64 protein-coding genes, 2 tRNA genes and 1 pseudogene (1 of these 67 running past the window's edge) are annotated in these 57,671 nt (G+C 32.1%); 39 read left to right on the top strand and 28 right to left on the bottom strand.

Annotated features, from left to right (window positions below; genetic code table 11):
* Positions 1–134 precede the first annotated feature (134 nt).
* The 3 genes from ACW9W4_RS02615 to bluB form a co-directional block, all read right to left on the bottom strand.
* A complete protein-coding gene (locus ACW9W4_RS02615) occupies positions 135–662 on the bottom strand; it encodes an NADPH-dependent FMN reductase (RefSeq protein ID WP_457760977.1) in 528 nt (175 codons plus the stop codon).
* 53 nt (positions 663–715) lie between these two features.
* Positions 716–808, bottom strand: a tRNA-Arg gene (locus ACW9W4_RS02620).
* A gap of 24 nt (positions 809–832) precedes the next feature.
* On the bottom strand, positions 833–1,543 hold the full coding sequence (bluB, locus tag ACW9W4_RS02625) for a 5,6-dimethylbenzimidazole synthase (RefSeq protein WP_457760978.1): 711 nt from the start codon (positions 1,541–1,543) through the stop codon (positions 833–835).
* Between the two features lie 69 nt (positions 1,544–1,612).
* Between bluB and ACW9W4_RS02630 the strand changes: the two genes are divergently transcribed.
* A tRNA-Val gene (locus ACW9W4_RS02630) sits at positions 1,613–1,686 on the top strand.
* A gap of 8 nt (positions 1,687–1,694) precedes the next feature.
* Here ACW9W4_RS02630 and ACW9W4_RS02635 read toward each other — a convergent pair.
* Positions 1,695–2,189, bottom strand: a complete 495-nt coding sequence (locus ACW9W4_RS02635; protein WP_457760979.1) for a hypothetical protein — start codon at positions 2,187–2,189, stop codon at positions 1,695–1,697.
* An 81-nt stretch (positions 2,190–2,270) separates the two neighbouring features.
* Here ACW9W4_RS02635 and ACW9W4_RS02640 point away from each other — a divergent pair, with 81 nt between their 5' ends.
* On the top strand, positions 2,271–2,768 hold the full coding sequence (locus tag ACW9W4_RS02640; protein WP_457760980.1) for a CopD family protein: 498 nt from the start codon (positions 2,271–2,273) through the stop codon (positions 2,766–2,768).
* Here the strand turns inward: ACW9W4_RS02640 and rtcA are convergent.
* Positions 2,745–3,770: an RNA 3'-terminal phosphate cyclase gene (rtcA, locus tag ACW9W4_RS02645; protein ID WP_457760981.1), complete on the bottom strand. Its 1,026-nt coding sequence runs from the start codon at positions 3,768–3,770 to the stop codon at positions 2,745–2,747. The genes ACW9W4_RS02640 and rtcA overlap by 24 nt on opposite strands.
* A gap of 61 nt (positions 3,771–3,831) precedes the next feature.
* Between rtcA and ACW9W4_RS02650 the strand changes: the two genes are divergently transcribed.
* The 3 genes from ACW9W4_RS02650 to ACW9W4_RS02660 all read left to right on the top strand — a co-directional run bounded on the left by ACW9W4_RS02650 (position 3,832) and on the right by ACW9W4_RS02660 (position 6,340).
* On the top strand, positions 3,832–4,326 hold the full coding sequence (locus ACW9W4_RS02650; RefSeq protein ID WP_457760982.1) for a nicotinamide-nucleotide adenylyltransferase: 495 nt from the start codon (positions 3,832–3,834) through the stop codon (positions 4,324–4,326).
* Between the two features lie 39 nt (positions 4,327–4,365).
* Entirely contained in the window at positions 4,366–5,511 is a 1,146-nt protein-coding gene (locus ACW9W4_RS02655; protein WP_457760983.1) for a pyridoxal-phosphate-dependent aminotransferase family protein, read from the top strand.
* Positions 5,512–5,593: 82 nt separating this feature from the next.
* Complete coding sequence (locus tag ACW9W4_RS02660; RefSeq protein ID WP_457760984.1) at positions 5,594–6,340, top strand: FKBP-type peptidyl-prolyl cis-trans isomerase; 747 nt, start codon at positions 5,594–5,596, stop codon at positions 6,338–6,340.
* Here ACW9W4_RS02660 and ACW9W4_RS02665 read toward each other — a convergent pair.
* Positions 6,337–7,401, bottom strand: a complete 1,065-nt coding sequence (locus tag ACW9W4_RS02665; RefSeq protein ID WP_457760985.1) for a sn-glycerol-1-phosphate dehydrogenase — start codon at positions 7,399–7,401, stop codon at positions 6,337–6,339. The two genes, ACW9W4_RS02660 and ACW9W4_RS02665, sit on opposite strands and share 4 nt — an antisense overlap.
* A 74-nt stretch (positions 7,402–7,475) precedes the next feature.
* Here ACW9W4_RS02665 and psmB point away from each other — a divergent pair, with 74 nt between their 5' ends.
* Together psmB and ACW9W4_RS02675 are read left to right on the top strand one after the other, a co-directional pair.
* Entirely contained in the window at positions 7,476–8,108 is a 633-nt protein-coding gene (gene psmB / locus ACW9W4_RS02670; protein ID WP_457760986.1) for an archaeal proteasome endopeptidase complex subunit beta, read from the top strand.
* Between the two features lie 7 nt (positions 8,109–8,115).
* Positions 8,116–10,056 carry a beta-CASP ribonuclease aCPSF1 gene (locus ACW9W4_RS02675; RefSeq protein WP_457760987.1) on the top strand — a complete coding sequence of 647 codons (1,941 nt, stop codon included), beginning with the start codon at positions 8,116–8,118 and terminating at the stop codon, positions 10,054–10,056.
* Here ACW9W4_RS02675 and sepF read toward each other — a convergent pair.
* Positions 10,048–10,326, bottom strand: coding sequence for a cell division protein SepF (gene sepF / locus ACW9W4_RS02680; protein ID WP_179362651.1), 279 nt, complete (start codon positions 10,324–10,326; stop codon positions 10,048–10,050). The genes ACW9W4_RS02675 and sepF overlap by 9 nt on opposite strands.
* 73 nt (positions 10,327–10,399) lie before the next feature.
* On the bottom strand, positions 10,400–11,413 hold the full coding sequence (locus tag ACW9W4_RS02685) for a tRNA (5-methylaminomethyl-2-thiouridylate)-methyltransferase (protein WP_457760988.1): 1,014 nt from the start codon (positions 11,411–11,413) through the stop codon (positions 10,400–10,402).
* Positions 11,414–11,484: 71 nt separating this feature from the next.
* Here ACW9W4_RS02685 and ACW9W4_RS02690 point away from each other — a divergent pair, with 71 nt between their 5' ends.
* Positions 11,485–12,549 carry a M24 family metallopeptidase gene (locus ACW9W4_RS02690; protein WP_457760989.1) on the top strand — a complete coding sequence of 355 codons (1,065 nt, stop codon included), beginning with the start codon at positions 11,485–11,487 and terminating at the stop codon, positions 12,547–12,549.
* 2 nt (positions 12,550–12,551) lie between these two features.
* Here ACW9W4_RS02690 and ACW9W4_RS02695 read toward each other — a convergent pair whose 3' ends face one another.
* Genes ACW9W4_RS02695 through ACW9W4_RS02725 form a run of 7 tightly spaced genes read right to left on the bottom strand, consistent with a single transcriptional unit; the run spans position 12,552 to position 17,841 of the window.
* Complete coding sequence (locus ACW9W4_RS02695) at positions 12,552–13,034, bottom strand: hypothetical protein (RefSeq protein WP_457760990.1); 483 nt, start codon at positions 13,032–13,034, stop codon at positions 12,552–12,554.
* An 11-nt stretch (positions 13,035–13,045) separates the two neighbouring features.
* Positions 13,046–13,888, bottom strand: coding sequence for a methyltransferase domain-containing protein (locus ACW9W4_RS02700; protein WP_457760991.1), 843 nt, complete (start codon positions 13,886–13,888; stop codon positions 13,046–13,048).
* Positions 13,889–13,916: 28 nt separating this feature from the next.
* Positions 13,917–14,084, bottom strand: coding sequence for a hypothetical protein (locus ACW9W4_RS02705; protein WP_457760992.1), 168 nt, complete (start codon positions 14,082–14,084; stop codon positions 13,917–13,919).
* The gene (gene coaBC, locus ACW9W4_RS02710; RefSeq protein ID WP_457760993.1) at positions 14,081–15,343 is read right to left on the bottom strand and encodes a bifunctional phosphopantothenoylcysteine decarboxylase/phosphopantothenate--cysteine ligase CoaBC; all 1,263 of its coding nucleotides are present in this window, start codon (positions 15,341–15,343) and stop codon (positions 14,081–14,083) included. The genes ACW9W4_RS02705 and coaBC overlap by 4 nt, the downstream gene beginning before the upstream one ends.
* On the bottom strand, positions 15,324–16,163 hold the full coding sequence (gene panB, locus ACW9W4_RS02715; protein ID WP_457760994.1) for a 3-methyl-2-oxobutanoate hydroxymethyltransferase: 840 nt from the start codon (positions 16,161–16,163) through the stop codon (positions 15,324–15,326). The genes coaBC and panB overlap by 20 nt, the downstream gene beginning before the upstream one ends.
* Complete coding sequence (locus ACW9W4_RS02720) at positions 16,156–16,920, bottom strand: 4-phosphopantoate--beta-alanine ligase (protein ID WP_457760995.1); 765 nt, start codon at positions 16,918–16,920, stop codon at positions 16,156–16,158. Before ACW9W4_RS02720 ends, panB begins: the two co-directional genes overlap by 8 nt.
* A 9-nt stretch (positions 16,921–16,929) precedes the next feature.
* Positions 16,930–17,841, bottom strand: a complete 912-nt coding sequence (locus ACW9W4_RS02725; RefSeq protein ID WP_457760996.1) for a pantoate kinase — start codon at positions 17,839–17,841, stop codon at positions 16,930–16,932.
* Positions 17,842–17,906: 65 nt separating this feature from the next.
* On the opposite strand from ACW9W4_RS02725, the gene ACW9W4_RS02730 reads away from it, so the two are divergent.
* Positions 17,907–18,887: a PhoU domain-containing protein gene (locus ACW9W4_RS02730; RefSeq protein ID WP_457760997.1), complete on the top strand. Its 981-nt coding sequence runs from the start codon at positions 17,907–17,909 to the stop codon at positions 18,885–18,887.
* Here ACW9W4_RS02730 and ACW9W4_RS02735 read toward each other — a convergent pair whose 3' ends face one another.
* Both ACW9W4_RS02735 and ACW9W4_RS02740 read right to left on the bottom strand, forming a co-directional pair.
* Positions 18,888–19,403 (bottom strand): NUDIX hydrolase, encoded by a 516-nt coding sequence (locus ACW9W4_RS02735; protein ID WP_457760998.1) that lies wholly within the window; start codon positions 19,401–19,403, stop codon positions 18,888–18,890.
* Positions 19,404–19,428: 25 nt separating this feature from the next.
* A complete protein-coding gene (locus tag ACW9W4_RS02740; RefSeq protein WP_457760999.1) occupies positions 19,429–20,331 on the bottom strand; it encodes an AsnC family transcriptional regulator in 903 nt (300 codons plus the stop codon).
* Positions 20,332–20,477: 146 nt separating this feature from the next.
* On the opposite strand from ACW9W4_RS02740, the gene ACW9W4_RS02745 reads away from it, so the two are divergent.
* The 7 genes from ACW9W4_RS02745 to ACW9W4_RS02775 all read left to right on the top strand — a co-directional run bounded on the left by ACW9W4_RS02745 (position 20,478) and on the right by ACW9W4_RS02775 (position 26,557).
* Positions 20,478–21,635, top strand: coding sequence for an ABC transporter permease (locus tag ACW9W4_RS02745; protein ID WP_457761085.1), 1,158 nt, complete (start codon positions 20,478–20,480; stop codon positions 21,633–21,635).
* Between the two features lie 19 nt (positions 21,636–21,654).
* Positions 21,655–22,329, top strand: a complete 675-nt coding sequence (locus ACW9W4_RS02750; RefSeq protein ID WP_457761000.1) for an ABC transporter ATP-binding protein — start codon at positions 21,655–21,657, stop codon at positions 22,327–22,329.
* Positions 22,329–23,633: a COG1361 S-layer family protein gene (locus ACW9W4_RS02755; RefSeq protein WP_457761001.1), complete on the top strand. Its 1,305-nt coding sequence runs from the start codon at positions 22,329–22,331 to the stop codon at positions 23,631–23,633. Before ACW9W4_RS02750 ends, ACW9W4_RS02755 begins: the two co-directional genes overlap by 1 nt.
* Positions 23,634–23,677: 44 nt before the next feature.
* Positions 23,678–24,010: a hypothetical protein gene (locus ACW9W4_RS02760; protein ID WP_457761002.1), complete on the top strand. Its 333-nt coding sequence runs from the start codon at positions 23,678–23,680 to the stop codon at positions 24,008–24,010.
* Between the two features lie 189 nt (positions 24,011–24,199).
* On the top strand, positions 24,200–24,382 hold the full coding sequence (locus tag ACW9W4_RS02765; RefSeq protein ID WP_457761003.1) for a hypothetical protein: 183 nt from the start codon (positions 24,200–24,202) through the stop codon (positions 24,380–24,382).
* 241 nt (positions 24,383–24,623) lie between these two features.
* Positions 24,624–25,007 carry a hypothetical protein gene (locus ACW9W4_RS02770; protein WP_457761004.1) on the top strand — a complete coding sequence of 128 codons (384 nt, stop codon included), beginning with the start codon at positions 24,624–24,626 and terminating at the stop codon, positions 25,005–25,007.
* A 5-nt stretch (positions 25,008–25,012) separates the two neighbouring features.
* Positions 25,013–26,557, top strand: a complete 1,545-nt coding sequence (locus ACW9W4_RS02775; protein WP_457761005.1) for an ABC1 kinase family protein — start codon at positions 25,013–25,015, stop codon at positions 26,555–26,557.
* On the opposite strand, the gene hsp14 is transcribed toward ACW9W4_RS02775, so the two are convergent.
* Positions 26,558–26,938: an archaeal heat shock protein Hsp14 gene (gene hsp14 / locus ACW9W4_RS02780; RefSeq protein WP_457761006.1), complete on the bottom strand. Its 381-nt coding sequence runs from the start codon at positions 26,936–26,938 to the stop codon at positions 26,558–26,560.
* Positions 26,939–27,015: 77 nt separating this feature from the next.
* Between hsp14 and tmk the strand changes: the two genes are divergently transcribed.
* The 3 genes from tmk to pyrH are packed head-to-tail and all read left to right on the top strand — an operon-like array spanning position 27,016 to position 29,533.
* Complete coding sequence (gene tmk, locus ACW9W4_RS02785) at positions 27,016–27,621, top strand: dTMP kinase (protein WP_457761007.1); 606 nt, start codon at positions 27,016–27,018, stop codon at positions 27,619–27,621.
* Positions 27,618–28,853 (top strand): HD domain-containing protein, encoded by a 1,236-nt coding sequence (locus ACW9W4_RS02790; RefSeq protein ID WP_457761008.1) that lies wholly within the window; start codon positions 27,618–27,620, stop codon positions 28,851–28,853. The genes tmk and ACW9W4_RS02790 overlap by 4 nt, the downstream gene beginning before the upstream one ends.
* Complete coding sequence (gene pyrH / locus ACW9W4_RS02795; protein ID WP_457761009.1) at positions 28,850–29,533, top strand: UMP kinase; 684 nt, start codon at positions 28,850–28,852, stop codon at positions 29,531–29,533. Before ACW9W4_RS02790 ends, pyrH begins: the two co-directional genes overlap by 4 nt.
* Here pyrH and ACW9W4_RS02800 read toward each other — a convergent pair whose 3' ends face one another.
* Entirely contained in the window at positions 29,534–29,890 is a 357-nt protein-coding gene (locus ACW9W4_RS02800) for a hypothetical protein (protein ID WP_457761010.1), read from the bottom strand.
* 69 nt (positions 29,891–29,959) lie between these two features.
* Between ACW9W4_RS02800 and ACW9W4_RS02805 the strand changes: the two genes are divergently transcribed.
* On the top strand, positions 29,960–30,514 hold the full coding sequence (locus ACW9W4_RS02805; RefSeq protein ID WP_457761011.1) for a hypothetical protein: 555 nt from the start codon (positions 29,960–29,962) through the stop codon (positions 30,512–30,514).
* Positions 30,515–30,764: 250 nt separating this feature from the next.
* Here the strand turns inward: ACW9W4_RS02805 and ACW9W4_RS02810 are convergent, their stop codons facing one another.
* Genes ACW9W4_RS02810 through ACW9W4_RS02825 form a run of 4 tightly spaced genes read right to left on the bottom strand, consistent with a single transcriptional unit; the run spans position 30,765 to position 33,446 of the window.
* Positions 30,765–31,412, bottom strand: a complete 648-nt coding sequence (locus ACW9W4_RS02810; protein WP_457761012.1) for a Dna2/Cas4 domain-containing protein — start codon at positions 31,410–31,412, stop codon at positions 30,765–30,767.
* Between the two features lie 34 nt (positions 31,413–31,446).
* Entirely contained in the window at positions 31,447–31,683 is a 237-nt protein-coding gene (locus ACW9W4_RS02815) for a hypothetical protein (protein WP_179362625.1), read from the bottom strand.
* An 8-nt stretch (positions 31,684–31,691) separates the two neighbouring features.
* Positions 31,692–32,723, bottom strand: coding sequence for a V0D/AC39 family V-type ATPase subunit (locus ACW9W4_RS02820; protein WP_457761013.1), 1,032 nt, complete (start codon positions 32,721–32,723; stop codon positions 31,692–31,694).
* Between the two features lie 42 nt (positions 32,724–32,765).
* Complete coding sequence (locus ACW9W4_RS02825) at positions 32,766–33,446, bottom strand: hypothetical protein (protein ID WP_457761014.1); 681 nt, start codon at positions 33,444–33,446, stop codon at positions 32,766–32,768.
* A 127-nt stretch (positions 33,447–33,573) separates the two neighbouring features.
* Between ACW9W4_RS02825 and ACW9W4_RS02830 the strand changes: the two genes are divergently transcribed.
* The 4 genes from ACW9W4_RS02830 (at position 33,574) to ACW9W4_RS02845 (ending at position 38,457) form a co-directional block, all read left to right on the top strand.
* Entirely contained in the window at positions 33,574–35,133 is a 1,560-nt protein-coding gene (locus ACW9W4_RS02830) for an ammonium transporter (RefSeq protein WP_457761015.1), read from the top strand.
* Between the two features lie 70 nt (positions 35,134–35,203).
* Entirely contained in the window at positions 35,204–35,980 is a 777-nt protein-coding gene (locus ACW9W4_RS02835) for a sulfurtransferase (RefSeq protein WP_457761016.1), read from the top strand.
* A 146-nt stretch (positions 35,981–36,126) separates the two neighbouring features.
* Positions 36,127–37,650: a porin PorA family protein gene (locus ACW9W4_RS02840; protein WP_457761017.1), complete on the top strand. Its 1,524-nt coding sequence runs from the start codon at positions 36,127–36,129 to the stop codon at positions 37,648–37,650.
* An 87-nt stretch (positions 37,651–37,737) separates the two neighbouring features.
* On the top strand, positions 37,738–38,457 hold the full coding sequence (locus ACW9W4_RS02845; RefSeq protein WP_457761018.1) for a hypothetical protein: 720 nt from the start codon (positions 37,738–37,740) through the stop codon (positions 38,455–38,457).
* Positions 38,458–38,463: 6 nt separating this feature from the next.
* On the opposite strand, the gene ACW9W4_RS02850 is transcribed toward ACW9W4_RS02845, so the two are convergent.
* Complete coding sequence (locus ACW9W4_RS02850) at positions 38,464–40,563, bottom strand: V-type ATP synthase subunit I (RefSeq protein ID WP_457761019.1); 2,100 nt, start codon at positions 40,561–40,563, stop codon at positions 38,464–38,466.
* Between the two features lie 77 nt (positions 40,564–40,640).
* Between ACW9W4_RS02850 and ACW9W4_RS02855 the strand changes: the two genes are divergently transcribed.
* The 6 genes from ACW9W4_RS02855 to ACW9W4_RS02880 are packed head-to-tail and all read left to right on the top strand — an operon-like array spanning position 40,641 to position 45,543.
* Positions 40,641–41,255 (top strand): V-type ATP synthase subunit E, encoded by a 615-nt coding sequence (locus tag ACW9W4_RS02855; RefSeq protein ID WP_457761020.1) that lies wholly within the window; start codon positions 40,641–40,643, stop codon positions 41,253–41,255.
* A gap of 1 nt (position 41,256) precedes the next feature.
* Positions 41,257–43,035, top strand: coding sequence for a V-type ATP synthase subunit A (locus tag ACW9W4_RS02860; protein ID WP_457761021.1), 1,779 nt, complete (start codon positions 41,257–41,259; stop codon positions 43,033–43,035).
* Complete coding sequence (locus tag ACW9W4_RS02865) at positions 43,032–44,417, top strand: V-type ATP synthase subunit B (RefSeq protein ID WP_457761022.1); 1,386 nt, start codon at positions 43,032–43,034, stop codon at positions 44,415–44,417. Before ACW9W4_RS02860 ends, ACW9W4_RS02865 begins: the two co-directional genes overlap by 4 nt.
* A gap of 4 nt (positions 44,418–44,421) precedes the next feature.
* Complete coding sequence (locus ACW9W4_RS02870) at positions 44,422–45,051, top strand: V-type ATP synthase subunit D (RefSeq protein ID WP_179362614.1); 630 nt, start codon at positions 44,422–44,424, stop codon at positions 45,049–45,051.
* Between the two features lie 2 nt (positions 45,052–45,053).
* Entirely contained in the window at positions 45,054–45,179 is a 126-nt protein-coding gene (locus tag ACW9W4_RS02875; protein WP_457761023.1) for a hypothetical protein, read from the top strand.
* A 55-nt stretch (positions 45,180–45,234) separates the two neighbouring features.
* Positions 45,235–45,543, top strand: a complete 309-nt coding sequence (locus ACW9W4_RS02880) for an ATP synthase subunit C (RefSeq protein ID WP_179360722.1) — start codon at positions 45,235–45,237, stop codon at positions 45,541–45,543.
* A 37-nt stretch (positions 45,544–45,580) separates the two neighbouring features.
* Here ACW9W4_RS02880 and pyrI read toward each other — a convergent pair whose 3' ends face one another.
* Positions 45,581–46,042, bottom strand: a complete 462-nt coding sequence (gene pyrI / locus ACW9W4_RS02885; RefSeq protein WP_457761024.1) for an aspartate carbamoyltransferase regulatory subunit — start codon at positions 46,040–46,042, stop codon at positions 45,581–45,583.
* Between the two features lie 41 nt (positions 46,043–46,083).
* Between pyrI and pyrB the strand changes: the two genes are divergently transcribed.
* From pyrB to ACW9W4_RS02905, 4 genes and pseudogenes are all read left to right on the top strand, one after another.
* Entirely contained in the window at positions 46,084–47,013 is a 930-nt protein-coding gene (pyrB, locus tag ACW9W4_RS02890; RefSeq protein WP_457761025.1) for an aspartate carbamoyltransferase, read from the top strand.
* Between the two features lie 46 nt (positions 47,014–47,059).
* On the top strand, positions 47,060–47,767 hold the full coding sequence (locus tag ACW9W4_RS02895; RefSeq protein WP_457761026.1) for an LON peptidase substrate-binding domain-containing protein: 708 nt from the start codon (positions 47,060–47,062) through the stop codon (positions 47,765–47,767).
* A 2-nt stretch (positions 47,768–47,769) separates the two neighbouring features.
* Complete coding sequence (locus tag ACW9W4_RS02900; RefSeq protein WP_457761027.1) at positions 47,770–49,131, top strand: PEFG-CTERM sorting domain-containing protein; 1,362 nt, start codon at positions 47,770–47,772, stop codon at positions 49,129–49,131.
* Positions 49,132–49,286: 155 nt separating this feature from the next.
* Positions 49,287–50,555 (top strand): annotated as a pseudogene (locus tag ACW9W4_RS02905) (Cdc6/Cdc18 family protein); the annotation flags it as partial.
* Positions 50,556–50,595: 40 nt separating this feature from the next.
* On the opposite strand, the gene ACW9W4_RS02910 reads toward ACW9W4_RS02905, so the two are convergent.
* Entirely contained in the window at positions 50,596–51,225 is a 630-nt protein-coding gene (locus ACW9W4_RS02910; RefSeq protein WP_457761028.1) for a hypothetical protein, read from the bottom strand.
* Positions 51,226–51,607: 382 nt separating this feature from the next.
* Here ACW9W4_RS02910 and ACW9W4_RS02915 point away from each other — a divergent pair, with 382 nt between their 5' ends.
* The gene (locus ACW9W4_RS02915) at positions 51,608–52,477 is read left to right on the top strand and encodes a hypothetical protein (RefSeq protein ID WP_457761029.1); all 870 of its coding nucleotides are present in this window, start codon (positions 51,608–51,610) and stop codon (positions 52,475–52,477) included.
* 15 nt (positions 52,478–52,492) lie between these two features.
* Positions 52,493–53,242 (top strand): peptidase, encoded by a 750-nt coding sequence (locus tag ACW9W4_RS02920; RefSeq protein ID WP_457761030.1) that lies wholly within the window; start codon positions 52,493–52,495, stop codon positions 53,240–53,242.
* Positions 53,243–53,378: 136 nt separating this feature from the next.
* Here ACW9W4_RS02920 and ACW9W4_RS02925 read toward each other — a convergent pair whose 3' ends face one another.
* On the bottom strand, positions 53,379–53,762 hold the full coding sequence (locus ACW9W4_RS02925) for a CopG family ribbon-helix-helix protein (RefSeq protein ID WP_457761031.1): 384 nt from the start codon (positions 53,760–53,762) through the stop codon (positions 53,379–53,381).
* A gap of 90 nt (positions 53,763–53,852) precedes the next feature.
* On the opposite strand from ACW9W4_RS02925, the gene ACW9W4_RS02930 reads away from it, so the two are divergent.
* The 3 genes from ACW9W4_RS02930 to ACW9W4_RS02940 are packed head-to-tail and all read left to right on the top strand — an operon-like array spanning position 53,853 to position 56,268.
* Positions 53,853–54,731: a metal ABC transporter solute-binding protein, Zn/Mn family gene (locus tag ACW9W4_RS02930; RefSeq protein WP_457761032.1), complete on the top strand. Its 879-nt coding sequence runs from the start codon at positions 53,853–53,855 to the stop codon at positions 54,729–54,731.
* Positions 54,725–55,447, top strand: coding sequence for a metal ABC transporter ATP-binding protein (locus ACW9W4_RS02935; protein ID WP_457761033.1), 723 nt, complete (start codon positions 54,725–54,727; stop codon positions 55,445–55,447). Before ACW9W4_RS02930 ends, ACW9W4_RS02935 begins: the two co-directional genes overlap by 7 nt.
* A gap of 32 nt (positions 55,448–55,479) precedes the next feature.
* A complete protein-coding gene (locus ACW9W4_RS02940) occupies positions 55,480–56,268 on the top strand; it encodes a metal ABC transporter permease (RefSeq protein ID WP_457761086.1) in 789 nt (262 codons plus the stop codon).
* Here ACW9W4_RS02940 and ACW9W4_RS02945 read toward each other — a convergent pair.
* Positions 56,258–57,671: the 3' portion of a copper resistance CopC/CopD family protein gene (locus tag ACW9W4_RS02945; RefSeq protein ID WP_457761034.1), read on the bottom strand. The gene runs 1,364 nt beyond the window's last position; 1,414 of the gene's 2,778 nt are visible here — the last part of the coding sequence; the start codon falls outside the window, past its right edge — the gene reads right to left on this strand; it ends in the stop codon at positions 56,258–56,260. The two genes, ACW9W4_RS02940 and ACW9W4_RS02945, sit on opposite strands and share 11 nt — an antisense overlap.

Consider the following 57,671-nt stretch of genomic DNA (forward strand, 5'->3'; position numbering starts at 1 on the left):
ATCTACACATCAGAGCTCGTCGGCAGCGTCAGATGTGTATAAGAGACAGAAATTATTGTAATGTGAATTTATTAATATTAAATTTAGAATATTTGATTTAGAATATTTGATTTTACTAGGGGGTTTGATTGAGCCTATTTTTGATGCATTTTTGATGCTATATCCAAAGTCTCATCGACCATATCTCGTAGTCTGTTTTTTGCATCATCATCAACTAAATTTTCTTTTATTGATTCTGTAGTTAAAAATACAGCCTTTGGATTTGTTATTACTCTGAAATATGACATCAATTGTGTGATTAATGTCTGTACATTTACAAAGCCAATATTCCCAGCAGCTAAAATTGTAATTCCAGCCACTTTTCCTGGAGTCTTTTTATAATTTACATATTCAAAAAGATTTTTCAGTGCTGAACTAAAAAATGAATTATAAATTGGTGAACCAATCAACCATACATCTGCGTCCATGATGTCATTTGCAGCAGTTTTTGTTGTTTCATCATATTTTATGTCTGGTCCTCTATAGTATTCAATCTGACCATCAGAGAGATTAATTAATTTTGTATCTTGATTTTTTGATTTGGCATATTCAAAAACATATTTCATAATAATTTGCGTATTTGCATTTTTTCTTGGACTACCAGAAATAACAACAACTTTCATATCTTCAGCCATTCGTCTTTGTATTTAAATTTCCATTACTTGTTAAAATTAAACGGGCTTGGAGGGCTTCGATCCCTCGACCTGTAACTTAGGAGGCTACTGCGCTATCCATGTTGCGCGTCATATTGACTCTGCGCTACAAGCCCAGCAAAAAAAACATTCTTAATTATTTAAGCGTAATCAAGATTTTCTTTGATCATTTTTTGAATTTTTTTCCAATTTTTATTTTCTTTATCATTCCATTTTTCAAAAAATACAACATCTTTCAATTCTAGTCTTGGTAACCAACCTTTAGTTTCAAGATCTGGTTTTTCTGCAAATTCATCAACATATCCTAAACACAAGTATGCAATAGGAATAACATGTTCAGGTAAATCTAAAGTTTCTTTTAATGTATCATTTGATAGAATACTGACCCAGCCGAGACCTATATTTTCTGTTCTAGCTGATAACCATAAATTTTGAATTGCACAGCATACACTGTAAAGCCCTGCTTCAGGAATACTTGATCTACCAATTACAAAAGGCCCAAACTTTGTAGGATCGTATGTGACACATAGATTTACAGGAGATTCCAAAATACCTTCTAATTTGAAAGAAAGATATTTTGATTTTTTTGGTTCTTCAACTAATTGTGATGATCGATTTTTCTCTTCCTCAAAAGATTCTTTTATTTTCTTTTTAGTATCCTGATCTTTAATTAAAATAAAATTCCATGGTTGAGAAAATCCTACTGAAGGAGCGTGATGTGCTGCGTTTAGAATTTTTGATAAAACCTCATCTTCTATTGGCTTTGAGATAAAGTGAGATCTTACATCTCTTCTTGAATAAATTGCCTTGTAGAAGCCTTGTTTTTCTTCATCGGTAAAATCCTCTGTCATCTATTTTGTACCTTCATTCTTTCTTTTGTTAAACGTTAATAATGTCAATTATTCGATTTATTTTTCAATGGGCCTGTAGTCTAGCTGGTTAGGATACCGCCTCGACATGGCGGTGATCATGAGTTCGAATCTCATTAGGCCCACTTTTTAATTAATAACCTGTTTTGAAATCTTTGTCAGTTTCACTCCATGAAGTTTGAGTGATGATGTTTCCTTCAGCAGAAAAACTAGTAATTCTTTCATTAATAGCATCTTCATAAATTTCTGAATTAACTTCAGATTTGGAAAGAACAAATATATTTTTTAATGGAATTTCTGCACCTGAAACAAACAATGCTCTACCAGGTAATGCTATGTCTGCTGTAGAATATAATCCAGAACCTAATAATTCACCATTGCCATATAGTTGGAAATCTATTTGTGAAACTGTTAGTGTTTTTTCACTTGGGTTTTTTACCAAAAATGTAACCTCAAATTTTGCTTGATTATTTACTGTGTTTACATCTAATAGCTCCACATTTGTTAGTTCAATCTCAATTAAAGCAAGTTCATCATTATCAAGACTAGCATAGAAAATAATCCCTCCCATTAATGCTAAAACTCCAACTATTGCTAGATAAACAATCAATTTACTTTGAAGTGCCATTTCAATGATTCCAGATTTGTACAACTAAAAAAGGTTGGCAAGATCCAAATACATAATATTTGATTTAAAATATCATTAACTATGACTGCAATAGAACAAGCAATTATCACTTGGATTCATCTAATAGCTGCGTCAATTTGGGTTGGCGGTTCTTTATTTATTGGAATTGTATTTTCTCCACTTTTAAAAACAATGACTAGTTCTATTGAAGAACGAATGCAGATAATGATTCGTGTTGGTAAACGATTTAACAAAGTTGCTGTTCCTTCATTGATAATTTTAATGATCACTGGTTTGTATACTTCACATGCATTAATTGGAAACCCTGATCTTCTTATTTTGACAAGCTATGGAAAATTTCTAATTATTAAAATAATTCTTGTTATTGCTTTAATTATTACATATGCTGTGCATGTTAGAGTAATTCGTAAAGATGTAGAAGAAAAAATTATGTCAAATCAAATGTCAGAACCTGAAATCCAAAAACTTAGAAAGAAAATTATCATACTTGGAGAGATAACTGTAGTATTGTCAATAGCAATTCTATTTTTTGCTTCATTGCTTGATGCTGGAGTTTGAAATTCCCTCAATAATTACTTCAAAACCGTTACTTGTTTTTCCAATACCATACTTACAACCAGTGATTTTTGATGTCACAAACAAATTTGTCTCTAAATGTTTTGTAATTTCTTTAACAGGGAAAATTGTTTTTCCAGCAGATAAACTTGCAGGAACTACTAACATGTCTGCTAAATTATCATCAATAGAATAATTTTTAATAAAATCATCCAAGTCTAAATCAAATTCATCTGTTTTTTTATTATATAATGCGTCAATTCCTATTATGGAATCATTATCAATACTGTAAATTAACAAAGATGCACCAGAATCTAATGTTTCTTCAGATACTATTTCTACGTTAACAATATAGTTTGCTTCAGTTAATTTTTTTACAATTTGATTTACTTTATTTTTAATTTCATTATTTGTAAATTTTGAAAATGAACAAATTAATTTAATTTCATTTGTTTTTCTTTTTGAAAATGATATTGATTTTACATTAGATGGGGTTACTTGTAATTTTACTTCTCCGCCACCTTTAGGATAATAACCTCTTTTGATTAATTCAAGTGAAAAATTAATACCCATTCTTGAATATGCTTCTTGTAATACATATTGAGTATAATCAATTGTAGGACTCCAAAGTACATCAGTACCGCCTTTGATTTTTAAATCAAGCTGTTTTTTTGATATTGCAACTACTGGAATTAAAACTTGTAAAATTAATGGAATACTTCCAGCAGTTCCAACATCTTCAACTAATTCTAGATTTTCAATATTACCTGGAGTAAATTTTATTTCTGTAGATCCTATTTTTGCTCCAATGACTTTAGCATTTGCAACTTTTTGAAGAATTTTGATTGCTGTAAGATGTTGTGGTCTTAATCCAGAAATTTTTCTATTTATTCTAATATTTTCTAAATGTATTGGTTGTTTTGTAATACATGAAAGTGCAATTGCTGAGCGAATAATTTGTCCACCACCTTCACCGTGGCCTCCATTAATCTTTAGAAAATCCATAATTTTTTCTATTAATCACTCTTTATGATAGTTTTTTAAAAAGAAATTTTCTATAGATGATATGGATGGTTTGTTGATAGGGAGATTCCAACCTTTTCATTTGGGTCATCTTGAAGCATTGCAATTTGCTTTATCTAAAGTTGATAAATTATGGATAGGCTTGGGAAGTTCAAACAAGCCTGTAGAAAAAAACAATCCATTTACTGCTGAACAACGAAAAGAAATGATTCTAACTTCTATTGATGATTCAATGAAAGAAAAAATTTCAATTTATTTTATTCCTGATGTTGATAATCATATTAGATGGATTGAAAAAATAGATACTATTGTACCAAAATTTGATATAATTTTTTCAAATGATGATTTGACAAAACATCTGTATTCCAAAAGAAAGATTCAGGTTCTTTCGATTCCTTTTTTGAATAGGGAATCATTATCTGGAACTAATATTCGCGATCTAATTATTTGCGATCAAAAATGGGATGATCTAGTACCTTCTGGAACAAGAAATTTTTTGGAAAAAACTGGTGCTAAAGAACATTTGAAAAATCTCTAATTATAAATAAACCCCAAAATAACTGCTGATAGATAACATATGGAATATCTTTCAATGCTTCCTGGTCCAACAAATGTACCTAATAGAGTAATGAGGGCAATGCTTGCACCTATCATCAATCACAGAAGTGATGATTTTGTAGAATTGTACACTGATGTTGTTGATAAAACTCAACAAGTATTTGAAACACAAAATGATATTGTAGCTTTATCTGCATCTGGAACTGGTGCAGTTGAAGCAAGTGTTGTAAATTTAGTTAAAAAAGGTGATAAAATTATCATTCCTGTAAATGGAGAATTTAGTAGACGATTATCAGAATTAATTGAAGGTCAAGGAGGCAATGTTGTAAAACTTCAAACTCCACCAGGAGAAAATGCAACTTTTGATCAAGTTAAAGAAGCGTTTGATAATAACAAAGATGTTAAAGCATTCTATGTTGTTCACAATGAAACTTCAACAGGAACAATGGTTAATTATCTTGATAAAGTATCTGACTTAACATCTAGAAATGATGCATTCTATGTTGTAGATTCTGTTTCGTTACTTGGCGGTGCTCCACTTCCAGTAGATAAATGGAATATTGATGTATGTATGACTGGTGCACAAAAAGCAATCGCTGCTCCTCCAGGAATTTCACCAATTTCTGTTAGTGCTAAAGCCAAAAAATACATGATTGAAAACCCACCAGCTACAATGTATTTCAATTTAGCAAGATACTTCAAATTTTATGATGGAGAAAAACATACTCCTTTCACACCTGCACTTCCATTACTTTATGCATACAGAGAAGCATTATCCATGATCTTAGAAGAAGGATTACAAAATGTCTTTAAACGTCATAAAGTTTGTTCTGATGCATTATACTCTGGTCTAAGTGCAATGGGATTATCTCCATTTGCAAAAGAAGAAGATCGTTCAATCTCAATTATTGCATTAAATTATTTGGATGGACTTGAAGACAAAACTTTCAGAAGTACATTAGCTGACAAGTTCAAAGTACTTGTCGCAGGTGGATTTGGTGATCTTAAAGGTAAAGTATTCAGAGTTGGATGTATGGGAGAAGTTAGTCCTTATCATGTAATGAGAACTATTTCTGCAATTTCAGCTACATTGACAATGATGGGATATGATGTTGATGCTCAAGCAGGTTTTAAATCTGCAGAAGAAAAATTAAAAGCTCTCTAAACCCTGTTAATTTGATATTATGAAAAATAATCTTATCTATTTCTCGCTTAACTTAATATAAGGAAATTCGAAACCGATCTCATTGACTTTCATTAAAGGTTCATTAATTCTAGTAGATTATACTGCAAAGGTAAAAGATACTGAAGAAGTTTTTGATACAACAATTGAAGAAGATGCAAAAAAACATTCAATTCATGAACAAAATTTCAAGTATCAACCAAAACTAGTTTCTATTGGTGAAGTTTCTTATCCTGTTCTAAAAGGACTTGATGAAGCACTTGCAAAAACAGCTACTGGTGATAAACTTACAATTGAAGTAACACCTGACAAAGGTTTTGGTGAAAGAGATTCTGGTAAAGTCAGAATGATTCCTATTAGAAAATTAGGTGAAGATGCTGAGAAAGTTTCAGTAGGTGATTCTATTGAAGTTGATAACAAAAGAGGTATTATTCGTTATATTGGATCTGGTAGAGTTCAAGTAGATTACAATCACAGATATGCTGGAAAAACTATTCTGTTTGATGTCAATGTCATTAAATCTCTAGATACTCCAAATGATAAAATCGACAGCATTCTCAAAAACAGATTACCTGTTGAAGATACAAAAATTGCATTTGATTTGAAAGATAAAGAAGTAAACATTACAATTCCTGAGGAAATTTTGCGTGCTGATGGATTACAAATCATGAAACACTTTATTCAACTTGATGTTTTCAAATTTGTTCCTACATTGGAAAAAGTTAGTTTTGTTGAAACACATGTGAACAAACAAGCTCAGGAAAAAAAGCCTGAAACAAAAGAAAAAGCCCCTGAACAAAAAACCGCTTAAATTATTCCAGTACTCTTTGCTAAATTTAGTGCAATTTTCTCTGTCATTTTAATTTCTTTTAGAATTGTATATCTTTCTGGTCTAAGTTCTTGTGCAATCATTAGAGCTTTTACAATTACTTCTGGTTTTAGACCAATTTGTTTTGCAGATGTAGGTGCTCCTACATCTTTCAAAGTCTTTACAATTTTTTTCCAATCTTGTCCTTGTAATTTCCCTATCATAATGGATCCTAATCCACATTTTTCTCCATGCAATCCTATTCCAGGAGCAAGTTTGTCAAGTGCATGTGAAACAAGATGCTCTGCACCTGAACATGGTCTACTACTTCCAGCAATACATGATGCAACTCCTGCACTAATTAATCCCTCTACAATTACTCTAGCGTCTAATCCTTTTTTTGCAAATTCAGAAGAATTTTCCATGACAATTTTGGCACTCATTAAGGCTAAATCTGCTGCATATCTACCATAGTATTCTTTTTTCTTTTTGTGACCTAGTTGCCAATCTTTTACAGCTATAATATTTGCAATAAGGTCACCACAACCACTTGCAAGTAATTTTGCTGGAGCTTTTTTAATAATATCAATATCTACAAAAACACCCATAGGTGCAGTTGCTACTATAGAATGCGGTTTGTCACTTTTTACTGAAACAAAAGGACTAGCCATTCCATCGTGAGATGCAGCTGTTGGTAAACTTACAAAGGGTTTTCCTAAATTATATGAAATTAATTTAGCAGCATCAACAGAACGTCCTCCTCCAATTCCTATAATTAGATCTGAATTGTCTTTTTTAACGTCTTTTTGAATTTTATTTAATGATTTTATTTGATTATCTACTGAAGTATGCCAAAGAAATTGAATTTTTTTTGATTTTAATGATTTTTCAATTTTTTTCTTTAATATTTTTTGAACATTTGTTCCAGCAATCAAAGATACTTTTTTTGGTTTATTCAATGAAATGAGAAATTTACCGAAATCATTGATGTTCTTTTCTCCTATCTCAATGAGCCTAGGAAATTCCATTTTGTGTGATTGCATGCGATCATAATTTTTTCTCATTATTTATGATTTCAAGGGACAAAAAGTTATTTAAAAGGGGGAGATTCCCTTTACTTTATCTTAATAGGTGTATTTTGTCAAATAACGTTGAAGAAAAAATTCTGCATGGGACTACCACAGTAGGTATCAAGGCTAAAGACGGTGTCGTATTATGCGCCGACATGAGAGCCAGCGCAGGCTATTTTATTGCAAATAACAATACTATGAAAATCCAACAAATTGATCTTCACGCAGGACTTACCTTAGCAGGTGGTGTTGCTGATGCACAAAATATCGTAGATATCTTACGTTATCATTCTAATCTTCACAGAGTTGAAAAACAAGGTGACATTTCTATTCATTCACTTGCAAGATTGTGTTCATTGATATTTCATCAGAATAGAGGATATCCATTCATGGCTGATATCTTACTTGGTGGTTATGATGCAAACGGTCCGTCATTATTTAATGTCGATATGTTTGGATCAGTTGAAGAGAAATCATATGTTACAACTGGTAGCGGTTCTCCAGTAGCTTATGGTTTACTTGAAGAAGAATACAAAGAAGACCTTACAATAGAAGAAGCAAAACAAGTAGCTCTAAGAGCTGTTAAAGCCGCAATAACTAGAAACATTGGTACAGGCGATGGAATTAACATCGCAGTTATGGACAAGGACGGTTTCCGTCTATTAACCGATGAACAAAAGAAAGCCGTCATCGAACTTTAGTGATTTAATGCAACGTAAATATCAAGAAAAAGAATTACCTCCTACTAGCCAGAATATAATGGCCACCATACTGCAAAGTATACCTAAGGAGGCAAGTGTAACAAAAATAGAATACGAAGGACCAAGAATTGCTCTTTATACAAATTCTCCACGCTACTTAATGGAAAACAATGATACAATTTCTAATCTTGTAAATATAATTAAAAAAAGAATTGTTGTTAGAACTGATGAATCAATAAGAAAACCTGAAGCTGAAGCAAGAAAAATTTTGGCAGACTGTGTACCAAAAGAAGCTAATCTACAAGGAACTATTTTTGATACTGCAACAGGTGAAGTATCAGTTGAAGCAAAAAGACCTTGGTTATTACAAAGAAATGCAAAAGAATTCAACCACGCTGAAGTAACTGAAAAGATAGGTTGGAGATTACGAATTAGAAAAGCTACAACTATTCCTTCGCGTACAATTCAAACAATTAATGCAACTCTAAAACAAGCCTCTGTTGAAAGAAGTAAACAGCTAAAACAAGTAGGTGATGAAATTTTCAGACCTCGATTATCTCAAAGAACCGAAGTGTCTCTTCATACTCTTGGTGGATTTGGTCAAGTAGGACGATCCTCAATGCTACTATCTACTCCTGAAAGTAAGATCTTAGTTGACTGTGGAATTAACCCTGGTGCACGATCTCCAATGGATGCATTTCCAAGATTAGATTCTCTAAACATAACACTGGATGAACTTGATGCTATAGTTATTGGACATGCTCATTTGGATCATACTGGATTCTTACCAGCATTATGCAAATATGGATACAAAGGTCCAATCTATTGTACTGAACCTACATTACCGATGATGAATTTGATTCAATTAGATGCAATCAAAGTCGCTGCTGCTCAAGGTAGGACTCCAATTTATGCTGAACGCGATGTAAAACAGGTCATGAGACAAACAATTACTTTGCCATATGGAACTGTAACTGATATTTCTCCTGACATTAAACTAGTTCTTGCAAATGCAGGTCATATTCTAGGTTCTGCATTATGTCACTTTCATATTGGAAATGGTGATCATAACTTTGTTTATTCAGGTGATATTAAATTTGGAAAAAGTATTTTGTTTGAAGCTGCCAGTTGGAACTTCCCAAGAGTTGAAACTTTATTGATTGAAAGTACGTACGGTCTTAAAGAAGATATTCAACCAACCAGACAACAAGTAGAATCTTCTTTCATTAATGCTGTAAACAACACGTTAGCTGATGGTGGCAAAGTTTTGATTCCTATACCAGCAGTTGGACGTGCACAAGAAATTATGATGGTAATTGATCACTATATGAAATCGGGAGAAATGGTTGAAGCACCTGTATTTACAGAAGGAATGATTTCTGAGGCATCAGCAATACACGAATCTTATCCTGAATATCTTGCAAGAGAACTTAAACAAAAAATACTAGAAACTGATGATAATCCATTTGATTCTGAATACTTTACTAATATTGAACATGCCGATGCTAGAGAAGAGCCTATGAGGGATAATTCACCCTGCATTATCTTGGCAACATCTGGAATGTTAGAAGGTGGACCTGTTTTAGAATATTTCAAAAATATTGCACCTGATAAAAAGAACAAAGTGTTGTTTGTTTCATATCAAGTAAATGGAACTATGGGAAGAAGAGTTCTTGATGGATCTAAACAAGCAACTATGTTAGGTAAAGAAGGAAAAGTTGAAGTTGTTTCAATTAACTGTGGTGTTGAAAAATTAGATGGTTTTAGTGGACACAGTGATTATAATCAATTAATGTCATTTGTACAAAGATTGAGACCAAAACTTCGTCGTGTTCTAGTTAATCACGGTGAACGTTCAAAATCAGAAAACCTTGCAATGAATATTAGACGAATGTATAAACTACCTGCTCATTATCCACAAGTTCAAGAAGCAATAAAATTATTTTAGATCGTATTCTGGTTTCCAGATCTTTATACTTGATGGAGCAATTATAATTCTCTCCTCACCTAATCTTGCAATTTCAGCATCTTCTGCTTTTGCAATAGAATACAATTCTTCAACTACTTTACGAAGTTGTTCCACATCTTTTTGTGCTAATGGTGTAACTCTTAGAATCAAAATCATATTTTTTTTGATATCCTCTTTGATAGAGTGAACATCACTAATGTCTCTAATTGTTATTGCCTTTAGATATGTGGAATTTTCTTGTTTTTGCATCCTTGTTGAAAATGAGAACTACTTATTCAAAAACTCTTCCTTAGTTTCAACTAATTTTTAAAATATTTCACGCCTACATTCTAAATTTAAGGTAAGATTGTTCTTCTGCACATTCAGAACTAACTTCGTCAATTGAATCTCCATTTTTAACAGAAACTATACTGTGTTCAGTTTTTGGTGCATCTGAATATCTTAAAGTTACAGCTGATGCAAATTCTACATGTAACTTTGCATTCTTACCACGTAAGATTGAAACTGGTCCAACGTAATCTTTAGCCTCAAGTAAAATATCGCCAGGTAATGCTAATGCTTTAATCATTTCATTTTCATCTTTGTATCTTCCAACAACAAATTTTGTTTCTTCATCTAATCTAAAATGCCTTCCAATTTTTAACAAATCAATCTCATTAATTGTTGGAGTTTCTATATGATCAAACAAATCTTTAGCTTTAATTCCAAACTGTGGTTCAGTTAACAAACAACCACCTCCTGCATTTGGTGGATTTTCAATTCCATATTCTTTAGCCATTTGCATTTGAATTTTCCTTTGTCTTCCTTTAATCATCCCAAGATTTTCTCTTTTGATTAAGCCATCTTTTTCAGCATCTGATGGTGGTAATAATCCAGCAGATAATGGTCTTACAATTTTTCCTTTCAAATTAGATTCATTTTCAATAATTTGTAATGATGGTGCATGTTGACTCATTGGACGTTGACCTAACACTTCTCCTGAGATAATAAATTCTGCACCAATTTCCTCCATGTGTTTTTTTGCTGCATCAAACATCATTGTTCTACAATCAACACATGGATTAAATCCAGCACCGATTCCGTGCTTTGGATGTTTTAACATCTCGATGTATTCATCACCAAGATAAACTGTTTTTAAATTCACATTGAGATCATCTGCTCTTTCTCTAATTTCAAAACCACATCCTCTTCCACAATCAAAATCACAAAATGGAGTTTTAATTGCTACAGCTGACACATCAAAACCTTGTTCCTGCATCATTCTAACTGCGAGCTGACTATCTAAACCGCCAGATAGTAATGCAACTACTTTCTTCTTTTCTTTTTCTTCAACCACTGCGATCTGGCCCAATTTTCCATATACAAACTTTACATCATACATAAATTGAGAATTAGAGATATCTGAGTATGAAGCAACGGAGAAAGAATCTTTTGAAATATGCCCAGCAGATTGATTGTGATACCTTGGTTACATTTGAGCCTGAAAATTTGTTTTACATGACTGGGTTTTGGGGCGAGGCAATTGGATTACTTGAAAAAAATGGAAAAACCACAATTATTACACCTGAACTTGAAGTTGGTAGAGCAAAAGAAGAATCTATTGATTGTAATGTAATTACTGCAGAACGAGGAGAAGGTCTAATTACCTCATTAATTAAAAAAATTAAGAAAAATAGAGTTTGTACTGATTGCCAAAATTATTCAGTAATGATGTCATTAAAAAAATCAATTCCAAAAATTAAATCATCTACTGATCCATTTTACAATGCTAGAATCATAAAAGATGAAAAAGAAATTCAAATTCTCAAAAAAGCATCAAAAATCATCGATGAAATGTTTCAAATTTGTACTAAAAAAATGAAAATTGGTCAAAAAGAATCTGAATTACAAACAATTCTGATGACATATGCCATGGAACAGGAAATGTTTGATACGGGATACAAATCTACACTTAATCCATTAATTATTGCTGGGGGTCCAAATGGTGCACTCCCACATGCTCAAGTTACAAATAGGAAATTCAAAAAAGGAGATCTAGTAGTAACTGATCTTACATTAAGATACAAAGGGTATGTTTCTGATGCAACTAGAACATTTGCAATTGGAAAAATTTCATCACAAGCAAATGAGGCATATGAAATTGTTAAAGAGTCTCAAAGACTTGGCCTAAAAGCTGTTAGACCAAATATTGATTGCAAAGATATTGACTTTGCATGTAGAAAATACATTGATGATCAAAATTATGGCAAGTACTTTATTCATTCAACAGGCCATGGAATTGGATTAGAAGTTCATGAATTACCAACTGTTTCTTATCGAAGCAATACAAAATTAAAAGAAAATATGGCAATTACCGTGGAACCCGGAATTTACATTGAAAATAAATTTGGAATTAGAATAGAGGATTCATTAATTGTAAAAGATAGACCAATTATAATGCACAAATTTACTAAAGATTTAGTAACAATTTGAGCCTAGTCATAATAGTTTACTAGATCAATAATGTATTTAGATTCTGAATTATTAGAAGAAATTTTTTCTGAAATTACGTTTACATTCCAATCATAATTCATTTCACCCTTATGTGATATGAAATCCAAATTTATCTTGTATTCTTCAGAATTTACATTTGTTACAGTTAGATCAACGGTAGTTTTTTTGTGATCAAAAATTTTCTCTTGAGGGTATTCTTCACTTATCTTATTCTCTAATGCTTCTAAGACAGTTAATCCTGAATTATTTGGACCATCATACTTCATTAAAATATCTAAAACTTTTTGATTTTCCTCACTTAGTTCTGGAAAACTCTTTTCTAGTGTTCCTTTTGTCATTTCTGGAACTACAAATACCACAAACATTGCTACTAAAGCAAGGTAAATTGGAGCTCTTTTTTTCAGAAATGACTTGAAATCATTCTTTTTTGGCTTATCTTCCTTTTTTTTACTTTCTTTACCCATATCTCTTCAATCTAGTTTTTAGCACCTAGAATTAAAACTTGCCAAGGAAATAAAATTTCTCCATTTTTCTTCGTATATTGTAATGTTTTATCTTTGACTAGTTGTTTCAATTCTTTTCTTTTTGAATAATCTAAATCATTTAGCTTTTCTTTTAGTGGTTTTGCAATATATTTTAGATAATTTCTCCAATAATCTTCAAATTTTCCTGGACTGAAATGAAAGACATAATCTTTTACAGTAATTTTTGAGAATCCTGCTTTCCTTACTTCTTTTTTTAAAGCTGATTTTGTTCCAAATCTATCAAGATCTGGAGAACCTGGTGGTACATAATCTGGAATGTACTTGGTAACTGAATCTATAATACTGCTAAAGAAAGGAACAGAATCTTTACTTCCGTGAACGGAAATTCCAATATTTCCAGATTTTTTGAGGCTATTTTTCATATTTTTTAATGCTTTTTGAGCACTAGGAAAGAAAAATAATGCATACTGACAAGTAACAACATCAAATTTTTTAGAAAAATTGAATTTTTCGGCATCAATATTTACAAAATCTACATTTGATTTTTTACCATTCCATTTTTTTGCAATTTTAATTGCCGTACTTGAAGTATCTACTCCTATCACATATCCTGATTTTCCTATTTTCTTTTGAATTTCATTTGTTACTACTCCTGTACCACATGCAACATCCAATACTGCATCACCTTTGTTGATATTTACTAATTCTACTAATTTTTTTGTACTTTGAAATGGTCCTTTATTTACACTTGCCCATCTCTTATGATATCTAGGAGCAACCTCATTCCAAATTTTCATATTTCGTTGTTTGTATTCTGAATGAATAATTTTCATCTAACTACTTACACCTATTTGATCTATTTTATGTCATCTCTTCTAAATCTGATTTTAATGTTCTACCAATTTCATGATAATATTTATGTTCAATTAGTTTTAATTTATCATTTAATTTTTTATTTTTTGATTTAGATAATTCTATTTTAGTTTCTTTATAGTCAGATATCAATTTTTTAAGTTCAGATTTTTTCATTTGATTTTTACTTCAATTTGTTTTCTAATAAACTTGGCAATTTTTTCTTTATCCATCCATCTTGAAACAATATTTTTTTTAGAATCTACAATAATAACTTGATTTTTTTGAGGGTTTTTCTTGTATCTTATTGAACCTATATCATTTGCAATAATCATATCTGCTGTTGATTCTTTTAATTTTTTTTCAGCTGATTTAATTAATTGATTTTTTGTTAGATTTGTTTCTGCTTTAAAACCTACTAGTAATACATTTTTTTGATATTTTTTTATTTGATCTATGATTTTTGGAGCTTTTTTGAGCCTAATAGTAATACTTGACTTTGAACTTTTAATTTTATTTTTACTTTGAATTGTAGGTACATAATCTGCAACAGCTGCAGCCATAATTACAATATCAAATTTTTTCTTTAATTCTGATTTTACAGCTAAATGCATTTCTTTACTAGATGAAACATTGATAATTTTTGCACCTTTTGGCGGTTTTTCTTTTCCTGGTCCATAAACTAACGTAACTTTGGCTCCTGCAGAAATTAGTTCTGTTGCTAAACTTACTCCTGTCTTTCCAGAACTATGATTTGTAATTGCACGTACAGGATCTATCTGTTCAACAGTTGGCCCTGCAGTTATCAACACTTTTTTATTTTTTAATACTGATGAAGATCCAAATTTTTTCAACACATTCTCTAAAACATCTTCTGGTTCAGGAGATTTTGCTTTACCTTCAATTAGTTTAGGAGAAAGAAATTCAATTTTATTTTTTAGAAATTTAATATTTTTTTTAACTGCAGAATTTTCATACATTGATGCATGCATAGCTAGACACATCAAAATTGGAATTTTTGATCCAAATCCTACTGTAAGAACTGTTGATACAGGCGTATCATCAATTCCATTAGCCAATTTCCCTAATGTATTTGCAGTCGCAGGATATACTATTAGAAGATCAGATTGATTATAATCTGCTAATCTAATATGTTCTAGTTCACCTGTAAGCTTTGTAATTACTTCATTACCTGTTGCCCATTTGAAATATTCTGGTTGAATTAGTTTTGTGACTGCGTTACTTGTAACACATGTTACATCAGCTCCATGTCTCATTAGTAATCTAGCAAGTTCAATTGCTTTGTAAGCTGCAACACTACCTGCCACACACAAAACAATTTTTTTCCCAGATAACTCTACACCATGTGAACTAACTATATCTAAAGATGGATGATCTTTTCTTTTTGGTTTCTTTTTAACTACCAAGTGCTTCACGTAACTTTTTTAATTCTTCTTCATTCATTGAAAATGAGTTTTCTTTAGCAGGAAATGAACTTGATTCCACATCAGTTCTATATTCTTCAAGTGATTTTATAATTTCTTCAGATAAATTCATGTATCTTTTAGCAAATTTTGGTTTAATTTTATCATACATACCTAACAAATCTTGAACAACCAATACTTGTCCATCACAATTTACACCAGAACCTATCCCTATAGTAGGAATGTTAACAGATTCAGAAATAATCTGCCCAACTTCGTGACTAACCATTTCTAAAACAATACTAAAGACTCCGGCCTCTTCTAACTCCTTGGCATCTTCAATTAACTTCATTGCACTATCTTTTGTTTTACCTTGAACTTTGTATCCTTCTGAAAGCATCGTAGTTTGTGGTTGAAGTCCAATATGTCCCATTACAGGAATCCCTATATCCACTATTGCACTAATTGTTTCTGTCATAATTGAACCACCTTCAAGTTTTACTGCATCTGCACCGGATTTGATTAATCTACCAGAATTATTTATGGCATCTTCAATACTAACCTGGTATGACATAAAAGGTAAATCTGCTACTAGTAGAGAATTTTTTCTTGCTCTACTAACAGCTTCAGTAAACATACACATTTGATCCATTGTAACTGGAATTGTATTCTCATATCCGAGCATTACCATTCCAGCACTATCTCCGACTAACATTACATCAATTCCTGCCCTATCACATAATGAAGCTAGAGTGTAATCATAACTTGTGATTACAGAAATCTTCTTTTTCTCTTTTTTCATATTAATTATATCTTGAACAGTTTTATGCAATTTTGGCTCTCCTATCCAAATTATTTTTTATTTGAATTACATTTTCTCTCAAGTTCTTCTTATTATCAAAATCATCAATTATTTTTTGAAGACTCTTTTGATTCTTTTTTGATAATTTTTTTGATTCATTGATTAGTAAATCAATTGCTCTGGTTACATTATCTACAATTGTAATATTTGCTGTCTGTGATGTTCTAGAGAGTGGATTTAGATCAAACGTTATGACTATTTTTCCAGCTTTTCTTAGTGCCATCGTTCTATCTCCATCTTCTAAAGGAACTACCACAACATCTGCCACAAATATTCCATCTTTATCTACAATTCTTCTTGCAGAATCTATTCCTGGTAATTTTTTAGATGATGTAGTTTTAGAACCTAAAATTTCATTAGCACCATTTTTTTTCAAAGTCTTAATTATTGCTAATTTTCTTTTTTTATTAGTATAGAATAGATTTACCTCAAGTTTTGCTTTGATTTGCTTTGATAGTTTTACAATTTGTTTTGGACATAATGCTGCTATATTTCCATTAACTGAGATAACTGGTAATTTTGCTACAAGTAATTGGGCTGCTGCAGCCTTGATAGCTTGTTTAGCAGCCTTGCCTGTTTTCTCTCCTAAGAGATAATCAAATGCTTCTCCTCTACCTTGAGCTAAAAGACCTTCTTTGGCAACCAGTCCCTCATCAAACCCTTCAACAAGTTTCTCACGAATTAAAAGAGATTTAGCTCTAGGGTGTGATTTGGGAATTAATGACATAATTTCTAATTAATTATTTAAAACTCTGGCCCCATTATCATCTAATACTGATTTTATTAAAATTCCATCAGAATATTTTTGTAAAATATCTAAAACTTTAGATTCTTCTTTTTGTGGAATCATAGAAAAAATTGTTTCTCCAAAAAGAGCAATTCCACATTTAATATTATTTTCAGATAACTCGTTTACTATTTTTTGCATTCTAGGAGTCATTACATCTACATATTTTGCAAATTCCAATGACATATCTTGAAAATGATCATAATTTTTTGATTCTAATAATTGGTTTACCATTTTTCCACCTAACCCATTAATTTGAGATAAACGTTCTTTGATGAATTTGTTTGTAGAAATTGGAGAAAAACATATCATAATAATTGAAATTTTTTCTGTAGGAATTTTTTCAACATGTCCAATTCCTGGGGCACCTGGTTTATCTCTAATTTCAAATCCTCCATGATATGATGCTAAGACATCCCCTAGTCCTGTTTTACAATTTATTTCAGCATTATGAGCAATTTGACCAATCATTGTTTTTTCTAATTTAGTTTCAAGTGCTTGATCTAATGCAAATGATAATGATAATGCAACTGCACTACTAGATCCTAAACCATAACCAACTGGAACTGATATGTTGTGCTCTATATCAAAAAATTTATCTGAAAATTCTCCTAATTTTAAAAACTCATTTAATACGTATTGTGAAACATCTGTTTTGTCTGATTGATATCCATGTGTTGTGATTTTAAAATTTGATTTTTGATTATCTTTTGTTTCTATTTTTACTCTAGTTGTTACTCCTTGATTTATTGAAAAACCTGCTCCCATTGAGCCTAAACTTTCTAAATTATCCCCATGCCCTTCTAAATGGGCTTTGAAAAAACCTGTAATGTGTGCTGGACAAAACGCTGTAGCCTCCATTGATCTGAGTTTAAACTTTACACAAAATATAAGAATATGGCTTAAATTAATTATATTAGTATAAATTGACTAAATTTATTCGACGACTGCAAAGAATAGGAAGTAGCATACTAGTTTCATTACCTAAAGAGTGGGTTGATGCAAATAATCTAGATAAAGGTAATCAGGTTGAAATAGAAACTGGCCAAGATAGTATTTCAATATCTGCAAATAAAGAAACTCGACCAACAAAAGAACTTGTAATTTCATATCCATTACCTAAAGAAGAAAATATTGTTGCAAACATAACAGGTGCATATCTCTTAGGATATGACATTATTGTAATCAATTCAAAATCTATTATTCCTGGAAAAGATAGAGAAGACATTCGTAATTCAATGAGACGATTAGTTGGCATGGAGATAATTGAAGAGGATGCATCTCACATTAACATGCAATTTCTTTTAGATGCAACAACACTTAATCCATCAAAAATTCTTAAACGAATGAGTTCCATTGCACTTGGAATGTATGATGATGTATTAAATGGATTAATTTCAGATGATAAATCTAATCTTCAAACATTGTCTAAACGTGATGTTGAAGTAAATAGACAATATTTTTTATTAGTTCGTTTAATTCGTAGTACATTAGTTGACAAAAGATTGTCAAATGCATTTAATTTAGAAAATATTGATGTACTTGATTACAGAGTTGCTGCAAATGTTCTTGAAAATGCAGGTGATTCTATAGTTGAACTTGCTATTTTTATCTTTAATTTTTCACTATCAAAAGAGTTTTCTAAAAAAATTTATGATGTTGTAAAAGATTTCAATAAACTTGCAGAAAAATCTATTGATGCTTTTACAAAACCTGATAGACTTTTAGCTATTGAAGCAATTTCTATGCATAAACAATATGAGAAAAAACTTAGTTTACTTAGAACAACATTGGGAAATAAAAAACAAATTCCATTAGATTTTCTTGATCTTGTATACATGTTTGAACGAATTGCGCAATCTTGGGCTGACGTTGCAGATCTTGTGCAACCTATCTATAATGAATAATTAGTATAATTTTTTCTTTGCAGAATATGTTAAAACAGCACATATTGTTTTTGAATCTTGAATTTTACCAGTTTTTATCATTGTAAGGAGTTTTTTGAAATCCATTTTTACTACAGATAAAATTTCATCTTCATCAAGCTTTAGATCAGATATTTTCTTCAATCCTGAGGCTAAGAAGCAATGAATTATCTCTTCATTATAGCCAATTGATGGATAGTAAGTAATGAGAGGAGTCATTTTTTTGGCTCTATATCCTGTCTCTTCTTCTAATTCTCTAAATGCACATTTTACTGGTTCTTCTTTTTTTTCTAATGTTCCAGCAGGAATTTCTAAAACATATCCGTGTGGAAATCTATGCTGTTTAACAAGAATTACTTTTTTATTTTCATCAAATGCAAGCATGGCTGCAGCACCTCTATGTTTGATTACTTCTCGTTTAACTTTTCTACCTTCAATATTACCATCATAAACACTAAGACCTAAGATTTTTCCTTCATAGATCTTTTTCTCTTTCATATCATTTGTAGAAAATTATTCTTATTTAATTGGTTTGATATGTTAAATGTAATTTTGGTGATTTTTTAAAATCATTTATAGCTTTTTCTATCCACTTTATGTAAAATGACATCTTCTTTGGGATGAACAAGTCAACTGATTTTATATTTTTTATATTTCTAATTTTTTGAGTTAATTCATCCATTTTGAAAATATTATCACTGTACATAAATAATACAATTTGGTTTTTTGCAATAAATGGAATTTGTAAGTATGAATTGGAAAATGAATTATTTAAACTCTCTAAAGTTTCTTTTAGATCTCCCTCTATCCAAGTTAGTATGGCATGAGGAATGAAATTTTCAATTTTTCTAGGATCATAAACTAGTGTAAATTGTATTCCTTCATTTTCATGTAATTTTTCTATACATCTTGTAATTGTTTTTGTTGACATTTTTGTATTTCTTGCTATTTGTTCTATTTTTTGTCTAGGGTCTTTGATTAATTCTTCTAGAATTTCTAAATCTGTTTTTGTAAGATTGGAACTATATCCTGGATTTTCTGCTTCAAAAATAGATAAAACTCTGACATCTTTCATCAATTTTTTTGCAAGTTCAATTTTTTGATTGACATTTTCTTTTATAGAAATTCCACAAACTGTTATTCCACCAACACAAGGTACGACAAAATATGGTTCACCTACAAGACTTGCTTGCTCTAAAATTTCTGTAATGTTTTCTCCTGATACGACAAAATACAAAACTCCGTAGCCCAAGACTGGAGGTTCAACTTTAACAAAAAATTCTTCAATTATCTTCTTTTCAATCATTTTTCGGATTCTGGCTCTAACTGCTCCACCTGATATTCCCAATTCTATGCCTATTTGTCGGTCAGATTCTCTGCAATTATTCAATAATCGACTCATAATTTTGATATCTAAATTGTCCAATATATCACCTAAAATGACTCCATTAACAATAGAAATTACTAATATGTTATAAAATTGTCTATACTATTAGCACTATGTATCATATGCGTTAAATATCAGACTATTTTATGTTTCTTGTGGATTACAGGATAAAATTAGCAAAAAGAATGCTATTCAATCAAAAAGGAAGTTTGGTTGGTGCTGTGTTAGCAGTAACAATTGGAATTTTAGTAATTCATGTAAACTTTGTAATTTTTCAGGGATTGTTTGATGCTATTGTTAGGGACATTAGTGATTACAACACTGGGGATGTTATTGTAACTGATGAATTTGATTTTATCGATAAATCTGATCAATCTTTAATTCGATGGTTTGAGCGAATTCCAGTTGTCCAAGCCGCAACACCGCGGCTTTCCACCACTTCAGAAATGAATATGACTAAAAATGGAAAGCTGATTCAAGAAACTAGAATTTCACTAGTTGGCGTTGATCCATTTAATGATATTAGAGCATCTACAGTTCATGAAACTGTTACAGAAGGAAGTTATGTTTTTTCAAGAAACTCTATAGTATTAGGATCTAATGTAGCACGAGATCTTGGAGGAGCTCAGGTTGGTGATAGTGTAAAAGTTCTAGTGGTTGATAGATGGGGTCAAGATCAAATCAGACGATTTACAGTTACTGGAATCGCAAATTCACCTGGTGGTCAAGGGTTTGATTATTCTGGAGTCATTCACATTGACACTTTACGGGATATGATGAGTAGACATGGAGATACTGGTTCATTTATGGTAAAACTTTACGATCATTCTAAAGCTCTTGAAGTTAAAGAATTCTTTTTACGTTCATTCCCAAATGAAGATTTTATTGCAGAAACTACAGAAGAAGCATCAGAAGCACAACTACAAGGTTTTAGATCTGGTATTGCTATGATTAACATGATTGGATATTTTGGAATGATGGCATCTGCATTTGCAATTGTCACAATACAAATGATGTTAGTAAATGGAAAAACAAGACAAATTGGTGTCATGAGATCAATCGGAGCTAAACGAAAAGATATTTTGATAATTTTTATTTTCCAAGGAATGATTATTGGAGCTATTGGTGCTGGTGTAGGTACTGCGGCAGGCTTGGGTTATACTGTATATGCAAAGGAAACCAAAATGTCGTTTAATGGAAGTCTTCCTTTAGAAGTAACTTACAACTGGGAAAAGATTATCCAAACTGCATTAATGTCATTTATTTTGGCAATAATAGCATCTCTATATCCATCGTATAGAGCTACGAAACTACTACCTGTGGAGGCTATGAGAACTGTCTAGTGTACTTGAAATTAATAATATGAGTAAAATTTACGGTGAAGCCGATAATCGAGTAAAAGCTCTTGATGATGTTTCATTTTCAATTAAACAAGGAGAATTTGTTTTAATTGTTGGAAGCTCTGGATCTGGTAAATCTACATTACTAAACATGATTGGATTATTAGATCATCCAACAAAAGGTAAAATTGCAATTGATGGGATTGACACTACTACACTTAACGATGATAGAATTTCTTCATTTAGAAATAAGAAACTAGGTTTTATTTTTCAATTTTCAAATCTACTTACTGATCTCTCAGTTTTAGAAAATGTTTTGTTACCTTTACAAATTGCAGGCAATAACACTGGTGAAAAAGATGCAATAGATTTACTGAAAGCAGTTGGACTTGAAGATCAAATATACAAACGTGCAAATAAAATTTCTGGTGGACAAGCTCAAAGAGTTGCAATTGCAAGAGGTTTAATCAATAAACCATCAATAGTATTAGCTGATGAGCCAACTGGTAATCTTGATTCTATTACTTCGGCAACTATAGTTCAACTAATGAAATCAATGGCAAAAAAACTGAACCAGACATTCATAATTGTCACACACGATAGAGAACACTTTGGAGATGTTGATAGAGTAATTACAATTAAAGATGGTAAAGCATTTGAAGGTGATCTTCCATCTGAAATGGAGATAGCAGTATAATGAATTCTAAAATTATTTTATCATTACTTGTAATTGGGTTGTTACCACTTATTTTTAATAATTCATATGCACAAATCACTTCAGGAGGATTTGGACAATCTCCTTTTGAAAGAGACTTTGGTGATGTAAAATTTTTAGATGCTTATTTTGGTACAATAAGTGAAAAAATTGAAGTTGAAGCAGGTGATAGTAATGTTCCATTTACAGTTGTATTTGCAAACGTAGGAACCCAAGATATAACTGGAATTAGAGGTCAGTTGTCATTACCATTTGGTTTTTCAGCATCTGATGGTCCAGGCGCATTGATTCATGCAGATAGTGATTCAAATTCCTTAGCAGGAGAGAATTTCCACTTAACATTTTTTGTAAATATTGATAATAATGCTCAAATCCAGCAATACCCTGGAACTGTGAAAGTTGATTATTCACGATTAAGAGAATCTGGTGTTCGAACTGCTTTTGCTAATTTTGATTTTAAAGTAACAGGTGATAGTGTAATTAATGTCAAAGCTCAAGAACCTTTTCTTACCTCTTTACGATCTAATCATGTAGTTATTGAAATTGCAAATGATGGCACTGCTCCACTTTCAGGTGTAGATATCATTGCAACTAATACACAAACAGAACTTGCATCAACATCATCTTCAACTACTAATATTGAAAATGTTGTAATTTTAGAATCAAGCTGGGACATTGGAAACATTCCTCCAAAAACCGCAAAATATCTAACTGCAACTGTATATGTTCCTCAATCATTGAAAGGCGATACTCTAAGAATCCCTTTATCAATTTCATACTATAATACACATGGTGATTTACATCAAGTTTCAAAAATTGTTGATTTTTACATTAAAGGTTTGATTGATTTAAGAATTTTCAATGTTGATGTTATAGAATTATCAGGCAATCAAATGGTGATTGGTGAAATTATTAACGAAGGTAATGAAGATGGATTATTTGGTTTTGTATCTATTGAGTCTAAAGGTGACTCTAACATTAAATCATCAACTCAATTCATTGATGAAATTGAAACAGATGCACCAGTTCCATTTAATATTCCAATTGAATTTGATGGTGAACCGCAATACGGTGAACATGATATTACTATCACTGTTAGATACAAAGACAGTACAAGAGATGAGATATTTCTAAATCATAATGCAACAATTACTGTAAAGGCACCATCAAATGAAGATGAAAATTCTACTGACCCAACAATTATAGTTATCCCAATTCTTTTGGTGATAGGAGCTGCATTTTACATAATTCGTAGGCGTAAAAAAGCAGCAATTAAGGCCAATTGAAGACATAATTTTAAATTTAAAACAGAGAAATAAGGAATAATAAATTGAGATTAATAATTATCCTTCTCATTGTAGTTTTATCAGTTGGAGGTGTAATAGTTTCATTGGGTTTTCTAACTTCTCAAGAATACATTGATGTTCCTGAAATTACTAATCAATATGAAAAATTAGAATCATACAAAAATGAATTAGAAAAAATTAATCAACAAAACCAAAAAATTCTAAATGATTTAGAAAAACAAATTAAAAATTCAGATGATGTTCATATAGATCAAATTAATCGTGAGATTGAAGTAATAAAACGTGTAATTGAAGAAAACAAAGTAGAATTAGAACAAGTGCTTACAAAATTGTCTAAAATGGAATCTGATCCATAGTAAAGATAATTTCCACATTTGGGAAATTTAGATCATAATTATATCATATCTTAAGGGGATAATATTGGGTATGGCAAAGGGCATTTTTCTCTTTCTAGCAGGTAGTATTGTAGGGTTTATCACAACACCATTACTATAAGATCTGAAAATTTTCCTAAATTCATATAGTTATTTACAATAAAATTTTCATTGGAAAAACATCAAAAATTTACAATTTTAGGAGTAATTTTCTTAGTTGTAACTTTTTTAATTAATTATTATCATCAAGAAACTCATCCTGGTGATGGATTCAACTATGCATATGTTACTGGAATTATCATGTTGGTAGCATTTTCAATTAGTTTTGTAATGTTTACAAAAAATCAACTCTAGTGATCTTAATTTCTATATGTAATAGATGGTGTGAGGTCTTTTGTAAGTAAAAGCCTCCATCCTATCTATTTGAAATAAATTAATTTTATTTGAATAAATAATATACGTAGAAATCATCAGCGAGATCTAAATACCATTTTTTAACAATCTTATCAGCGATAACCAAAAAATAAATCGTTTTTGGTCTTAGACTGTCAATTTTTGACCGTAAGATTATAAGCAATTGCTGGATCTTGCGATTATGCCTGGCGATGAGATTGAAGTACCCAAAGAGATACGAGAATTCATGCTAGAAGAAGCTGAAGAAACAATCCTTGGTCAAAAAAATGGTGCAGACAAACAATTTCGTTATGGGAATTTACACATTAGAGAATATGGTGATAAATTTTTAGTTCATAATGATAAAATTGATCCACGTAAAGATCCAATGGGACATTTGGTTTATGATGCTCCTGAAGTTTTAATTGGTATTGCATGTGCAATTTTTGGTGGTTCACAAATTGCAAAAAAATTTACAAGTAACAATTCTAAAAAATCAACAGTATCATCAGGATTAATTTCTTCAATAATTTTTGGATATGTTGGATATTTAGCTACCAAGAAAATTAAAAATTATTTGGAGTAAATCATATGTCTACTGCTAGAACCATTCAAGTACTCTTTAAACTTCTTCCATCTATTCTTGCATTACGCAAAGATAGAAAAAAATGGATAAATCAAGAAAAAAACCAAATTGATTTAGAACAGTTTAGAAAAAATGCACGAAAAGTACTCAATACTTTCATTTCTTTAGGTCCTGTGTACATAAAATTAGGACAATGGCTTTCTTCAAGAGCAGATATTTTGCCACAACCGTATTTAGAAGAACTCTCAAAACTTCAAGACAGTGTTCCATCTGCCCCATTTGATCAAGTTAAACCAATAATTGAAAAAGATCTTGGTCCTATCGATGAAAAATTTGATGACATTGATCCTAATCCTATATCTGGTGCTTCATTAGGTCAAGTTTATCGTGGAACCATTTCTGGTCAGCAGATTGTTGTCAAAGTTAAAAGACCTGGAATTGAAAAAGTTGTAGCAAAAGATCTTCAAGTTCTAAAAAAAGTTCTTCCACTTGCATTAAGATTTGTTGATCCAAATTTACGTTATTCAGCAAAAGCAATGCTTTCTCAATTTATTGAAACAATTTATGAAGAAATGGATTACAAAAATGAAGTACAGAATCTTAAAAGAATCAAAGAGGATATGGCAGGATCAACCAATGTAATTATACCATCAGTTTATGATGACTATTCATCAAAAAATGTACTCACTATGGAATATTTGCCTGGAATTAAGGTTACAAATGTTCAAGCCTTAGATGAAAAAGGAATTGATAGAGAACAACTTGTAATTGATGTCCACAAGGTATTTTTCACAATGCTTCTCAAACATTCAGTTTTTCATGCAGATCCACACCCTGGAAACATTTCCGTAACTGATGATGGAAAACTCATTTTGTATGACTATGGAATGGTAGGACGAATAAACAATGAAACACGATTCAAACTGATTAGGCTATATCTTGCACTAGTTGAAAGAAATCCTCCTAGAGTAGTAAATGCAATGAATGATCTTTCAATGCTAACTCCTGGTTACAACAGAGAGGTAATTGAAAAAGGAATTGAACTTTCAATTCGTGCAATGCATGGAAACAAACCTGACGAAATGGAAGTTCAAAGTTTAATGGAACTTGCAAACCAAACAATGAGTAAATTCCCATTTGTATTGCCAAAGAATTTAGCTTTGTATATGAGAATGGCATCTATCATTGAAGGAATTTACAAAACTCATGATGTTGATTTTAAATTTGTCAAAGTTTTAAAAAATATTTTACAAGAAGAAAATCTCATTTCACGAGCATATGTTGAGGAATTAAAAATTTCATTTGATAATTTCTCAAAATCAATTGACTCTGCACTTAGAATGGGACCTGAGATGAAAAAACTCATGGATGAAGTTCAAATCTATATGAAGAAGGGAAGGCCTATGGTTTTAATCAGTGGAAGCATATTTGCATCTGCAACATTTCTTGGTTCTGTATTTCTTTTTCAATCAAATGAATTACTTGGAGTGATCGGTATGGTAAGTTCTGGTTTAATTATTGCAGCGTCAGGATTTTTTAGAAAATATTAATTAATCTATTGGAATCTCTTTTCCCTTTTTAGTAACAGGGATAATTAATGTAAGAATTCCATTTTCATATTTTGCAGATTCAATTTTTTCTTCACCTTGCTTAATTTCTACAGGAAGCCTAATTTTTTTATCTATTACATTTGGTCTTTGGTTTGATATCAAAGATTCGGATTCTTTTTCATCTATTGTTTTTTTTGCATTGATAGAAAGGATATCTCCACATAGTGATAAATCAATTTCATTTTTTGTAAATCCAGGAATATCAATTACAATTTTTAGATTTTTTTCATTGAGATACATATCCATTGGTGGTAAAACAAATTCATAGAATTCTCTTGATTTGTTTCCAATCTCTTTGATTACATCTTTTACGAGTCCCATTTTGTGTTATGTGCTCAATTTTTAGATATAAATCTTGATAGATTTTTAATCAATTAATTTCTCAGTTTTGGTATCTCATGATTATTGTAATTGAAGGTGGAGATCAAGCAGGAAAATTAACACAATCCATTTTATTAGAAAAAGCTCTTAAAAAACGAAAAATCAAAACAAAACTGTTTCATTTCCCTGACTATGAAACCCCAATTGGCAAAGAAATTAGAAAATATTTAGATGGAAAAAGAAAATTTCCACCTCAAGTAATTCATTGTCTTTTGGCAGCAAACAGATGGGAAAAGATTGATGCAATTATAGCAGCTGAGGAAAAAAATTCAGTTTTAATCATGAATAGATATTATCATTCTAACTTAGTTTATGGATTAGCAAATGGTTTAAAGCAAAAATGGCTTGAGAGCCTTGATGAAGGTCTTCCAAAGGCTGATCTTGTTATTTTACTTGATGTTACTCAAAAAGAATCATTTTCAAGAACTCCGCAAAATAAAATTGGAGGAAAGAAAATGAAACGAGACAAGTTTGAAAAAAATAAAGAATTCTCTACAAAAATTTCTAATATTTACCGAACTGTTGCCAAGAAAAAACATTGGAAAATAATTGATGCCACTATGTCTAAAGAAGAAGTCCATGAAGAAATTCTAAAAACATTTTCAAAGAAATTAGGGATATGAAAAAAAATTATCTAGATATTATTGATCCAATTCATGATTTTATTCGTGTTTATGATTATGAACTTCCAATAATTGATAATCCTCTTTTTCAAAGATTAAGAAGAATCAAACAGCTTTCTGGTGCACATTTAACATATCCTTCTGCCCAACATAGTAGATTTGAGCATTCTCTTGGAGTTATGCATATTGCTAGTCAAGCTGGTTTTGCATTAAATGAAAAAGGATTCCTAAATTCTGATGATGTTCAATTATTACGAATTGCAGGCTTGTTACATGATATTGGTCATGGGCCTTTTTCTCATTTGTTTGAAGAAGTAATACAAGAAAAAAAAATTTCTCATGAAGATTATGGCAAAAAAATTATTCTAGAATCTGAAATTGGTGATGTCTTATCAAAAACAGGATTTGATAAAAAACTAATTACTAAAATAGCATTTGGTGAATCCAAATTTCAATATCTAAATGAAATTGTTTCAGGCGCTTTGAGTGCAGATATGATGGATTATTTGCTAAGAGATGGTTATTTTACAGGTGCAGAACATGCAAAAATAGATCATAAACGAATTACACAATCACTTGATATTCATAAAAATAAACTTGCCTTGGAACGTTCAGCGCTTTATTCTTTTGAATCCATGATGCATTCAAGATATCAAATGTTCAAAGCAGTATATTTTCATAAAACTGTACGTGCAGCAGAGGTAATGCTTATTGAAGCATTAAGATTGTCTGATGATGAATTCGGTTTTACATCTTTTAATCTCAATGAATTTGTTAAACTAACTGATGAATATGTTCTATCATCGTTGATTACATCCAAATCTTCCAAACTCAAACGAGCAAGGCAATTTGCAGAAGACTATCAAAATCGTAAATTGCTAAAATGTGTATATGAAAGAATACTTACAAATCAAACAAATTTGAAGAAAACAAGAACAAATGAACTCAGAATTGAAATTTCTAAAAAATCCAAAGTTGATGAAAATGAAATTTTTGTAGATAGTTCTGTTACTCCATCAATTCCACTTGCTCCATCAAAAAACGAGTCAAAATCAATCATTTTGATTACTAATGAGGGTACAAAATCTTCAGCAAAAGAGATGCCTATTTCTGATATACCCGTGGTTTCAGCAATTTCAGGGTTCATGAATATACTTAGAATATACACCCATCAAAAGAACAGAAAAAAAGTTGAAATTGCCGCAAAATCAATCCTTGGTGATCTAAAATGAAAAAAAGAATTGTAATCAAACTATCTGGGCGAGTTTTTGGTATGGATAACGTCAAAGTTCTAAAAGATTATGCTACATTTTTAGTAAAAATTAGCAAATTCTGTCAACCTATTGTAATTGCAGGTGGTGGTAATATTGCTAGACATTACATCTCACATGCAAGATCTTCTGGAGCAGATGAATCTACTCTTGATGAACTAGGAATTGAAATTTCAAGACTTAATGCAAAGTTGTTGATTTATGCTCTAAAAAATAAAGCATATTCACATCCGCCAACTACTTTACAAGAAGTAAGACATGCAGTAGATGATGGATTAATTGTAGTAGCAGGAGGTCTTCATCCTGGTCAAAGTACTAATGGTACTGCAGCATTGATCGCAGAAAAAATCAAAGCTGAGCAGTTTCTAAATGCAACTGATGTTGATGGAGTCTATGATATGGATCCTAACAAATTCAAAAAAGCAAAAAAATTCAAACGAATAGAATTAAAGAATTTAAAAAATATGTTAGTTCATGAAGATTCTGTAGCTGGTGGGTATGATTTGATGGATATTGTTGCTCTTAAAATTATTGAGCGTTCAAAAATTAAAACACGAATTTTAAAAGCAGATCCAAAAATTATTGAAAAGGCAATTAAAGGTGGCGATGTTGGCACTGAGATTGCTCTTCCTTCAAAATAATCAATCAGAAGAATCGTTTTGAATTGTAGGTCTTGTTTGAGACCAGATTTGAATCTCATTTTTTGGATATTCAGGAATTCCAGTATCTCGTAGTTTCTGGTAAATTGATAAGGCTTCTTCTTTCTCCACAGCCTTGGATTGAGCCTTTGTAAATCCATCATTATCTACTATTACTGCAACATGACCATCTTCAGAACTAATCACTGCAGTAAATTCTTCTTCTCCGACAGGATGAAATTTCCCATCAATCTTTTTTGTTGTTAATGTTAGCATGGCAAATCCAGCAACTTCAAACATCTTCATTTGTGATTTTCCGGCTCTTTGTTTTCCTTGTTGTACTGCTTGAAAATATTGCATAATTTTTTCTTCCTACAATGGTATAATAACTATCTCAACATTTAAGACATCAAGAGGAAATGCAAAATTATGAATCCTAAAATTTTTGTTGGTATAGCAGTTGTTATACTTGTTGCAATTTTAGGTGGAATTCTTTTAACAGGACCTACAATGATTATTCCTTCACAAGAAAATTCAGGTAATTTTCAAAATACTCCTCAAGCAAAACCGATACAAATTGAATTAGAGGATATTTCAATATCTAAAATTTCAGAGCGATCAGTAACTATTGATGTGGCATTCAAACTCTCAAATTCCAATGAACGTGCAATGATTGTACAAACCATGGATTATCAATTATTTGAAACAGGTTATTCTGAAACTGAACAAATCACTGGTGGCGAAATTGGTAGTAGACCTACAGGAATGGTAGAGTTTGGATCAAACTACTATACACTCCTTGGTGAAAACTCAATTATTCTAAAAGATTCTAAGACGATAAAGAATTCTGGAAACACTGCAGAATTGTGGGCAGCCTTTGAAGATGATACTCCAACATGGAGAGTATCTGGTGATGTATTTTACAATCTTAGCTCGATGACTAGCGGTCAAGAAAATAAGCTTCACTTTGAGTTTACGAAATAAACTAGATAGTATCATAAAATCTAAAAATTATGATATTATGTTTTTAGAGGAAAAATATTGGCAAAGTTATAAAAGTCCGTTTCATTGTTTTTTATCAAATGGCAGAAGCAGGTATGGCCGCATTTGGCGCAGCAGCAGGAGTCGCAATTGCACTCGCAGTAGTGTGTTTCGCTCTACGTGGTAAAGGACATCCAGAACCACTCGATTAATCAAAGGAATTTTTCCTTTACAACATTTTTCTAATTTTTCATTAATCTTTCTTGCCAAATCCTAACATTTCTGCTAGGTCTAATTGTTTGGCATTTTTCTTTTTCATGAAACATCTTTCGTAATACTGACAATCAGAGCACTCAGATGATGGCTCTAAAATTGGAGTTTTTTGTTCTTTTAAAAGATCATTTAGAACTCTAACTCTTCGAATAATTTCCTCAAACATTTTTTTGTTTCGTGAAATGGAAAATGATGTTTCTTTTCTATCTCCAGTTATGTATACAATAATCCCATCTGGTTTATCATAAATCCACATACATGCATTCAGATAAAGAACATCATTTGCTAGGGGATTTTCTAACTCTGTTGTTGCTCCTCTGAACAAGAATATGGAGTCATCAATAAGCATGTCAACTTGACCCTTTAGTTTGATATCATCAATGTCAAATTCTTTTGGATCACTTCCATATTGTAATTTTCTGAGTAATCCTGAAAGAAGTTCGTTGAATCCTTTTCTCTGAACTTCTTGAGGATCGATTCTATCATAATATGACCTTCTTAGGCATTGCACAGCCTCATGTAGATGTATAGTCTGAATATTTGCTGAATCAATTTTAATTTCTAATTCTTTTCCGATGGAGTTTATTGCATTTTCAACAATACTTCGAAAATCCCTATCTCCCATCATGATGAATTATTTCATTACTATGATCACTTATAGTTTAGCTCAAAATTTGAGTTAAAAATTTTGAAATTTTACCTGAAAATGCTAAAATAACAAAATGCATGGCAAATCCTAAAACTGCGCCTACTGCAAGATTTCCTGTTCCAAAATATATTCCTAAAAATATCGCTAATGGGGGTATTGAAAAAATCATTGCTAAAAATGTGCTAACCCAAATAGTGTTGATTAACGTCTCTGTAGAAATATTTTGTTTTTTCTTTGGAAATTTAATCATTTTGAAAACTATTCTTTTACAATTAGTTTTGACATTGTGATATCAGTAGCAATTTTTTGCTCTACTGCATAAGCAATTGCTGCTAAATTCCTTACTTCAAAAGCTGTTAATTTTGTAATTCCTATGATTGTGGCAAAACTGAACATTTTGGTAAATGATCTTGCTGATGAATTGTAAATTGCCATCTCAAATGATCTTTCAAATTGAGCTACAGCATCTAATTCGTTATCAACATCAGGAATCAAATTCTTATATTTTGTATTTGATAATTCAGCAAATGCATCTCTAATTGTTGCAGATGCCATCATTCTTTGAAGTAACTCTTTAGGAATTGATGGAGTTTGTGAAACAATCAAATCTTCAATTTGTGAATCATCTAATCCCCAGAATTTACCTCTAATGACACTAAGAAGATTGTAAAAGTCAACATCCATTCCAACTAATTTTATCACTTCTCTATCTCTAGTATTTTTCAAAGCACGTCCTAATTGTTGATACAAAATTTTATCAAAATATGTATCAAAAACTTGAAGATTTTTTGTTTCATTATACAAAGAAGCTGCTTTTGAAATTTCATCACCAAATTGAACTGAGTTTAGACTGGCAACTGTTTCTTCCAAATCTTTTGAAACTAATGCTTTGATTATCACATCTCTTTGTTTGATTAATTCTTCTGCATGAAGATTAATGTGAGTCTCAATCTCTTCTTGAGATTTTCCTAAAACTTTACCTTTGAGAATTTGTTTTAAGTTTGAAATAATAAATTTCATATAATATGCATCTAAAATATCTGAATCTCCTGCAGTCTTTGCAATTGAATAATGAACTCCTGCTAAATGACCTCTTAAACCAGATTCAATGCTCTGAGAGGTGTATGGCTTTTGGACATTTGAAATTGCATCGCCATAAATCGTATTTTTAATTCGAGTCATTAATTCTTCAAGATCTCTTGATTCTGCCAAAGTCTGCAAATCAGCCTTTTTTAGTAATTTTCCCCTTTGACTGTATGATTTTACAGATGCATAGACATTCTTACCCATTAAAAAAACGTGATGAGTAACCGATTTTAATGTTTGGCGATATTACTGCCCATCTGGAATAATTTTATTTAGGAACTTTAATGCCTCATCTTTTTCTTGTTTAGTAAATTTCAAAAATACATCTAAAATCTCTTTTTGGATAATTAATGATTCATCTGAAATTTGGCTTAATTTTGAAAGATTAAAGGGCAATAATTTATCGATCTTATTCTCACAAAATGCCTTTACATATTTTTTAAATATTGAATGGGTAAAATTTGGACTAGATTCCAACAGATTGATGAGAATTTCTTTGAATTCTTTTTCATTAGAATCAGCCATTGAAAAAAATTCTTTCATGAGATTTTCTTTATTTTTAACCTCTGTAATTGATAGTGCAACTAAGATTCCTTTTTTTGTTAAATGATAATATGGAATTCCTTTCTCCTGTAATGCTTTTGGACCTCTTTTCAAAGGTAATCTTCCATCTTCTTCTGCAATACCTAGTGGAAGTAGGATCTCATCTAGATCTCGAAATATCCCTGAGTAGATATTCTTCCATGCAATATCTGCTTTTTTTGCTATTCTTTGAGATATTCCAGTTCTAGTTCTTTCTGCAGGATTTGCGTTACTTCCAAGAATAGCGATGATCGATCTTTGTCTATTTGCTTCTCCAGTAAGATCATCACCTTTTGTCTTGAATGTATCAAAAATTGCTAATTTCGTTTTAGATTTGACTTTCATTTACTCACCTTTATCATAATAATCATATTTTATGTTACTATCAAAATATACTAAAATATAATTATTTACTTTTTTGCATGCTTTCTAGTTTCCAACCCTTAAATAATTTTCAATTTCGATTAATTTAATGAATTCTAGGAACTACAAGTATGCTCTATTACTTGTAGCCGCAGTATCTATCACAGCAGTTGGTGCTATGTCTCAGGCATATGCACAAAGTGTTGATGATGGTATGGATGGATATGTCAAAGGAACCAGTGGAATTTACACTGGCAATCTTAACGAATGTTGGTATGAAGAAGATGGCAGCATGCTACCTTGTAAAATTGATACAGGTGATACAGCATGGATGCTTACAGCAACATCTTTGGTACTCTTCATGTCCCCAGGTGTCGGCTTCTTTTATGGCGGTTTAGCCAGATCAAAGAACGTCGTCAATGTACTTGGTATGACCTTAATCGTAATGGGTCTAATGTCAGTACAATGGGTTCTATGGGGTTACTCACTAGCATTTGGTGGAATTGATTCAGATGCAAACATGTTCATGGGAAATCTCGACTATGTCGGATTTAACATGGTATCACCATACGCACCATTAGGTGAAGCAGGTCCATGTGCAGACACATGGTCAGCAGCTTACCAGATGAATGCAATGGTTGAAGGAGATGTTTGTAGTCAAGGTTGGCCTGGTACAGTACCTCACCAACTATTTGCAATGTTCCAAGCAACATTTGCAATAATTACACCAATTCTAATTATTGGTGGATTAATTGACAGAATCAAATTCAGCGCAATAATCATATTCGTTCTCTTATGGGGAACCTTCGTTTATGATCCAATAGCACATTGGGTCTGGGGAGGCGGATACATAGGAGGAGGTGCAATTGATCTCGATCCAGAACTATCACCATCGTACGCTTTAGACTTTGCAGGTGGTACTGTAGTACACATTTCTTCAGGATTTGCTGCATTGGCAGGAGCCTTAGTCCTTGGCAGAAGACTTGGATATGGCAAAGTGCCAATGGAACCACACAATATCCCAATGGTAGTCCTCGGAGCAGGAATACTCTGGTTTGGATGGTTTGGTTTCAACGCAGGAAGTGAAGTTATGGTAGACGGCATTACCGTCAGCGCATGGACTGTTACAAATACAGCAACTGGTATGGCTGCAGTAACTTGGGTGCTCATGTCTTGGGCACATACAGGAAAACCAAGTATTGTTGGAGCTGCATCAGGAGCAGTAGCAGGATTGGTAGCAATCACACCAGCCTCAGGTTGGGTAGGTCCAATGGCTGCAATTATAATTGGAATTGCCGCTGGTACAGTTTGTTATGCATGTATCGCATTCAAGAGCGCACGCAAATGGGACGACGCATTAGATGTATGGGGAGTACACGGAATGGGTGGTCTTACAGGTGCAATTTTGACTGGTACATTAGCTAGTCCACACATTTGGGATACTGGAGACGGTATCGGTGCATGGACTGGTACAGCAGAAGGAATGGAACAGCAAGCAATCAGCATCATTGGTGCTGCAATATCAGTAGGCTATGCCTTTGGTGTTACAATTGTAATCCTTAAAGTAATGGATGCCGTATGGCCGGGCGGAATCAGAGTCACTCCAAAAGAAGAGGAGATTGGTCTCGATTTGGCACAGCATGGCGAAAGAGCATACGTTAACGAATAGAAAAAAACCCTTTTCTTCTTCTTTTTATTTTAATCCAAATCAATTTACATTTGATCATTTTATCCAAATCATGTTAACCTCAACAACTGAACTTGATTCGATTTTAGATGACTCTGATGTTATCATAGCTGATACACGTTCTTTCAAAGAATATTCTGAAGGACATATTCCAGGAGCCGTCCATCTGGATTTATTTGCATTTCATTGGATTGACACTACACAAAAAGGAATTGAGAATTTCAATAATCAATCTCAACATCTTCTTTCATTTCTTGGGGTAACACCAGAAAAGAAAGTCGTTTTTTATGATTCAGTTTCTGGAATGCTTGCAGCTAGAGGAGTTTGGATGTTGATGTATTTTTCACATGAAAATGTTTCAATGCTTGATGGAGGAATAACAAAATGGAAACAAGAGAATCTTCCTCTTGAGACAAAACCTAATGGCTTCAAACCATCTAAATTTTCAGGAAAAATAAATTCAGATATTATTTCAGGATATGAGTATATTCGAGACAATCTAGATAATCTAAAAATCCTTGATGCCCGTTCTACTGGAGAATATGATGGAACTACAATCCGAGCTGCTCAATCTGGCCATATACCAAATTCTATCAATATTGATTGGAATCAAAATATTACAAAAGATGGCACTTTCAAAAATGATGAAGAATTATTAAAAATGTATGATATTCCTAAAGATACTGAAATCATCACTTATTGTCAAGGGGCGTATAGAGCTGCCAATACATTTTTGGTTTTGAAAAAATTAGGATTCAAAAATGTTCGTGTTTATCTTGGCTCATGGGGTGAATGGGGAAATAAACCAGAATTACCCGTGGAAATATAGGGTCTAATTAGGCATGGATAGGCGTAAAAAATGAGTCGTTAGAAAAAATTATGATACAAATATTGTAATCTCTCATGCATTACTTGAATTTAAATAAAATAATTCAAACATTCTATTAGAAATTGAATCAATCAAGAATACTATTTTTGCAAATTTTTATTATAGCAATTATTGCTGGCACTGCAATTACTTATTGGAATTTAATTGAAATTCCAAAACAGGAAAAATTTTCCGACACTTACTTGATGGAAAGAGAATATGAAGGACAAAATCAAGTGGTTGATGATGTATATGGTGAATTGTCTCAGCCATTTTTACTTAAGGATTCATTACAGCAAAATATTATAGAAAAAAATGGGGATGCTCTGACAATCTCCTCTATAGTTTCAAGTAAAATTGCTGCAACAAATGAGATACTGTTTATTGTGGAACATATCTACAAAGTAGATGCAAAAACTAGAATGCATTTAGATAGAGATGGTAAATTATTTTCATTTCCTCTTGGAGTTGAGAAAAAAGATTATGATTTTTTCCATCCTGCAGTCTTCATGAATGATCCAATGGTGTATAAGGAAACTACCACACTTTATGATTTAGAAGTCTATGTTTTTGAAGTAGTCTCAGAAAATGAAGACGTATCTTTTGCTTTTCCTCAATTTGCACCACATACGATTCATACAGATACCACTTCTAGATTATGGGTAGAACCAACTACAGGAAATGTAATTAGTTTTGAGAAGACATGGGAAAATTACCTAGTTGAAAATGGCCAGCGTGTTAACACCATAGAGATTGGTGGAAAGAAAACTTCAGAATATACAGATCATATTGTGGTCAAAGCTACAACCGAACAGATTCAAAATATTCATTTTAATCATGTTATGGTGCCTATCTTCCTTGTATCTTTGATTCTTATCGCAGGACTTGTCTGCATCTTCCTAACATTTTCTAATAAAATTAGAAAAGACAGATCTCAACTAAAAGAAAAAGAAAAACTCAGAGATGAACTAATCTCAATGGTAAGTCATGAAATTAGAAATCCTCTAACTCCAATTATTAGCATGTGTGATCTACTTTTATTGGAAAAAGATGGAAATCTCAATAATAAACAGCGTGAGAGAATTCAAACTATACTGAAAAACAGTACTACTTTGAATGAACTCTTATCTGATTTTACAGAAATTAAAAAACTCGATTTAAATCAAATACCGTTAATTAAAACTGAAATTGATCTAAAAGATTACCTGGAAACTGTTCTTGAAAGTGTGAGACCATTTGCAGCTGAAAAGAATATCAAACTAAAACTAGATCTTGAAAAATCTTGGAAAATAATCTGTAATCCAAAAAGAATCTCTCAAGTTATATCAAACTTGGTTAAAAATGCAACTGATTTTGTTCCTCAAGGTAAAGGTGAGATTGTAATTAGTGCCAAACTTACACGTGAAGGAACAATCATATCAGTTACAGATAATGGGATAGGAATTCCACCAAGCAAATCAGAAATTATCTTTGATAAATTTACACAACTTGACATTCCCTCATATATTCAGCATGAAGGTACAGGTCTGGGTCTTTCTATTTGTAAAGGAATTATAGATGCCCATGATGGAAGAATTTGGTTGGATAAAACATATGATGCCGGTGCTAGATTCCAATTTTTACTTCCATGATTTTTTAAAATGTTGAAAAAATTCCTATATGTAATAATTCCTATACTGGCATTTTCAATTATATTTGTAAATGCCTTTTTTGGCCATTTGATTTTTGCATCAGACACTCAAGAAGTTGTAAACAAGTATTCAGTTTATGTTCACTTGTTATCTGAATGGAAAAGTGATTCAAAAAATATTATTTTTGATGTAACAAACACTTGGCATAAATCAGATAAAATTAGTAATGTCAATCAGGTTTTTGATGCTGAATCTAAAGAATACAATTCAAACCAACTTCATGAAATTAATGGTAAATCATATGTTGAATTAAAACATGAATTCAGTAATTGTCAAGAAGAATGGCAACCAATGTTGTATAGAAAAGCAGTCGATACTGTAAGACATGAAATAGAATATGTCCAAGGACAACAACTAAGTACAGATCCTAGAGTTTCTGTATATCCTGATATTCAGAATAAAAATTATGATAATTCAGAACAACAATCAGAAATTAAAAATGGCTATGTACAATTTTTTCCTATTTGTACATCTCGGGATACTACATCATATGATTATAGTGTAAAAACTGATAACAAAGATTTAGGGTTTGATGTGTATTTTGTTTCATCATCTATTCAGCGTGAGCAATTCGTTGATTCAGAATTTGATTATTACACAGAGTCTGGATGTTATGCCCAAAATAAACAGAGTTACAGCGGCACATGTAACGATATCAAAAAAGATAGTGGTTTGCTAGTAATTTTTCCTGATAATCTAAAGCCTTGGACTACAAAAGTTACAGTAAATCTTTATGAAAATAATTAGAATTTTCTATTTCTTCTTCCAAACAAATTGATTGTAAATCAACTCTGGTCTAATTTGTCTAAATGGTTGTGCTCCACCATCATACCATTTTGTAAAGAATTCATACAAGTGCAATCTGAGAGACTGAATGTATACAATCAATCCTTCAATCATCATAATTCCCAAGTTTCCTCCAATTATCATTGCCATTGCAGCACCTGAACTTGCACCTCCAAGTGATTGAAATGCATTGTTGACTGTCATGAGCAATGCGGCGTGTACCAGTAACATAATTCCTAATCGAGCATAACTAATTGTATGTGCTAAACTTTCTACTGTCTTTCCAAGAAATACTTCCATAACGACATTTGCAGCCGAACCTCCATCTTCAGGATGTTTCTTAGCATGCATTACGCCACCAACCATCATCAATACCATTGAAGTAATAATTATCACAACTGCAATTCTTGTAATTATCCACACTTCAGCCCATTCTCCTAAGAAAATTGTAACCCAAGGAACTGCTTCAGTGTGAACTTTGGAATACATGTTCATCACGTCATAGTTAGCTCCAATTGCACACATCATGATGACGACAATTCCACCATAAAGCGTAATGTTAGGAATTGCTTCCATAAACATAACAAACTTGTGACCTTCTGCAGCTAATCTCTTTACTCTTAGAACCATTGCCCAAACCAAGTGAACAATTCCAATGAACAATGAAACTTTGAGTATGTTAATGACTTGATCAAATGTTAATTCTGCTACACTAAGAATACCTACAATCCAACTAACTGAATGTAATGCTCCACCTTCTTCTAACAAACCTTCCAAAGGTCCCATATGATCTAGATGGAATCCAAATGCTTCACCTGCACCAACACCTGCTATAGCGGCTGAAGCGCCAGATATTGCAATTAACATACCCCATCTTGAAAGTGTACCTTGTCCTTTTACTTTGAATAATAATCCCATTCCCATTAGTAATAGACCGTGGCCCATATCTGCAAACATTAGTCCATAGAAAATTGGCCACATTAGAGCAATCATTGGAGTTGGATCTGCTTCTCCGTGTTTTGGAATACCCTGACTTTCTGTAATTACTTCGAAAGTTTTCACGAATTTTTTATTATCAAATAATGTTGGAATTTCTTGTTTTAATTTTGGATCAGTGATATCTTCAACTACTGACATCCATTGTTTAGTTGAATCTTTGAATTTCTCCTCCATTTTAGATGGAATGAATCCTTGAATTACTGCAAAATGTTTTGTTCCTGATGGTTTTCTAATTGTTTCTAGAACATCTTTGGCCACTTGAGCCTCTTCATGAATTGCTAAAATATCTCGTCTAATCTTTTTTGTAATCTTTGCAATTTGTTTTGTATTTGCTTTTTGTTTCTCAGATAATTCTTTAATTTTTGATTCTGCTAATGCATATGCTTCAGATGGAATTTGAGAGATTCCTTCTGGAATTACAAACGGATTTGCATTAAATCCCCTTAGTACTTTGAGGGTTTTATCAGAATCGGCTGTGCTAGAAATTACAAGAATTGCTGCTTTCTCTTTACTTGCTAGTTCGTATTTGTAAAATGTAATTCCTTCTAATGCTCTACTAATTTCTTCAAAGTCAGCAGAGTTTATGACAAAAAGATTTGTGTAAAAATACTTCATTAATCCAAATCCTGAAAGATCAATACTTAGCTTTTTTGCAATTTCTAATGTTTCTTTAAGTGATGTGTATTCTTCAAGTGAGCGTTTTAGTGTTGTTTGTTCTTCTAACAGTTTAGATGGTTCATCAATAATTGCCGGTGTTCTTTTTTTAAGATCATCAACCATCCCTTCAATCTCATCAATTTCATAATCTTTCTTCTTGATTGTTGTACCTTTGAACATGATTTCTAAAATTCCAACCATTGGAGGAATACCTAGCCCTTTAACCACATCATCAATTGATTGGTAAGTTTGTTGAGCATCTAATAGTAAATCATCAATTTCCGGTGTGACTATGTCGTTTTCAGTATCAATTTTGTGAAACCATTCAAATTCAGTTAATCTAGAAATTGCTCTTGGAGAGTCACTTCTTGGTAAAATCAAACTTCCAAGCTTTAGATCGGCCACAACCAAGATAATCCATCGGTGATTTCTTTGATTTTAATATCTTTCTGAATCTGTCTATTGGTTCCCAAACATTAAAATCTATTATGGATAAAAGCCACCCATTGACAAATCTTGCTTTAGAACAAACTATTGATAAAATCCTTAATCAAACTCAAAAAGATATTGAATCTAGCATAGATTCTGCTTTAAATGACACAAATCAAACTCTTGATGACGCTATTCCTAAACTAGACAAAGAATATGACAAAATTATTGCAGATGGTAAGAAAGAAGCAGATAAAATTGAAAAGCAGATTATCGGTGGCGCTGATATTGAAGCCAGAAATAAACAACTTATGGCATTAGAGGCCTCTGTTGATAAGGTCTTTACAAAGGCATTAGATCAAATTACAAATAATGATCGCAGTGGTGATTATGCTAACTTGATTAAGTCATTATTAGATGAATCAACCCGAATTTTGGGTACATCTGAAGTTATAGTATCTACAAACTCTAAAGATCGTGATGTTGTTCAATCTGCACTATCTAGATTTCCTGGATCTGAATTATCATCCGATACCATCGAATGTATTGGTGGTGTGATTATCAAATCTAAAGATGGAGCAATGACATTTGATAATACTCTTGATGCAAGAATTGAACGTCTGAAGCCTTTAATTAGGAAAGATATTGCAGCAAAATTCGGAGTGAATAATTAGAATGGCTGCTCAAGGTAGAATTGTTTGGGTCAGTGGCCCAGCTGTAAGAGCAGATGGTATGTCTGATGCAAAAATGTATGAGACTGTAACTGTAGGGAATTCAAAATTAGTAGGTGAAGTAATTCGATTAACCGGAGATGTAGCATTTATTCAAGTATACGAATCAACAAGTGGATTAAAACCAGGTGAGCCTGTAGTTGGTACTGGAAACCCACTTAGTGTATTATTAGGTCCTGGAATTATTGGACAACTTTATGATGGAATTCAAAGACCCCTAAGAGAATTATCTAAAGCATCTGGTTCTTTCATTGGAAGAGGTATTACAACATCTGCAGTTGACATGACAAAAAAATATCACTTTGTTCCAACTGTAAGTAATGGTGATGAAGTTTCTGCAGGAAATATCATTGGTACTGTTCAAGAAACTGATCTTATAGAACACTCTATTATGTTACCACCAGATCATCCAGGTGGAAAACTTTCAAATCTTGTATCTGAAGGAGATTATGATTTAGAAACTGTAATGGCTACTACTGAAAAAGATGGACAATCAATTCCAATCAAAATGTATCATAAATGGCCTGTACGAAAACCACGTCCTTACAATAAAAGATATGATCCAACCGTACCACTCCTAACTGGACAACGTGTTATTGATACATTCTTCCCAATTGCAAAGGGAGGAACTGGTTCAATTCCAGGAGCATTTGGAACAGGAAAGACTGTGACATTACACCAAATTGCAAAATGGGCTGATTCTCAAGTTGTTGTTTACATTGGTTGTGGTGAAAGAGGAAATGAAATGACTGAAGTATTAGTTGAATTCCCACATCTTAAAGATCCACGTAGTGGAAAACCATTGATGGATAGAACTGTCCTTGTAGCAAATACTAGTAACATGCCAGTAGCAGCAAGAGAAGCAAGTATCTACACTGGTGTCACAATTGCAGAATATTATAGAGACATGGGTAAAGACGTTGTACTTGTTGCAGATTCAACAAGTAGATGGGCTGAATCACTTAGAGAAATGAGTGGAAGATTAGAAGAGATGCCTGCAGAAGAAGGTTATCCATCATACTTGGCATCTAGATTAGCAGAATTTTATGAAAGAGCAGGTCGTGTTCAAGCATCTGGTAGTCCAGAACGTGACGGTTCAGTTACTTTGATTGGTGCTGTATCACCATCTGGTGGTGACTTTACAGAACCAGTTACAACTCACACAATGAGATTTATCAAAACTTTCTGGGCATTGGATGCAAAACTTGCATACTCTAGACACTATCCATCAATTAATTGGATGAACAGCTATTCTGGTTATCTTGCAGATATTGCAAAATGGTGGAGTGACAACATTAGTGAAGATTGGTTTAGCATTAGAAGTGAAACTTATGGAATTTTACAAAGAGAAGATACACTAAAAGAAATTGTCAGACTCTTAGGTCCAGAAGCTTTACCTGATGAAGAAAAACTAATTCTTGAAGTTGCAAGAATGGTAAAGATTGGTTTGTTACAACAAAACTCATTTGATGATGTCGATACTTATTGTAGTCCAGAAAAACAATTCAAATTAATGAAATTATTAGTTGACTTTTACAAAAAAGGACAACAAGCACTCAAAGAAGGTACAGCATTATCAGATATACGTGAATTGTCTATAGTATCCAGTTTACTCAAAGCAAGAATGGATGTCAAAGATGATGAGATGCCAAAACTCGATCAATTAGATAAAGACATGCAAGAACAATTCAAAGCAATTTCAGGAGTGAAAGTATCAAATTGACAACAGAAGGCGGAGTTCAATACAGTAAGATTGCAGAAATCAAAGGTCCTCTAGTTGTTGTAGATGATGTTGAAAGTGCAGCATTTGATGAACTAGTTGAAATTGAAACTACTGAAGGAGAAAGAAGATTAGGTAAAGTTCTCGAAGTAGGAAACGGTAAAGCAATTGTGCAAGTTTTTGAAGGAACAACTGGATTATCAATATCTGGAACTAAAGCAAAATTTGTAGGTAAAGTTATGGAAATGCCAGTATCAAAAGAGGTACTTGGTAGAGTATTTGATGGACTAGGAAGACCAAAAGATGGACTCCCAGATCCAATTGCTGATAAATTTGTAGACATTAACGGAGAACCAATGAATCCAGAACAACGTGAATATCCAAAAGATTTCATTCAAACCGGTGTATCTGTAATTGATGGGTTGATGACTCTAGTTAGAGGACAAAAACTTCCAATCTTTTCTGGTTCTGGTATGTCTCACAATCTTTTGGCAGCACAAATCGCAAGACAAGCAAGTGTTGTTGGAAAACAAGATGACTTTGCTGTGGTATTTGCAGCAATCGGTGTACAATACAGTGAAGCAGAATATTTCAGAAGAAGTCTTGAAGAATCTGGTGCACTCAAAAGAAGTGTTCTATTTCTAAATACAGCAGATGATCCTGCAATTGAAAGAATCATCACACCTCGTGTAGCATTAACTGTAGCAGAATATTTGGCATTTGATTTAGGAATGCACGTTCTAGTTGTAATGACTGATATGACAAACTATGCTGAGGCACTAAGAGAGATTAGTGCAGCAAGAGAAGAAGTTCCTGGAAGAAAAGGATATCCTGGTTATCTTTACACTGACCTTTCAACAATTTATGAAAGAGCAGGAAAACTTAATGGAAGAAAAGGAAGTGTTACACAAGTTCCAATTTTATCAATGCCATCTGATGATATTACTCACCCAATTCCTGACCTTACTGGATACATTACAGAGGGACAAATTGTAGTTGGTAGAGATTTATTCAGACAAGGAGTTTATCCACCAATCAATATTTTGATGAGTCTTAGTAGACTGATGAAAGATGGAATTGGTGAAGGAAGTACTAGAGAAGATCACAGTGAAGTTTCTAACCAAGTTTATGATGCATATTCTAGAGCACAAGAAGTAAGAGCACTTGCAGGCATTGTAGGTAAAGCAGGATTAACAGAAATTGATCTCAAATACATGGATGTTGGTGATACTTTTGAAAAAGAATTCCTTACCCAAGCTACTGATGAGAACAGAACAATTGAAGAAACACTTACTCTTATGTGGAAGATCGTATCAAAATTACCAAAGAATGAGATTACTAAAATCAAAGACAAGTACGTAGAAAAATATTACAAGGAAGAGTAACTGAATGTCATTTGGACAAAACGTTGCAGCAACAAAAATTGAACTTTTCAAATATAAAAAATCTACACAAATTGCTGTTATGGTTCAGCAAATTTTAGATGATAAACGTAAAGTTCTCTTAAAAAATATTGAAGAAATGATCCAAGAAGCTTCTAAAGCAAGAGGTGGAATTTGGGATCCTTTACAAGATATTTACAAAGCAGTAAACGAGGCATATCTGGCACTTGGTACTAACACTGTCGATTCTGTTGCAGAATCTACTCCGCCTGTTATGGAAGTAGAAGTTCATGTTAGAAGAGTTGTTGATGTAAAAATCCCTGCACTTACTGTAACTGAAAAAGATACAAAATCAATGCCTTATGGATTTGCAGATACTAATTCTTCAATTGATAGAGCAGCAAAACAAATCAAAGAACTAATGCCAAAAATTTGTAAAGCAGCAGAATATGAAAATTCTATCTTTAGTCTTGCAAAAGCATTAGAAAAGACACAAAAATTACTAAATGCACTTGAAAACGTCATTATTCCTCAATACAAAGAAAATATTCGATTTATCCTCTCAACTCTTGAAGAGAGAGAAAGAGAAGAATTCGCAAAGTTAAAAAAAGTCAAGGCAAAGATGGAAAGTAGATAATAATGGCAAAAGAAGAAATAAAAAAATTACTTGAAAACTCTAAGAAAGTTATAGAAAAAGATCATGAGGTTTTTTCAAAATCAATTAAAGACGATCTATTGTCTTTTAAAAAGAAAGCACTCAGTTAAACTGATATTTTATTATCATGATTTAAATATGGATTTAAGAGAGCCTGATCAGAAAATGAAACCTATCGTTTTACTACTTTTGGCAGCAGCAGTAATATCCGTAATTGGATCTACTGGAGTCGCATATGCTGCAGAAGGCGATGCAGCAGGAAGTTCTGATTCATTCAAGATTCTTGGTGCAGGATTAGCTTTCGGTCTAGCAGCATTTGGTGCAGGTATTGGTCTTGGCCAAGTAGGTGCAGCAGGACTTGCAGTAATTAGTGAGAACCCAGCACTACAGTCAAAAGTATTCATCTTCGTAGGTATGGTTGAATCAATCGCAATCTACGGTATAGTTATGATGTTTATCATCTTAGGACAATAGTCTAAACTACATATTTTTCAAATTTTTAAATAATTATTTAATTATATTTTAGCTGGTTAACATCCAAAACTCGTGCACAATATCTGCATTTGAGAACTCTTCCATCTTTGTTAATAACATCCATTACAGATTCAATGTGTTCTGTACTGTTTGTAATGCAATCAGGGTTTGAACATCTAAAAATTCTATCAATCTCATTTGGTAATGAGACTCTTCTCTTTTCAACAAGTTTGTATTCTTTAATCATGTTGATTGTTGCAGAGGGTGCGATTACTGCAATCTTGTTTGTATCATCATCTTTTAGAAACTTGTTTTCTACTTTGATGATGTCTTTTTTCTTAAATTTACCACTGGGAACATTCAAGGCTAAAGTAATTAGACTACCATCTTTACCATCAATTCGTAATGCATTGAGTACCTGAAGACCTTTCCCTTCGTCTATATGGTCAATTACAGTGCCCTCTTTAATTCGTCGAACCATAAGGTCGGACTGTTCCATCAGAATACTTTGTATAGTCACCTGTATATATTATTGAAAGAATGAACGAGTTCTACCAAAAAGATATCATCACAATTAAGGACTATACAAAAGATCAACTGGAATCTATCTTTACATCAACTGATAAAATTATGAAACTAAGCCTAGCTGAAAGAAGAGAAATATGCAAGGGTAAGACCTTGGGATATTTGTTTTATGAGCCAAGCACTAGAACTCGTCTTAGCTTTGATTCTGCTATGGCATCAATTGGTGGAAATTCTTTGGGAATATCTGATATAACATCTTCATCGACTCAAAAAGGTGAAAGTCTTGCTGATACTGTAAGGATAATGTCAATTTATTCAGATGTTTTAGTTTTGCGACATACTCTTGATGGCTCCAGTAGATTTGCTGCAGAAATTTCTGATAAACCAATAATCAATGCAGGCAGTGGTACAGAAGAACATCCAACTCAAGCAATTCAAGATCTGTATACCATTAAAAAAGAAAAGAAAAAGATTGACGGCCTAAAAATTGGAATTGTCGGTGATCTAAAGTATGGACGAACTGTTTACTCTCTATTACATGGACTAGGAAATTACGATGTTGATGTTAGATTAATTTCCCCTGAATCACTAAGAATAAGATCTGACTCTACATATGAAATCAAAAAGAAATTAGACTTTACTGAATCTACTAACATTGAAGATCATCTAGATGAGCTTGATGTCCTTTATGTAACAAGAATTCAAAAAGAGAGATTCCCTGATGAAGAAGAATATCTCAAAGTCAAAGGAAGTTATGTTGTGGGGTTAGATATGCTAAAGCGAATGAAAGATGATACAATAATTTTACATCCGTTACCAAGAATTGATGAAATCTCTGCAGACGTTGACAAAACAAAAAATGCAAAGTATTTTGAGCAAGCAGAGTATGGAAAACACACACGTGCTGCCCTATTGGGTATGATTCTAAATGAGAATGGATTTTAAGAAAATCCGTATTCCATATATCTAGAGACGTTTCAATAATGACTAGTTGACAGAAACAAAAATTATTCCAATATTTCCATTAGACTTGGTATTATTTCCTAGGCAAGAACTCCCACTTCGGATTTTTGAGCCTCGATACAAGCAATTAGTTGATGATTGTATGCTAGGTGATGGGCAATTTGGTGTATGTCTGATTGATGAAAATAATTCTATCAATGGCTGGAATTCCCCAAAATTAGTAGGTACTATTGCTAAAATTTCTAAATGTGAAGATGTAGAAATTGATGGATTACAATTACACATTGAAACAATTGGAAGAAATTCATTTAAAATTAAAAAAATCATTCCGCCATCTATTACACAACCTGCAAATTATGATCCTCTTTCCGTAGAAGGACACCAAGAAATTTCTGAGATACATGAGAAAGTTGGAACTGGAGAAAAAATGTACATTCAAGCAGAAGTTGAAATGATTCCTGAAATTGATGAGAACGTCTCATCTGAGAATTGGGAAAAACTAGTTCATTTATGGAAAAAGAAAATCATTAAACAAGCTTTACCTCAAACTGTTGATTCACATTCGTTAGATCATGTGTTGGAGCAGTACTATCTGAACACTGATACGCCTACAATTGATTACATTTACTCTTTAGCTGCAATTGGTGCCAAGGATCCAAATGAGTTACAAACAATTTTAGAGGCAACTACCATGGATGAACTAATTAAGCGAATGAAAGAATTGTTGACAGTATAGATATGATTTCATTAAAAAAATTAGTAATATTTGGATTAATTTCATGTCTGTTGTTTCCTGCAAGTAGTGTTTATGGACATGGATTTGGTCTTGATACTATTTCCTCAATAGACATTCAAGGAAAAAAACTATCAATTTCTGTAGAGATGCCCTTGACTTTTGAAAATGATCAAGAACAAATTACAATTACTGCAACTGAAGATGTAACAAAAGAAAATGCAAAAAATGTCACATTTCTGATTGGTTTATTTCATGAAAATGAAATGATATTTAGAAATTATTTCTTTGCTGAAGATGGTGTTTTACAAATTCAAGTAGAACCTACACAAGAAAATGAGATTACAATTCATGGTGAACAAGATTCTCTGCTTGGAGCATGGCATGGAACTGAATCTGAACCGCTTAAAATCACAGGACCTTTGTTTGATTCCAGTGGATTATACAATTTTGAAATTGAGATTCGAACAATTGATGAGCCTACAAATATCATAGAATCTGGAATTTATAATGCTGATTTGAGCGTAATTGAGACTGTATCATTTACTCAAAAAGATTCTGAAAATAATGATGTAGATTTTCGTTCAAAGTCATATTTTGATACAATTTCTAATTTCAAATATGATTATGAGGCAAATCAGGTTACGTTTGAAATGCCATTTGACTGGAGTGAAAAACAAATGTCACATGTTAATGTGGTTCATGTAGAGACACATTTTCCAAAATACTTTGACGAGTTTTTGGCACCTAGTTATTCAGGATATGTTAACGGAATTGAATTGTTCAAATCTTCAGTTTCTGTTGATGACTATACAGAAGATGATGAAAGAATAATTCATTTTGTTTTGTTACAAGATCATTTACGATATTTGAAAAATGAGATGAAAAAAGAGCTTGATGAATATCCTGAGAATATGATATTTACAATTTCTATGAGCAAAGATACTGCATTTCCTTTAGAAGCTTATACAAAAAGTGAAGATTTCAAAGTAAATTTATCGTGGGATCCAATGAATGTAGAACCTGGTGTTGATACTAATTTTATTTTCACAATTAGAGATGGAAGAACAAATGAACCCCTGAGAAGTTCTGACTATACATTTGTGATAATTCAAAATGGCGAGGAAATTCATCGTGCTTCTGGACAGGCTCAAGTTGGTGGCGAATTTGAGAAATTTACATTTACTGAAGATCAGACTGGCCCTACAATTATTAAATTTGAAAATATTAGAAACACAGGACAAGAAACTGAATTTGTTTTAGTGGTTGCACCTGAATTTGGAATTATTGTAATGGCTATACTAGTAGTTGGTATGATCAGTGTGATCGTACTTGGTACAAAACATCAAACTTTTTCTCTCAAGTAGAATAAATTTCTTGTAATTTGGTAGATTTTTTGCCTAAAAACTACTTTTATAATTATATGTGAGTTTCTAGTGGAATAAATGATCTTCTTTTGGATAAGAAAGAATTGCAAAAAATAGTTGCTGATGTAAGAAATTAAAACTCTGTATTTTCAAATAAATCTTATCTTGATAATTTGACTGTTCCAAAATCCATTATTGGCCGAGAGGATGAATCAAAAAAACTAGTTAATTATTTACTATCTTATGAGAAAGGTCTAGTTGTTCCACTGATTTCAATTTATGGTAGAAGCGGTTCTGGCAAATCTACTATAATTCAGTTTGTGTGTGAGAATCTTGATCTGGATTTTTGTTATGTTGATTTGCGTAAATCAAAAACTGTTTTTGGATGCATTAATTTGATTTTATCTGAATTAGGACATTTAAATCTTAAAAATGCTCAAGGAATTAATTCTGCCTTTGTGATTTTAGAGAAATTAATTTCAGAAAAATTTGAAAAATCTAATAATTCCCTTCTTGTATTATGTCTTGATGAATTTGATACATTGTTTTATGATAAAAGAGGGAAACCTTCTGATTTTATTTATAAATTACTTGTATTGATTGAAAAATTTAGAGCACTCTCAAAATATTTGTGCATTATAACAATATCCAATAAAATATTGTCAGAGTTTGATCTTGATGACAGAATTGTTTCAAGAATTGGTTCTTCTGAAGTTTACTTTAATTCCTATTCTCAAGATAATGTTCTAAAGATAATTCGTAATAGAGCAAAAAAATCATTTTCTAAACCAATTGATGAAGAAATTTTAAAATATTGTGCAAAAATTAGCTCAGAAGAGCATGGAGATGCACGACGTGCAATTGATTTACTTAGAACAAGCGGAGAATTGGCAGGTATTGAAAAGAAAAAAATTTCAAAGCAACATGTTGATGAAGCAATCAAACAACTGCAGAAAAACCAACTGACTACTATTATCAATGGTGGATCTTATCACTTTAGACTGGCATGTGCAGGACTAGCTAGACTCACATTTCTTAGTGAAGAACAATGGCATAGTACATCTGAATTATACAACCAATATCAGAAGATACTTGCTAAAGATCAGCGAAAAATATCATATCGGAGATTCTCTGAAATGCTTGTGGAACTGGTAAATTCTGGAATTGCAATTTCTCAGACTATTTCCAAGGGTAGGCAGGGATATGGAAGTCAATTCAAACTTACAGTGGATCCTGATTTGATAGGAATCTCTTGTTTTCATGAATGGTGGAAAGACGTAGTTGATGCAAAAATTTCACATGATGCAAAACAAAAATCTAAAGACATGTTGTCATTTGGAAGAAAAAAGTCTCATTTTTCAAATTTGTATAACATGTTAGATACTAACACTAAAGATAGTTGGAATGATTATGTGGGAAAGTAATTTGAAACGATCAGTATCTCCATGATTTTGCATCTAAACACTAATTTCTAATTCTCATCATTGCTACAATTGCAATAATTACCCCAATAACACCCACTCCAATTCCAACATATCCAACATCAATTTGCGAATTAGTTTCTTCCAAATTACTAACTGAATCTTTTAGTTCACTGACATCTTCAATTAGAGCAGTATGCCCGTCAATCATCTGCTGTATTGTAATATCTGATGGTTCGGGAAATTCAATGTATGAGCGTTCATCAACTTTTGGGGGATGCATTGACAAACTAACTGATGTTTCTTCAATTGTTCCCAAAATATTCACTTGATAAAATCCTGAAATCGTTGGATTGACAAAGGCATAGTATTTTCCAGGTGTATTATGATCAGGTGATAGTGGAAGTGTGATATCTTCTTCTTGATAAATTAATTTTAATTTTAAAGTTTTTTCCAATTCTTCTATTCCGTTTTGAAATTTTTGAGATTCTGCACATTTAATTGCTTTTGGAATTTCAGGACATGGAATTAATGGGTTGACAGATATCACAATTCCATTAGTTTCTTGACTTACCACGGGTTCCACCATCCATCCAATTTCTATTCTGTATTTGTCATCTATTGCATCAATTGTATGTGCATATGCATTAGGCACAATAAGAGAACATGACAATAAACCAAATATTAATAAAAATTTTCTATGTGTCATTTTTTTAACAATAATGAAATTGATATAACTTTCATAACAATAATTTAATGATTAACAATATTATACTTTAGGAAATTGGTACATCTATGTTAGATGTGTATACAAATGTACTAAACATTAATACAATTGTTAGTATTGCAGTGCTTGTAATAATCTGATGGATATTCTATTTTGTTTGACCATTTTGTATTAAAGTTCATGAATAAAATCAAATATTGTTACAGTTGAGTTTTATCCGATTAGTGCTCCCTAGTTTTGTTAAACGAGGGATGTGTGCTATGTTTGTACCAGTTCATTTTTCGAATGTACCAATTCGGTTTTAATTATTATTGGTATCTTTTATCTAATGAATAGAAAAGGTATCTTAATGATACTACCACTCATATGTGCAATTGCACTTATGTTTGTTCCATACGATGCTTATGCGCATAATGGGCATAATCATAATAAAGGATCTGGATGTACAGGCTGCACTCCTCCAACTTTGGGTGTTGATGGAAATGGAAAAAGATTGGTTTCAGGCGGAATCACAATTCTTGATCAAACATATGATGTTGAATTGTTCAAACAAGATCTGAATCCTCAACTTCTAAAAGTAGGTGAACCTGCAGAAATCATGTTAAAAATATATGATGAAACAGGTTATGACGATCTAAAACATATAGAGTTGTCTTTGGGTGTTGAAGATAAGTTGATTTCAGGTGTATTGGTTCCTTACAGTCCAGTAACTGTTGAATGGGATAAAACATTTGATGGAATGACTACTGTTTCTGAATCCAACAAAGAAAGTTTGGTAAAAGATATTGCTGTGCAGGTTGTGGATAATTCTCCTTTGATTGGATTAAAGTTCACATTTACTCCTACTCAGGAATTTAATGCAAATACCATTCTTGTAAAAGCATGGGATCAGAAAAGAAATGCAAACATAAATTATTTTTATAATGCATTAGAAATAATTCCATCCGAGTCTTCATTTCTACTGGCAAGTGCATCTGAACTATCATCTTCAGATTCTGATGATAACCAAGCAGAACTAACTTCTATGGACTTACCAATTGATAAAGTGGACTTACCAATTGATAAAGTAAACCAAGAGATTCAATGCAGTTCAGGCCAAGAACGTATGTTGCGAGTATCTGATATGAGCCCTGTGTGCGTTAGCGTATACCAGTCGTCTGTATTAATTGAGAATAATTGGGCCGTCTATGATCAATGATTCTTTTTGATTGACATGACCTCTTCTTTTTTTATTGCTTTTGTTTCTGTAATTGTGATTTTAGGTGTTATTCCATTAGCTGATGCTCATACTGCCAAAGTTGTTGGCGATTTTAAAATTGATATTGGATGGGAAATTGAACCTCCAATATACGGTGTTGATAATGCTATAGTGATTACTGTGTCTGTTGCTGATGAATCAGACAAGCTTCTTTATGACATGATATTTTTTAATAAAATTGATGACTCTAATGATGAAACCACAGAACAACATATTTTGGGATTGACAGATACTCTTGAATCTTACATCTTGGTTGAAAGTTCTAAAACTACGTTGATTTTAGAAGAAAATTCTGAAAAATTTGGAATGTATAGTGCAAAATACACCCCTACAGAAATTGGGATTCCGACAGTTCAACTGTCAGGTGTAATAAAGAATATTGAATTTGAATTGACATCTAAAATTGAAAAAATAGAAGAGGGTTCTGGTCCAAATGAAATTCCAGAATGGATTAAAAACAATGCAGAGTGGTGGGCAGAAGGCTCCATAGATGATGATTCATTCATTCAAGGAATTCAATATTTGATTAAAGAAGGTATATTACAAATTCCTCCAACAGAATCAAATACAAGTTCTGGTCCAAATGAAATTCCAGAATGGATTAAAAACAATGCAGAGTGGTGGGCAGAAGGCTCCATAGATGATGATTCATTCATTCAAGGAATGCAATATTTAGTTAATCGAGGAATTATCCAAATTGATTAATTCTAGGTTATCAGATTGATTTTGTTTATTATATGGTAAATTTACAGGAAAAAAATTAAACGTGATAAAAATAATTAACTTACTATTCAATTTTTTTAATTGATAAATAAATTTTTATTAATATTAAAATTTTACATTAAAGTGCTACCAGCTTCACGGTATCCATGTTTTTATTTCTCTGAAAATCTTTTGTAATTGTAGATACTTTTTCAGCATCGCCATTAATTACAAAAAGTTCCATGCATTTTTCTTTATCAATTTTACTGTGAAGATGTGTTGTGATCAAATCTTCAAAATTATGAGTGATTCCTGAAACTATGTGATCAAATTCATCATTATGAACAACTAAGAGAATAGCATGAATATTTCCTGATAAATCTGCTTTTTGTTTTTCTTCAGAAACAAACGTTCTGATTCCTGCTCTGATGGCCTCTGATCTACCTGAGAATCCCATAGAGGATTGGATCTTGTCTAATTCAGATAGAATCTCATCATTTAGAGAGATTGAAACTATTGGCATATGTCTGATGTTATTAATTATCTTATAAGTTTAGTAATTAATCTTATTAAGATTTTATAAATTTATTAATAATCTATATTGAACTGCTGCGTGAATACCCAAACTAAGATGGCAATAATTGCAATTGTAGTAGTAATTCCATTATCTTCTATTGCTGTTTATGGAACTAATACCAATCAACAGTTTACAAATAATGATACTTCTAAACTTTTAGCCATTTCATCATTTAATCCACTTCATGAATTTTCTCAAATTGTTGGAGGAGAAAAAATTGATGTAACTTTACTTGTTCCTGTTGGAGTAGAACCACATGATTGGGAACCTACAATAAAAGATGTTCAAAAAATGCACAAGTCTGATTTTATAATAATTAATGGAATAGGTTTTGAGAATTGGGTTGATGATTTAATTGAAAATAATTATCAGGGAATAATAGTTGACACTAGTAAGCAAATTCTAATTAAAGAAACAGATCCACATATTTGGTTAAATCCAGTTTTTGCAATAAACCAAGTAGGAAATATTGCATCAGCTTTTTCAAATTCAGATCCTGAAAATGCAGAATACTATATGACAAATGCTGCAAAATATAGTGAAAAATTACGTTCACTTGATTTAAAAATTAGAACTGATTTAACAGATTGCAAAAGTGATTTTATTGCATTCCATGATGCGTTCTCTTATTTTGCATATGAATATGGTTTAAATCAACATACTATTGTTGCAACAACTGATTCTCATGGGGAAGTAACTGCAAAAACATTAGAGAATGTTATTTTAACAGCTAGAGAATTAAACATTAACATAATTTTTAGTGAAGAAACTGTAAACACAAAAACTTCACAAATTATTGCAAATGAACTAGGTGGTAAAGTTTTAGTTTTATCTCCACTTGAGATTGTATCTGAAGATGATTATATTTCAAAAATGTCTCAAAACCTTGAAAATCTAAAGGAGGCATTATGTTGAAAGTAGTCGAAATCAACAACTTGACTGTTCAATATCCTGATGTTAAGGCTCTTGATGATGTTAGTTTAGTTGTTAACCAAGGTGATTTTCTAGGCATAATTGGGCCTAATGGGGCAGGAAAATCTACACTTTTTGCATCAATGCTTGGACTCAACACCAAATACAATGGTACAATCAAATTTTTTGATGAGGACATAAAAAAATCAAAAAATTATCTAAAAGAACTTGGATACGTTCCACAAAAGCCAATTTTTGAGAGCAATTTTCCAGTAACTGTTACTGATGTGGTTAGAATGGGAATCAGAAAAGAATCTGATGAGAATAAAATCGATGAAATTTTACAGCAATTGTGGATACACGAATTACGTGATAGACGGATAGGCGAATTGTCTGGTGGTCAACAACAACGTGTATTTATTGCAAAAGCCTTGGTAAATAATCCAAAAATTTTGATCTTAGATGAACCTGTGACAGGTATTGATCAGCAAAGCATTGATCTGTTTTACAGCATTCTTCGTGAATTAAATTCTAAACAAAAAATTACTATCATTTGGTCATCTCATGATTTGGATGCAGTAAACAAACTAGCAAATCATGTGGCATGTCTGAATAGAACTTTGTTCTTTCACGGTGAATCTGAAACATTTTTTTCAGATGATGAATTAGTAAAGCAATATTCTGAGGCCTCAATGCAGGAACACATGCATCATCATTAATCATGTCTTTTGAAATTCTAACTTTTAGTTTTATGCATAGAGCATTAATTTCTGGAGTTGCAATTGCAATTCTATGTTCAGTTGTTGGGCTGTTTCTAGTTTTAAGACGCTATTCATTGTTTGGCGATGCAATAGCCCATTCATCATTTGGTGGAATTGCTTTAGGATTACTGGCAGGTGTTTATCCTTTATGGACAGCATATGCTGTTTCTATAGCTAGTGCACTGGTAATTACTAAAATCAAAGACAGATACAACATTTCTGGTGATGCATCTATTGCCGTTTTATTGTCCTCAGGCATAGCAGTTGGGCTTGTAATTATTGGATTATCTGGAGGATTTACGATTGATATCTTTAGTTTTCTGTTTGGTAGTATTCTACTTGTTAGTGTAAATGACACTGTTCTAGTTTTAGCATTAACTGGAGTAATTCTAATTATAATTCTACTACTTTATCGCCAACTACTTTATTCGACATTCAATGAGGAACAAGCCAAAGTTAGTGGAATACCTGTAGAAAAAATAAATTACTTGATTGTTTTTATGGCAGGAATTACTGTAGTTACATCTATTCAACTTGTAGGCATATTGTTAATTTCAGCTCTCTTTGTAATTCCTAATGTTACAGCAATAATGTATGGTAAGGGATTCAAACAAACGGCAATCATTTCAATGAGTTTTTCTGTTTTTTCAGTCGTAGTGGGAATTCTAGTCTCTTACATCTTTGATATTACTCCTGCAGGAACCATTGTCTTAATTGCAATTGGTTTGCTTGCAGGAACTATGGGAATAAAATCAGCTGGATTGTTATCTAAGAATTAATCAAAGAATTTAATCTTCGTTTGTCCTTTACACCCTTTACAAAAAACAATGATGTTGCAATAATTCCTAAAGCAATCAACGGTGATGCAAGCTCAGTATATTTTATCTCTAAACCAGTTGATTCTTGTGCTAGTGAAATACTGACTGGAATTTCTGTTAACTTTACAGTACCGATTTTATTTGATTGTTGTTCGACAAACCAAACATTGTCATTCCCATCTGATGTCATAAACTGAATAAATGATGTTTCAGTTGGGATTGAAATCTCTATCAAATCATTGTTGTCTGGATCGTAAACTCCTATACTATCCACAGTATGTTGTGCAAACCAAATGTTTCCGTATCTATCAAATGTCATACCAAATGGCAATGCTTCCTTATCAGGCACAGTTATCTTGCTAAATGTCTCTAAAATTGGATTGAATTTAGTAATTGCCAAGCCTGTGTGCTCTGCAATCCATAGATTTCCATCATTGTCAAAAATCAAAGCTTCTGGTGCTTGTAATACTGTTTTAGTTGAAATCTGAGTTAGTTCATTGGTTTGAGGATTTATGAATCCTATCTTACCTGCACCTGTTGCTGAATACCAAATATTTCCATCTTTATCAATAGTTAATGCAAATGGAAATGATTGTCTGTCTGGCAGAATAATTTCTTCAAAGATATCTTCTTCTGGTAGATATTTTAGAATTCTATCTTTGTTGACAATTGTAATCCAAATGTTATCATCAAAATCTGCTTGAATGAATACTGGTGTATTTTCTGAAATTACTGGATCTAGTTTTGGAAGAGTTTTAGTAGTGATTTCTTTACTTTTAATGTCGATAAACCCAATTTGATTTCTTGGTGGATCTGTAAACCAAATTCTTCCTTTGTTATCTTGTGTTAGAAATGTTGAAACTAAGCCATCAAATGAATAAGATGTAAATTCATTTGTTTCAAGTGAAAATTCCCATAATCTGGGTGCAGATGCATCGCTAATCCACAAGGAATCTTTTCTATCATATACTGCGAATAGTGGTTTTGCCTCTTCTGGTAATTCATATTCAATTACTTGTGATTGAATATCTGTTAATCTAGGTTTTACAAGTAAATTCAACATTACTGATTCGTTTGCATTCTCAGTTCTTTTAGCTTCAATCTCAACTAACCATTCTCCTGAGAATCCAAACGTTAATTCTCCTTGGAATTGAATTGGATCAGATGGATTTTTTATTGACATTGGAACTTCTATTGGGGAAATATTCTTTGATGGATTTGATATCTTCACATGAATTTGATCTGAATCATAAAGTTGATTTCCTTCAAAATTACTTACTGTGACTAGAATTGTATTGACCCCGCTTGAAAATGGAGAAATATCAATATTGAATTTTGCATTTTCTGAAAATTCTATAGTTTTA

Source organism: Candidatus Nitrosopumilus sp. bin_7KS (assembly GCF_054095835.1).

What these genes read in the sequence shown, in the direction of transcription:
- pyrH (WP_457761009.1), top strand. Translation starts at nt 28,850, where the DNA reads ATGAAAAAAAGAATTGTAATCAAACTATCTGGGCGAGTTTTTGGTATG.
- ACW9W4_RS02615 (WP_457760977.1), bottom strand. Translation starts at nt 662, where the DNA reads ATGAAAGTTGTTGTTATTTCTGGTAGTCCAAGAAAAAATGCAAATACG.
- ACW9W4_RS02705 (WP_457760992.1), bottom strand. Translation starts at nt 14,084, where the DNA reads ATGAAAAAATCTGAACTTAAAAAATTGATATCTGACTATAAAGAAACT.
- rtcA (WP_457760981.1), bottom strand. Translation starts at nt 3,770, where the DNA reads ATGGATTTTCTAAAGATTAATGGAGGCCACGGTGAAGGTGGTGGACAA.
- ACW9W4_RS02735 (WP_457760998.1), bottom strand. Translation starts at nt 19,403, where the DNA reads ATGAAAGAGAAAAAGATCTATGAAGGAAAAATCTTAGGTCTTAGTGTT.
- ACW9W4_RS02815 (WP_179362625.1), bottom strand. Translation starts at nt 31,683, where the DNA reads ATGATTAAATTTCCAAAGAAAAAACAAAATATTTCTACAGAGACGTTA.
- tmk (WP_457761007.1), top strand. Translation starts at nt 27,016, where the DNA reads ATGATTATTGTAATTGAAGGTGGAGATCAAGCAGGAAAATTAACACAA.
- ACW9W4_RS02720 (WP_457760995.1), bottom strand. Translation starts at nt 16,920, where the DNA reads ATGTCATTAATTCCCAAATCACACCCTAGAGCTAAATCTCTTTTAATT.
- ACW9W4_RS02695 (WP_457760990.1), bottom strand. Translation starts at nt 13,034, where the DNA reads ATGGGTAAAGAAAGTAAAAAAAAGGAAGATAAGCCAAAAAAGAATGAT.
- ACW9W4_RS02655 (WP_457760983.1), top strand. Translation starts at nt 4,366, where the DNA reads ATGGAATATCTTTCAATGCTTCCTGGTCCAACAAATGTACCTAATAGA.
- ACW9W4_RS02880 (WP_179360722.1), top strand. Translation starts at nt 45,235, where the DNA reads ATGAAACCTATCGTTTTACTACTTTTGGCAGCAGCAGTAATATCCGTA.
- sepF (WP_179362651.1), bottom strand. Translation starts at nt 10,326, where the DNA reads ATGCAAAAACAAGAAAATTCCACATATCTAAAGGCAATAACAATTAGA.
- ACW9W4_RS02725 (WP_457760996.1), bottom strand. Translation starts at nt 17,841, where the DNA reads ATGGAGGCTACAGCGTTTTGTCCAGCACACATTACAGGTTTTTTCAAA.
- ACW9W4_RS02825 (WP_457761014.1), bottom strand. Translation starts at nt 33,446, where the DNA reads ATGAAAGTCAAATCTAAAACGAAATTAGCAATTTTTGATACATTCAAG.
- ACW9W4_RS02920 (WP_457761030.1), top strand. Translation starts at nt 52,493, where the DNA reads ATGACCTCTTCTTTTTTTATTGCTTTTGTTTCTGTAATTGTGATTTTA.
- ACW9W4_RS02805 (WP_457761011.1), top strand. Translation starts at nt 29,960, where the DNA reads ATGAATCCTAAAATTTTTGTTGGTATAGCAGTTGTTATACTTGTTGCA.
- ACW9W4_RS02870 (WP_179362614.1), top strand. Translation starts at nt 44,422, where the DNA reads ATGTCATTTGGACAAAACGTTGCAGCAACAAAAATTGAACTTTTCAAA.
- ACW9W4_RS02835 (WP_457761016.1), top strand. Translation starts at nt 35,204, where the DNA reads ATGTTAACCTCAACAACTGAACTTGATTCGATTTTAGATGACTCTGAT.
- ACW9W4_RS02750 (WP_457761000.1), top strand. Translation starts at nt 21,655, where the DNA reads ATGAGTAAAATTTACGGTGAAGCCGATAATCGAGTAAAAGCTCTTGAT.
- ACW9W4_RS02770 (WP_457761004.1), top strand. Translation starts at nt 24,624, where the DNA reads ATGCCTGGCGATGAGATTGAAGTACCCAAAGAGATACGAGAATTCATG.
- ACW9W4_RS02900 (WP_457761027.1), top strand. Translation starts at nt 47,770, where the DNA reads ATGATTTCATTAAAAAAATTAGTAATATTTGGATTAATTTCATGTCTG.
- ACW9W4_RS02810 (WP_457761012.1), bottom strand. Translation starts at nt 31,412, where the DNA reads ATGATGGGAGATAGGGATTTTCGAAGTATTGTTGAAAATGCAATAAAC.
- ACW9W4_RS02665 (WP_457760985.1), bottom strand. Translation starts at nt 7,401, where the DNA reads ATGAGAAAAAATTATGATCGCATGCAATCACACAAAATGGAATTTCCT.
- ACW9W4_RS02700 (WP_457760991.1), bottom strand. Translation starts at nt 13,888, where the DNA reads ATGAAAATTATTCATTCAGAATACAAACAACGAAATATGAAAATTTGG.
- pyrI (WP_457761024.1), bottom strand. Translation starts at nt 46,042, where the DNA reads ATGGAACAGTCCGACCTTATGGTTCGACGAATTAAAGAGGGCACTGTA.
- ACW9W4_RS02855 (WP_457761020.1), top strand. Translation starts at nt 40,641, where the DNA reads ATGGATAAAAGCCACCCATTGACAAATCTTGCTTTAGAACAAACTATT.
- pyrB (WP_457761025.1), top strand. Translation starts at nt 46,084, where the DNA reads ATGAACGAGTTCTACCAAAAAGATATCATCACAATTAAGGACTATACA.
- ACW9W4_RS02940 (WP_457761086.1), top strand. Translation starts at nt 55,480, where the DNA reads ATGCATAGAGCATTAATTTCTGGAGTTGCAATTGCAATTCTATGTTCA.
- ACW9W4_RS02755 (WP_457761001.1), top strand. Translation starts at nt 22,329, where the DNA reads ATGAATTCTAAAATTATTTTATCATTACTTGTAATTGGGTTGTTACCA.
- ACW9W4_RS02925 (WP_457761031.1), bottom strand. Translation starts at nt 53,762, where the DNA reads ATGCCAATAGTTTCAATCTCTCTAAATGATGAGATTCTATCTGAATTA.
- hsp14 (WP_457761006.1), bottom strand. Translation starts at nt 26,938, where the DNA reads ATGGGACTCGTAAAAGATGTAATCAAAGAGATTGGAAACAAATCAAGA.
- bluB (WP_457760978.1), bottom strand. Translation starts at nt 1,543, where the DNA reads ATGACAGAGGATTTTACCGATGAAGAAAAACAAGGCTTCTACAAGGCA.
- ACW9W4_RS02830 (WP_457761015.1), top strand. Translation starts at nt 33,574, where the DNA reads ATGAATTCTAGGAACTACAAGTATGCTCTATTACTTGTAGCCGCAGTA.
- ACW9W4_RS02745 (WP_457761085.1), top strand. Translation starts at nt 20,478, where the DNA reads ATGCTATTCAATCAAAAAGGAAGTTTGGTTGGTGCTGTGTTAGCAGTA.
- ACW9W4_RS02875 (WP_457761023.1), top strand. Translation starts at nt 45,054, where the DNA reads ATGGCAAAAGAAGAAATAAAAAAATTACTTGAAAACTCTAAGAAAGTT.
- ACW9W4_RS02675 (WP_457760987.1), top strand. Translation starts at nt 8,116, where the DNA reads ATGCAACGTAAATATCAAGAAAAAGAATTACCTCCTACTAGCCAGAAT.
- ACW9W4_RS02650 (WP_457760982.1), top strand. Translation starts at nt 3,832, where the DNA reads ATGGATGGTTTGTTGATAGGGAGATTCCAACCTTTTCATTTGGGTCAT.
- ACW9W4_RS02820 (WP_457761013.1), bottom strand. Translation starts at nt 32,723, where the DNA reads ATGGGTAAGAATGTCTATGCATCTGTAAAATCATACAGTCAAAGGGGA.
- ACW9W4_RS02915 (WP_457761029.1), top strand. Translation starts at nt 51,608, where the DNA reads ATGAATAGAAAAGGTATCTTAATGATACTACCACTCATATGTGCAATT.
- ACW9W4_RS02800 (WP_457761010.1), bottom strand. Translation starts at nt 29,890, where the DNA reads ATGCAATATTTTCAAGCAGTACAACAAGGAAAACAAAGAGCCGGAAAA.
- ACW9W4_RS02775 (WP_457761005.1), top strand. Translation starts at nt 25,013, where the DNA reads ATGTCTACTGCTAGAACCATTCAAGTACTCTTTAAACTTCTTCCATCT.
- ACW9W4_RS02790 (WP_457761008.1), top strand. Translation starts at nt 27,618, where the DNA reads ATGAAAAAAAATTATCTAGATATTATTGATCCAATTCATGATTTTATT.
- ACW9W4_RS02935 (WP_457761033.1), top strand. Translation starts at nt 54,725, where the DNA reads ATGTTGAAAGTAGTCGAAATCAACAACTTGACTGTTCAATATCCTGAT.
- ACW9W4_RS02860 (WP_457761021.1), top strand. Translation starts at nt 41,257, where the DNA reads ATGGCTGCTCAAGGTAGAATTGTTTGGGTCAGTGGCCCAGCTGTAAGA.
- ACW9W4_RS02635 (WP_457760979.1), bottom strand. Translation starts at nt 2,189, where the DNA reads ATGGCACTTCAAAGTAAATTGATTGTTTATCTAGCAATAGTTGGAGTT.
- ACW9W4_RS02690 (WP_457760989.1), top strand. Translation starts at nt 11,485, where the DNA reads ATGAAGCAACGGAGAAAGAATCTTTTGAAATATGCCCAGCAGATTGAT.
- ACW9W4_RS02640 (WP_457760980.1), top strand. Translation starts at nt 2,271, where the DNA reads ATGACTGCAATAGAACAAGCAATTATCACTTGGATTCATCTAATAGCT.